This window comes from Mucilaginibacter sp. P1_D10 (genome assembly GCF_056406215.1).
This window is the reverse complement of the sequence record NZ_JBFUAP010000012.1, coordinates 115,344-173,014: the sequence shown is the minus strand read 5'-3', so window position 1 is coordinate 173,014 and position 57,671 is coordinate 115,344. Positions and strand designations below refer to the sequence as shown.

Here is a 57,671-nt window from a genome sequence, read left to right as displayed (position 1 = left end):
TAGCCTGAACGCGAGGGAAGCATACATTACCATGAGCTCGGCATTAAAGGAAACCGGCAGGCCCATCGTTTTCAGCCTGTGCGAGTGGGGCAACCACAAACCCTGGCTTTGGGCCAAAGGTGTGGGGGAGCTGTACCGCACCACCGGCGATATTACCGCCAACTTCGACCAGGATAAACATATGGGTACCTGGACCGCCAGCAGCGTGATGACGATATTGGATAAGCAGCCCGCCATCCGCCAGTACAACGGCCCCAACCATTGGAACGATGCCGATATGCTGGAAGTAGGCAACGGCATGAGCTACGCCGAAGACAAAGCCCATTTTTCGATGTGGTGCATGCTGGCTGCCCCCCTGGCCGCCGGAAACGATTTGCGCAGCATGTCGGCACAAACCGAATCCATACTTACCAATAAGGAAGCGATAGCCATAGACCAGGACGAACTGGGCATAGCCGCATACAAAATACAGATGGCGGATAGCCTCGAGGTTTGGGTGAAGCCTTTGAAAGGCAAAGAGGTGGCAGTTTGTTTCCTCAACCGCGCTAATCATCCGCAAAAGCTAAACATCAAATGGGCCGATTTAAACGTGGAAGATAAAACCACCGGCCTAAACCTTCATTTAGGCGATGGCGTTTATGCCCTGCGCGATTTATGGCTAAAGAAAGCCACAGGCACCACAAAGAGCAACCTTAAACAGGATATAGCAGCACACGATGTGATTATGCTGAAGCTTACGCAGAAGTAGAAATCGTTATTTATTAGGAGTCGTCGCTTTTTCTATGCCATCCGGCCCGCTTTTTCTACCAGGTTTTTGGTAGCGGTTGTGCCGGCGTAATCGTCGGGGTATTTGGCATCTTTGGTGTACATTTTGAATAAGCCACCCTCGTATTCGATGCTTACCCAGCCTTTGAAGCCTGATTTTTTGATGATTTTGAACATCTGGTAAAAATCTGTTTCGGGGTCGTTACCGTCTTCGGTGAAGTAATGCGATTTGGCATGCACGCCCTTGGCAAAAGGCATTAGCTCGGTAATGCCTTTATATTTATCATATTCCTCCAGGCACTTGGTGCCCATGTAGCCGGCAATATCGTTTGTCGCCGGTTTGGTGCGGTTGATGCAGAAGTTGCCAAAATCTGCCAGCACGCCGCAATGTTTGTTGTCAACCTGTTTCATCACATCAGCCAGCCATGCGCCGTTGCAGGAGATACCCACGTGGTTCTCTACTATAACGTCTATCCTGCTTTTTTTGCCGTACTCAATCAGTCGGCCGAGGCTATCTACGGCTGCTTTGGCTACATCTTTATGGTCACCATCGCCTTCTACGTTGACGCGTATCATGGGGCAACCAAGGGTTGCTGCGGCATCTATCCACTTATAGTGGTTCTCTACAGCTTTCAGGCGAACGGTTTCAGTGAGGTCGCCCAGTACGCCCTCGCCATCTATCATGATACGGAGGTTGTAGCTGCCGTTGTCCGCGGCGCGCTGTTTTAGATCGGCCAAAAACGTAGCGTCCTTTGCCTTATTGGCGAAGAACATAGAGCAGTAATCAAGCCCGGTGATGCCCAGTTCTTTTGCCTTAGCGGGGAAATCGAGCACTTTTAGCTTACCCGTCCAAAACTGGCTGGCAAAAGAGAATTGCGATACGGCTATCTTGAAAAACAAGTCTTTGCTGGTGTCGGCGTATAAATATTCGGGCAAGGCGGCGGCCAGGCCAAGGCCGGCAGCGCCCATAGCGGTTTGCCTGATAAAATCTCTGCGGTTAGTTTTCATGATGATTGGCTTAACGGTAATTGGTTTACAAGTGGAAGGTAGGCACATTATTTTGTTATTTAGTAAAATTTACTAAATAAATTTTTTAGGCGCGATTTCATCAAGGGAATGTTAATTTTAGCGGATGGTAACACAAGCGCAGGTAGAAGATTTTATACTGAACGGACATAAGGAATACATACCGCATGTATCGCTGGATTGCGCCATTTTCGGCTATCATGAGCAGCAATTGAAGTTGCTGCTGATACGGCATAAGGCGGTGGATGGCTGGTGCCTGCCTGGCGGATACATTAAACGGAGCGAGAAGCTTGTAGAAGCCGCCGCCCGCAACGTAAAGGAGCGTACCGGGGTGGATAATCTGTTTCTGCAGCAGTTTAAAACCTTTGGCGACCCCAACCGGGCTAAATTTGACGAGTTTGACGAAGAAAAATGGGGTGAAATATTAGGCGTAAAGGTTGATCGTAGCAATTGGCTTATAGACCAAACCATATCCGTAGGTTTTTACTCGATAACCGATTTTTCGCGCACCGTTTTACAGCCCGATATGATGAGCATAGAATGCGAGTGGTTTGATATTGACAGCCTGCCGCCGTTGGAGTTTGACCACGACGAGATGGTACGCGAGGCGCTACATACCATGCGCATACACCTGTACCATTACCCCATTGGCTTTAATATGCTGCCCGAGAAATTTACCCTTACGGAGATACACGCCCTATACGAAACGCTACTGGGCAAGAAACTCGACATCAGCAATTTCCCCAAAAAACTGATAGCCTTAGGCCTGCTGACAAAGCTTGACGAGAAACGCAGCATCGGCCCGCACCGCTCGCCGCATTTGTACAAGTTCGATAAGGAGCGCTACGATGAGGCTTTAAAAAATGGCGTGGTGTTGAGTTGATTGGCATAGTCCGCTCAACTTTAAAATATCATCGTCATGCTGATTTTTTCAGCACCCCATCATAAAAGTGACCACGCTATTGGCCGATTTGCACCCGGAAAACCTATCCTGTGAGATGAGGCTGTAACATAAGTGAAAATCAGATCCAGGCAACAAAAAAATTTGGCGGCTATTTAAACACAGAGTCCGCAGAGGTTAGCACAGAGGTCACGGAGTCTTTTTGTTCGGTTAAACCCAATAAAACCTCCGTAATCTCTGCGTTTTTATCTTTGTGACCTCCGTGTTTAAATCGCCACCCTAGCCTATGATACAAAAAAGCCAAAAATTATTTTGAATGCTTTTTTTGGACTTGTTATACAGCCTCAAGATGTTAAATATCAATAAAACAAACTCGTTGCTTCAAATTCCCCTTTCTTCCCATCGCCCGGTTCGATTATGTAAATGTGCAGCGGCGTTTGCCTTGCGCGGCTGCCGGGTGTTTGTACGGGTGCCTGATAGATGTATTTTACTTGAATTTTGTGCAGGCCTTTGGCTAAGGGCAGCATGTATTCGGTTTCGGTAATTTTCTCGCCGTCGATAAAAAGCTCCGTATCGGTATAGGATGCCTGCGAGAAGTTGTAGGCGCCATCTTCGGCGATATCTACATAGCCATCATAAACAATACCGAAGTAAGGGTTATCTTTCTTCAATGCCTCGGCATTTAGTTTATCTGTGGTTGCAGAATCTGTTAAGGTCACGTAATCCAGCTGGTCGGGCGAGGTGAAGCGGCCTCTCACCATTTTGTATTTTAAGCCGGGCTTGCCGTTGGTGTAAACGGTAGCCGGTATAAGGGGGCGGTTATACATCAGCACGCGGGTGGCAATGCTGCGCCTGCCGATGGGGGTGATTACCCTGGCCTTAAACTCTCGTTTTTCGCCTGCGGGGATGGTGATGGTAACCGGCGTGGTGTATTCCCAATCAGTATCCAGCGGGTCGCGGCCGTTGAGGGTGTAGTAGATGCGTGCGCCCGGTACTACCGATTTGGGTTCGTAGGTAAATTTATTGCCGAATAATATGGTATCTATAACCGCGAATGGCGTTGGCACGCGGTAGTTATAGCCCATCGTCTCCAACTTGAAGAAATGTTTGGCCAGGCGCACATCGGCAAAGTTGTCGTAGTTTTTGTTTTCGGGTTTGGTCCAGGCTACTTCTGCCAGTGCGAATAGCCTCGGGAATATCTGGTATTGCAGTTTAGCCATAGTGGGTACGTACTCTGTCCACAGGTTGCCCTGGGTACCCATTACGTATTGCTGCTCATCGGGCGTAAGTTGTTTGGATACGGGGTCGTAATCGTAAGTTTCTTTCAATACCGCGTACCTGCCGAAGGATACCGGCTCCTGTGGCGAGCCGCTCTGGTAATGGTCGAAGTAGTTGCCGGTGGTTTGCGGCGTCATAATTACGTTATGATGTTGCCGCGCGGCTGCGATGCCGCCTTCTTCGCCCTGCCAGCTCATTACCACGGCATTGGGTGCCAGGCCGCCCTCCAGTATCTCGTCCCAGCCTATCATGATGCGGCCCTTGCTGTTGATGAATTTCTCCATCCGCTGGATGAAGTAGCTTTGCACCTCCTTCTCGTCCTTCAGTCCTTTTTCCTGCATCAAAGCCTGCACAAAAGCCGACTCCTTCCATGGTTGCTTGTTGGCTTCATCGCCACCCACATGGATGTATTTAGAGGGGAAGAGAGCCATCACTTCGGTAAGTACATCCTGCAAAAAGGTAAAAGTTGCTTCGGTAGGGCAGTAGATCCCGTTGATGCTGCGGGCAGGGTTTTTCGGGTCGACAGGTTCGCAGCGCAGTTCGGGATAAGCGTGCAGGGCGGCATCCGAGTGGGCGGGCATCTCAATCTCGGGGATAACGTTGATGTATCTATCGGCAGCGAATTTCACCACGTCGCGGATGTCGTCCTGTGTGTAGAAACCGCCATAGCTGAGGCTGTCGGGCCAGTCGCGGTTATTGCCATACATGGTTTGCTGGCGGTAAGCGCCAACCTCGGTAAGCTTGGGGTATTTCTTGATTTGTATGCGCCAGCCCTGCCCATCAACCAAATGCCAATGGAAGGTGTTAAGTTTATAGGCAGCCAGCACTTCTATCACTTCTTTAACCTGCGATACGGTGAAGAAATGCCGCGATACATCCAGCATCATGCCCCTATACCCAAATCTTGGTGCGTCTTCAATAGCAACGCAAGGCAATCTTTCCGTAGGCGAAACCTCCGTAGCAAACAACTGCAGCAGCGTTTGCACGCCATAAAACAGTCCCGCACCCTTGCCAATGATGGTTATCTTTTTTGGGGTGATGGTAAGTTTGTAACCTTCGGCAGGTAATTTGTTGGCACCGATAGAGGTCAGTATCAGCCTTGTTCCGCTTTTAGACTTCGATTTTGGATTGTATTTGGATATCTTGTTGTAATAGCGTCGGTTATATCTTAAGAATTCATCCAGGAACAAAACTGCTTTATCCTTTGGGTTATCGACTTTTACCTGAGTAGACTCATTAAACGGGAAAATTCCTGCAGTCTTCTTCAACGATGCCGGTGCCGGGATAATGCCCAGGTTTGGGTCGTCCGCAGGGGCTGTTTGGGCCTTGACTACGTTTATTTGCGCTGATGCCAACAGAGCAATTAAGGCAAAAAGCACGCTGGTTTTTGGGGATGCGATGGAATTCATTATAAGGCAGCTGTGAGATATGCCGGCAATTTAGCAATTATGGCTTATCATTTACTTTAAGGTATGGTAACAAATAGTTGACAAGCTTATCTTTACACCCTCAATAAAAAAAACCATATGCTTGATATTTGCTGCATCGGCCACATCACCCTCGATAAAGTTGTAACCCCACGCGCCGTAATGCACATGGCCGGCGGTACGGCCTTTTATTTTTCGCACGCTATGCGCAACATGGATGTGAAGTACAGCCTGGTTACCGCCCTTGCCCAAACAGAAATGAAAAGCGTTACCGCTCTGCGTGATTTAGGCATAGAAGTGAAAGCCCTGCCCAGCAAGCATACCGTATATTTTGAGAACATCTACGGCAAGAACCAGGACAACCGTACTCAGCGCGTACTGCAAAAAGCCGATGCCTTTACCGTTGCCGACCTGGCTGATACCGAAGCCATCATCTTCCACCTTGGCCCGCTGCTGGCCGATGATATCCCTACCGACCTCATCAAAAACCTGTTTAGCCGCGGCAATGTTTCCTGCGATGCACAAGGCTACCTGCGCGAAGTGATCGACAAAGGTGTGCACGCCATCGATTGGGCCGACAAAAAAGAAGCCCTGCAATACATCGACGTTTTGAAAGTGAACGAGCACGAACTGGAAGTGCTCACCGGCATAGCCGACATACGCGAAGGAGCTAAAGTACTAGCCGAGTGGGGCGTAAAGGAAGTAGTGGTAACCCTGGGCAGCAAGGGCTCCGTAATTTTATACGATAAGGAGTTTTATGAGATACCCGCCTACAAACCCACCGAAGTAGTAGACGCTACCGGCTGCGGCGACACCTATATGGCAGGCTACCTGTACCGCCGCGTAAAAGGCGACAGCGTAGAAGATGCGGGCAAATTCGCATCGGCGATGGCGGGGTTGAAGATTGAGAACGCCGGGCCTTTTACCGGGACGGAGGATGAGGTAAGGGCGATGATAGCCAGGTAGGGAATGGTGAGTGGAGAGTAGTGAGTGGTTGTGTTTGTCCAGTTTTTATTTTATAAAAATTCGGAAAAAATCCTGAAAATTTTGCCGTACCGGGAGAGCCACCCTCCCTGCTTTATTGCACCTGCGAATGGGTCCAAATCCTCCAAAATACCATAAAAAATCTGTGTTTTTCCGAGTTTTTCGGAGTTTTTTATGGTTTTTTCCGGCAGGCAGTCAAATTGCGAAATTCACGCGGATTGGCCGTTTTAGGTAAATACCATGCTTGCAGGCCACGAAATCTTGTCCAGCTTTTTCCAACTTTTGCGCTGATTTTAGCTGTGGATTTCCAGGAAATTCCAGGTGTGTTGGAAGGGGTTTGTCTTCGGAATGTTAAAATACGCGGAGCACTAAATTCATGACATTATAATCGTCAATTTAAGAAAGTAAATCCATCGATATTTGAAACCGCGCCCACCCATAAAGAAAATACCCACATTAACCCTTAAGGAACGATTAGCCGCCTTAAACAATCTGCCGGCTTTTTTTAAGCTGGTTTATGAAACCGGCCCGGGCATGATGCTGGCAAACATCCTGCTGCGTTTCATTAAATCGGCATTGCCGCTGTTGATTTTATATGTGGGCAAGCTGATCATCGACCAGGTTGTTCTGCTGAACAATGCCCACAACACCCTGCCGCATACCCGCGTATGGGAACTGCTGGGGCTTGAGTTTGGGCTGGTGATATTGTCTGATATGCTGAGCCGGGGCATTACGTTGATGGATAGTTTGCTGGGCGACCTGTTTGCTAACCACACCTCTGTAAAAATCATGAAGCATGCAGCAACGCTGGACCTCGACCAATTTGAAGATGCCGTTTTTTACGATAAACTCGAACGCGCCCGGCAGCAAACCGTGGGCCGCACGGTACTGCTCTCGCAGGTACTGAGCCAACTGCAGGACCTGATTACCATGGGCTTTTTAGCCGCAGGTTTAATGGCCTTCAACCCCTGGCTCATCCTGTTGCTGCTGGTAACTATCCTGCCCGCCTTTTTGGGCGAATCGTACTTTAACGACCAAACCTACGCGCTCAGCCGCAGCCAGACACCCGAGCGGCGCGAGCTGGATTACCTGCGTTACCTCGGCGCAAGCGACGAAACCGCCAAGGAGATCAAGATGTTCGATTTATCGGCTTTCATCATCGGCCGGTTCAAAACGCTGTCGGATATGTTTTATCGGGATAACCGCCGCATCGTGATCAAGCGCGCCGGCTGGGGCACTTTTTTTGCCCTGCTGGGCAGCGCGGGGTATTACGGCGCTTACGTTTTTATCATCGCCCGCACGATTTCCGGCAACATCACCATTGGCGAACTGACGTTCCTTGCGGGCTCGTTCCGCCAGCTGCGTACTTTGCTGGAGGCTATCCTCACGCGGTTTACGGCGGTATCGCAAGGCGCTGTTTACCTGCGCGATTTTTTTGAATTCTTCGAGATCAAACCACGCATCCATCCGCCCGCCAAGCCTTTGCCCTTCCCCAACCCGGTAATGCAGGGCTTTGTTTTTGAGGATGTGGGCTTCCGGTATATCCACTCCGACCGCTGGGCCAACCGCCATTTAAACTTTACGCTATACCCCGGCGAAAAGCTGGCTTTAGTGGGCGAAAACGGTGCAGGCAAAACCACGCTGGTGAAACTGCTCTCGCGATTGTACGACCCAACCGAAGGCCGCATACTACTGGATGGGCACGATCTGAAGGAATACGACCTGACCGAGTTGCGGCTTAACACAGGTATCATCTTCCAGGATTACCTGCGTTACCAGATGACGTTTTCGCAAAACATCGCCGCAGGCAACATTGCCGAAAAAGATAATACCAAGCTGATACAGGCCGCGGCAAGGCAAAGCCTCGCCGATGAACTGGCGCAACGACTGCCCGGCGGCTACGGACAAATGCTGGGCAAACGGTTTTTTGATGGTGCCGAACTATCCGGCGGCGAATGGCAAAAGGTAGCCATAGCCCGCGCCTATATGCGCGATGCGCAGCTGCTGATACTGGACGAGCCAACCTCTGCACTGGATGCCCGCGCCGAATACGAAGTTTTCCAGCGATTTGCCGAACTGACCAAAGGCCGTATGGCCGTATTGATATCGCACCGTTTCTCCACCGTTCGCATGGCCGACCGTATCCTCGTCCTCCAAAACGGCGAAATAGCCGAAGTTGGTAGCCACGATGAACTCCTGGCCAAAGGCGGCAGGTATGCAGAGCTGTTTAATTTGCAGGCGGCGGGGTATAAGTAAGGGGAGCCGGGGGGGGCGAAAGTGTAGGTATGTTAAGTGGATTTTAAAGGTTGGATTTGATTTTCTTTCGTTGTAATATTACGTTATCTTGCTCCGCGAAAGCCTAAATCATTTAAACGATGTCAGACGTAATAAAAAGCGTAATCACACCTAACGATAAAACCCTAAGAGCGATATTTAAGAACCCAAAGAGCTATTATATTGATATTTACCAACGGGAATATAAGTGGCGAAAGGATAACATTGAAACTCTATTAAACGATGTTGAAGTAAGATTTAATCTTACTAAACGGACGAAGATAAATGCAAAGGAAATTCAGGCCGAAGTACAAACGGAATTTGAATCATACTTTTTAAATACTTTTCTTACACACACCACCACCGAAGCTACATCAATAGTTGATGGTCAGCAGCGACTTACTACCTTTTTGATTGTAATAATTAAACTTTATAAACTCACGAAAGAAGTATTCGAAAATCCAATATATTCAAACAAGTCATTTTCGCCAACAATTCTTCAAGATCTAATTTTTGAATCTGACGATTTTGGCGTTGCCGAAAAATTTAAAATATACAATCCTAATAGACAAAGTGCATTCAATAATATTTTGAAGGATGAGAAATTTGATATCAACGATGAAACGCAACAGAGGATAGTCGAAAACTATCAACTAATTGCAAAGTATTTGGATGTTTTTTTGAAGCAAGAGTCAGATGCTAATTTGATTGACCCCGTAAAGTTGACGTACTATACAACTTATATCCTTGACAAATTATCAATCGTTGAAATTAAGATTGAGAAACAAAAAAACGTCGCAATGATATTTGAAGTTGTGAATGACCGTGGCTTGGGACTTAAGCCTTACGAAATTTTAAAAGGAAAGCTAATAGGCAACTTAGAGGGGCAGCAAAAGGAGCATGCAAATAACGTTTGGGTTGATTTGCAGGATAAATATTATAAAGCTGTAGTAACTAATAGTAACGAAAGCGAAGTTGATTTGGATGCATTCTTTAGAACGTTTTTAAGAGCAAAATTCGCAAATTCAGAGTCGGAGTATGAAAAGTTTTCCGACAAATATCATTACGAAATATATAGAAATAAAGCTATTCAAAAATATTTCGGAAACTTTGAAGACAAAAATATTTTGTATCAGCGAGTAGTGGAAGATATAAAATATTTTGCAGAGTTATATTTAAGAATAAGGACAACGTATGATTATGAGCACTTGATATTCAATAAGTTACTTGATCAAAATCAGCAAAACTTGCTTATTATGTCCAGCGTTATCTATAACGACCCTAATTTGGATGAAAAACTAACAAAAATCCCCAGAAAATTTGATCAGTTTCATACTACGTTGCGGCTGCTTGATTTTTATGAAAGTAGCTCTTTTCAACTGTTTATTTACAGACTCAATGCGTCCATAAGGAATGAGGATATAAATATAGGGGTTTCCTTATTTGATAGAGAGTTAATATCATATCTAGAAGGAGAAACTTTTATTGACGAGGGGCTTTACAAATCAATCAATGAGTTATATAAGTATGAAATCTTTCAAGGTATCCGAAACAGGTGGACAAATTTCACAAAATATATTCTGATGAGAGTAGATAGATATTTATCGATACAATTGGATAAACCATCTTACGCTGATTCAAATTTGAGGGACCTAGAAGACAGGTTTAATAAAAATAATAGAAAGCGATACGGTATGCACTTGGAGCATATCTATGCTAATAACGAAAAGAATAAAAAGTTGTTTACAGATGATAGTGGTGTATTTGACGAAAATAAATTTAATACCACAAGAAATTTATATGGATCATTATTGTTATTAAAAGATAGCCAAAATATAAGCAGTGGGAATGATACCTATAAGAAGAAAATTCAAACGTATTCCCAAAGTAATTTAATTTGGAATGAATTACTGGTCGGGCATATTGACGGTATCGATCTTAGAAACCTACCAAGAGAATTAAAACTCGATAAAATTGAACCAACCATAACAGGGGTTTATCCTATAGAAGCGGTAGAAATACGACAAAAGGAGATTTTTAAGATGATTAAACTCATTTGGGGATTTTGATAATAAAGAAACCCTTTGGGCCTGCGCTACCACAATGTCATTAAGTTAATCTTTATAGTGGTTGCACCATGGGTGCAAAATGTCGGTAGAAAACAAATAACAAATATTCTAGCGTGCCGTTAGGTACGCAACATCGCGCGTTTCGTACCTAACGGCACGATTTGATATATGAATTTATTTGCTACCGACATTAAGCCCCGATGGGGCTTCAAAAATAAGGGAATTAGGTATGTGGTTGTATGGGCTTAACACCCCACATAGATATGCATCCCAACAACCTTAAGCAGGTTTTTACCAGTCGCAGGTTTAGACAAGTAAAGCGTTGGCCGCTCCACATTGTAGTGATTGGTCGTATCAAAAATCATGTCAGGACGGCCGTCGCCATCTATATCGCCAACAAACCGCACCGTAACCATAGCATCGTCAAAACCCGATATGTAAACCAATTGCTGGTTGTAGGCCACACCGTTAATGGTTGCTTTCAGGTAAAGTTTGTAGTTTGCTACATTGTAAAAATCATCATTGATGGCCATGTTTTTACCCGTGGCATAAAGCGTGTAATCGATATTTTGATAGCTGAAATGCTCCGAGTTACCGGGCATCAGCATTTGGCTTTTTAGTTTAAACGGGATAACAGGGCCGCTTTTGATATAGTCGGGTCCCGAGATGAGGATGATGGCACTGTCTTTAACAGAAGGGGTAACTTCCCAGCCGGTTTTTTCCGACGCATCTTCATCCACAATTTCGTCGTGCGCTTTTGTGATGGCCACATTCGTAGCTTTGGTATAATAACCACTGGCTGATTTAAAAAGTCCCATCCATGTACGTTTTGCATACTTGGGCTCAACTTCATCATGGTGGCTAATAGCACCGGTAGTTAAAATATACGCCGGGTAAATGGTGTCGATAGGGATTTGCACACGGTTGTCTGGTACGTAGCCTTCGGCTTTCTTAGCATGGCTCAACTGTGTTTTAGCAAGCCTTTTTGCAGGAGCTTGCTTTTGGGCTGCGTCCCGGCAAGCCAGTAAACCAAACAAAATACAACAAACCGGAAATAATCTTTTCATCGTTTTACGCCCACACCGTTAGAGTGGGTTTGGCTAATTTATCAATTGTTATTTATAACTCAACAGAGTAGCTATTTAACCTTGTTTCTATCCGATTTGAACGGTATGGCAGAAACCTGATAATCATCATCATAAATTATATAGCCCGTTTTTTTTGTTGTTGTAACCTCTATTACAATTCCGTAGTGATACAATACTTCACGGATATCATACACTTTTTTGATATGTTCTTTGGCCGTATCTTTAAACCAGGACAAAGAAATAGATTCCGGGTTTTTATTTTTGGCATTAGAAAATTTATCGGGAGCATCCAGATTATTATTAAACCAATCCCTTAATTCGGTCAGTGTTTTTACATCTTCATCACTTGTAAGTGAAGACTCTCTGACAAACCGAAGTGCGCTGAACAAGCCTGTATGGTTCTCACCATATTCGTTAACAAATTCCGTAGTGAATCGTATATACATAGCTACTTTAGCCGGGTTTAACTATAAATCTGAATAAGTGCCTTAATTATGTGTTTCAAGGTCTCATAAGACGAGCCCTCTGCCCGCTTGATTACTTTGCAAGCCGGCCACTCTTCTTATGGGATGCCGAAGTAAATTCGGAAAGGAAAACAACACCGTTTGTCATGCTGAGGCACGAAGCATCTAATCAACACAAAGCAAATCGGCTATGTATGGTGGCTATTAGATCCTTCGTGCCTCAGGATGACAAAGAGGAAGGCAGCCTGGCTATACATGGCGGTCAATAGATCCTTCGCTATCGCTCAGATGGCGCATGGGCTACATCCCCAACTGGTTCATCACATACTCAAAAATAAACGTCCAGTTATCGATGGATTGCTGGGTGCTTTGGCCGCTGCCGTGGCCGCTGTCAAAATCCATGTGGAGGATGATGGGGCTTACCTGGCCGGGGTTGTTTTGTAGGGCGGCTACGAATTTTTTGGCGTTCATGGGGTCAACCCGGGTGTCGTTGGCACCGGCGGTTACCAGCATGGGCGGCACGTTTACGCCTTCGCGGATGTTGTGGTAAGGCGAGTAGCGCAACAGCCATTGAAACTGCTCCGGATTCTCGGCTGCGCCGTATTCTGGTATCCAGTAACGGGCTATCAGGAATTTGTGGTAGCGGAGCATATCCAGCAGGGGTACTTCGCATACGATGGCCTTGAACAGGTCGGGCCGCTGGGTGGCGGCGGCGCCCATCAGCAGGCCGCCGTTGCTGCCGCCAAGGGCCACAATTTTGCTGGTGTTGGTGTATTTCTCGCGCACCAGCCACTCGGCGCAGGCATAAAAATCGTCGAAGCTGTTTTGCTTTTTGGCCAGCATACCATCCAGGTGCCATTGCTCGCCAAACTCGTCGCCGCCGCGGATGCCAGGCTCTACCACAATGCCGCCTGCGTTTACGAATGGCGCGTAAAAGCCATAGTACCGAGGTTTGATACCCGCCTGGAAGCCGCCGTAGGCGGTTAGCAACACCGGGTTATTACCATCCATCTTGATATCCTCGCGGTGTATCACAAAGGCCGGTACGCGGCTACCATCTTTACTGGTGAAGAATTTTATTTCGCCAACTATATTGCTCATATCCACCGGCAGGTGCCTTTGGTAAAACAGGCGCCATTTGTAGTTAGATGGTGATGCCACGTAGGTTTTTGGCGTGGAGGTAAAGGTAACCAGCGATATATAAACCGAATCCAGGTCGCGATCGTAACTTACGCCGCCAATGCTGCCTTGCTCGGGTAGGGGCATGGCGCGCAGCTTTTTGCCATTCAGATCGTAAATGGTGAGGCGGCTAACCAAATCGTGCTTATCCTGTACGATGATGCTGTTTTTGGTGAATACGCAGTTCTCTATTACGGTTTTGCCTTCGGGGATAAGCGTTTTCCAGTATTTGTAATCGGGTTTGGCTTTATCGGCCACCATCAGGCGGTAATTGGGTGCGTTATCGTTGGTGAGCATGTACAGTTTATCGCCAATGGCTTCGGGGTAGGCAGAGAATTTCTTGCTGCTATAGATCAATCGGCCATCTTTAAGGCTGCCGGTTGGGCGTATCTTCAAGCTGTTGGAGTAGAAATCGCCATCACCGCTGAAAGTAACATCGCTGTAGCGGTTGTCGTAAATAAAGTAATTGTCTTTAGCATCTTTGGTGGTACCTATAAACACGGCTTTATCTATCGGGTCGCCAATTTTTAGCAGGTAGGTTTTAAGCGGGGCCTGCTTGTCCACGTCTTCCTGACTGCGCAGGGTGATGTAGGCGTGCTGCTGGTCTTTGGTCCACTGGAAACCGAATACGTTGTTCAGTGGCGGGTGTATCTGCTTGCCGGTGCGGGTATCAATAAAGTAAACGGTGTTTACCTCGGCACCACTTTTTTGTGCGCTGATGGCGGCGCGCTCGCCATCATAGGTATAATTGATACCGCTGGTTGATGTTTTCCCTGTGCTATCCAGCAGCACAGGATCCCATATCAAAACCTTTTTGCCATTGAGGATGGTGTAGGTGCGGCCCTGCTTATCGCCTTTTAGTTTAACCGTCTGGAAAACGCGTTTGCCCACGTTGTTTAGCGGGCCTTCGTAATCCATATTAAGGTAGGCGGCAATCTTCTCCTTTAAGTCGGGATGGATTTTTTGCGTTTTGGCCAGGTAATCTACGCCGTAGTCGTGCTGTTTTTTGGTCCAGTCGATTACCTGGGCGTCTTTTTTATCTTCCAGCCAACGGTAGTTATCGGTAAGGATAACATTGTGCAGGGTATCGGTAACGGGTATGGCTTTTGTTTTGGGCGGATCGAATTTTTGCTGTGCGTTTGCGGCCATAGCGGCAGATATAGTAAGGGTGAGGATGAGTAATTTTTTCATTGTGCGGCGATTAGGATTTGAAGGGTGAATATAAGGGTTTTTAAACACAAAGGGCGCAAAGGTTTTGCAAGTGGATTGGCACAAAGGGCGCAAAGATTTTAAAAGTTACGGCACGCTCAAGCGAACAGAAATGTATATTAGGACATGAAATCAACCAAAACCATTATCACCTGTATCATTCTTCTAATGGCCCTGTGGCAGGGGCCGCTCATATATTATTATTGTAGCGGCTTCCGGGCGATGTTATTCCTGCCTCCGTACATGGCAGTGGGGTTTGCCTTATCCGTTTATCTTGTCATCAAACTTCGGCACAAAGAATCAAATACGCCATTCATCAGAGTTGGTTGCTTTGTAGGTATAAGTTTGGGCATAGCAACATTGTTTAGCGAAGATGTAGTTGAACATATAGACTGGGCATTACGACGAGGCACGAGAAATGCTATTGTTGAGCGTGTAAAAAATGGGGATTTTAGGGGCGATCATCCGTCTTGATTTGATTTCCCTCCGATATCTAACAGCGACGGCGGTGTTTTTGTAGAAAAGCCGACAGATAAAACGGTATCGGTAACGTTTTATATCAATTCGGGGTTTCTTGACCACTATTCGGCATTTGTTTATACCAACGACGCGGGAGAAATGAAATCGATAGAGGAATGGATAAGCGATGGCAAACGCCCTGGGTTTAAAAAATTGGATGCGAATTGGTATAGGGTGAATTATTAGTAACATGCCCCGTAAGATACTATGTCGAATGTACTGCCACCGCAGGGTCCATTTCAAAGTTTAAGTTAACCCACAAAATGCTGTGTTTAAACGATATCGTTACTGCATACTTAATATCATAAAACGTTCCTATGGAACGTAAAATGGACGGTTTACATGTTTCTACCTATAAGCCGTCCCGAAGGGACGAAGAATGTAAATGCGTATCCCTTCGGGATACCTTATGGGTAGAAAAAGAAAGATATAAAAGCGCGTTCCATGGGAACGCTTTATGGGTTCTGACGATTTTATGGGTTAACTTAAATTTTCAAAGAGTCCCTGCGGAGACATAAGAGAAGGAGCACGGCGGGCGGCTCCTTCGGCTTTCGGACTTCAGACTCCCCGACTTCATTATACGCCCTCGCTCAGCACAGCTTCTGCCTCGGGTATCACATCCTTTTTGTTTGCCATCTTTTTCTTGGTGAGCTTATCTACGCGCAGCATGCCCAGTATACTCAGTATCGATATTACTACGATTACGTAGCCCACTACATCGTAATGCACCAGCGGGCTGTAATTTGTTTTTTTGGTTACGATCATCCCGGCCACCACTGCTGCAATGCCGCCGGCAATTTGCTGCAATGATGAGTTGATACTCATGAACGCGCCACGGTCGGCCATATCGGGGATGGCGCTGGTAAGAGCGCTGGAAGGTACCATGCGGCTCATTACGCCCATCATCATCATCACGTTCAATATCATTACCAGCCAAAGCGGTGTGGGGCCAAGGTTGGTGTACACCACGCACATAATCATGGTCCATACCGATGCGGCCATGAATATCTTGAACTTGTCTATCCTGTCGCTCAACTTACCCACAATCGGCATAATCAGAAGGGTACTAAGGCCCGATACCATGAACAGTTTGAATAAGTCGGCGTTAGGTATTTTCAAATTATTCACGGCGAAGGCGGTGCCGAAGGGCATCATCATGAACCCGCCGATAGATAGCAGGGCCGTAGCAACAAAACCCACCTGGTAATCGCGCTTGATGGCGGTATGCCACAAGTGCAGTATGGCCGATTTATCCTTCTGGATGGCCAAATGCGCAGTTATAGGTTTCAGGTAAACCGCAATGGCTGTAACCGCAGCTATGCCGATGGCTGCCACCATCCAAAACGGCGCTTCCCAGCGCAGCAGGTTGGCCAGGTACAGACTGATGGGTATGCCCAAAACCTGGCTGGCACCGAAACCCATCTGTATAAAACCCATTACTCGGCCGCGTTGCTGCAGGCTGAAGATATCAGTGATGATGGCCATAGAAACTGAGCCGATAACCCCGCCGAACAGGCCGGTGATAATGCGGGCCGCTACCAATGCGGGGTATGATTGCGCCATGCCGCAAAATATGGTGCCTACGATAAAGCCGCAGTAGAAAAACAGCAGCAGTTTCTTACGGTCGAACCTATCGGCGAAACCTGCGGTAAGCAAGCCGGATATGCCCGCGCTAAAAGCGTATGCCGATACCGCTACACCAAAGGCCTGCGGCTTAAGGCTGAGCGATTTCATTAGCATATCGCCCAGGGGGCTCATCACCATAAAATCCAATATCACCGTAAACTGGGTGATGGCTAAAATAAATATCACGAATTTTTGGTAGCCTGTAAAAGGTACCGAGGGCTGTTGTGCTTGCATTGTTGTTATAATAATTCACAGCAATTATAGCCGTGATGGGTTATCAGTTCTATTATTTGCGCGTGGCGCAGGGTGTACGATATTACCCGCAGTACGCAGTCTTCGTCCTCAATATCTACGCTCCATTTTTCTACGCCTGGCGTACTACCAAGCATGGCACATACCGAAGCCTTATCCGCTTCGCCGCTGATATTGGTTTTAAAGAGTAGTATGTGGCAAAAATCTTCCATCGTATTCAATTTATGTTGTAACTATCGCCATGCGCATAATTGGACAACGCTGCTAATTTCTTTTCCCTGCCGCTTACCCTTGTTGACGATTGAGGTTGCGAAACGTTGTACAAACTGGCGATATTATTTTTTAAGGGCTTTTACAACCAGCCTAAAAGTTTCCCATAACACCTCATCAGTAAGTTTAAAGGGCATGCCACCAAGGCTCTGACCTTCGTAATCGAACCGGGCGAGGGCGTATAGGGGCGAAAACGCTACCGACCAGTAGGTTTCAAACGGCACCTTCTCTATCTCGCCCCGCGCTATTACGTTATGCATGAATTTTCCCATCATTTGCTTAAATTCCGTAAGGAAACCGGCAAGGAACTTCTCCTGGTAGCTGGAACTCCGCAACTGATCGAAAAACATGCTCAGGTTTGGGTGGTCTTGCATAAACTGGTAGCGGTTTTTCCATTGTACGCGTAAACCCTCCTCAAAAGAAGCATCCGGGTCGAAATCCTTTATCAAAGCATCACTAAAAAGCTTGCCGCCTTCAGATGCGATGTTTATAATAAGGTCGTCCTTGTCTTTATAATAGATATAAAGCGTAGCCACCGATATACCACAGGCCTTGGCCAGCTTGTTCATGCTGAAGCCTTCCATGCCATTTTTTACGAATAACTGGATAGCCATTTCTTTAACCAGTTGTTCTTTGCTATTGTCTCTTGTGCGCATACTCGATTATCTGCCACAAATATAAATGAATGTTCATTTATTTATCAAGAAAAAAATATTTTTTTGCGAAAAATTCAAACGCATTAAGCATGTTGCCATGAATCAGGAAAAACAGGCGTATTGGTCACGGCCTTGCGGAGGAGGAATTGTTTACTGATGCGGTACCTGGCAGATGTTGCTTTTATTTTACTTAGCCTGCGGTTGAGATAGCTTTGGCTGAGCAACAAAAGGGTAAAGCCGGATAAGAGTTTTATTACAGGCACTAAGCTGGCGGGTGCATTCTTATTGGTGAAGCCTTGCTTGCCTGTATGCGAAGAAGCCTTATCGCTGACCGGCTGGCCAATGATATTTAAAACGGCTAATAAAAGGATGAGGACGATTAAGATACGGGCAATCTTTTGTATTATTACCGCAGGCTGCTTCTAAGCAATCTATAATTGCGATAAGGTTTAGGGGTGCCATAAAGATAGGCCACCATTTTCAAAAAAAAAACACGTACTAGTACCTGTTTTCACCCTAAATTTAGGGTGAAAACACGGTATGAAATGCAGAATATAGTATTATAGCCAAAGCTACATAGGGTTTGCCCGGAAGTGCGTTACGTGCTAAACCAACGCAGCGCACCGTATTTTAACAGTACATTTGATTTTATAAACCAAGAAACCAAATATGAAGAACTTGTTGCTTGCCACTGCATTGTTATTTGCTGCACAGGTAATTTTTGCCCAGCAGCCCGGCACAACAACCATAACCCGCTGGCCCGGCGATAAAACGGGTGCCGTATCCATCACCTTCGATGACGGATCGATAAACCAGTTTAAACGGGCGCTCCCTATCCTTAACCGGCTAAAGCTGAAGGCCACCTTTTTTATCATCACCGGGCAGATACCCGGCTCAAAGTATGAGGGCAAGTTCATAGGCCGGCCCGTTAAAGACATTATCGCCGAAACTGCTACTATAGCTACCGATAGCAATAATTTTTACGAACGCGCGTCGGCAGCAGGCTACCTGGGGCTGGTTGGCCCTTTAGATTATCATTACCAGGCGGGCTCGCTTATAGATGCCGGCAAACCCCAGCAAGCCTATCGCGTGATAGACGAACTGTACAAAAAAGTGCGTAATAATGAGTTTAAGCCCGGTACACAGCACAACACCGAATATATGGACGCGCAGGGTACCACCTGGGCCGATATACGCGAATACGCTAAGCAGGGACACGAATTTGCCAGCCATATGATAACCCACCCTCGCCTGGCCGCGCTGGACGAACCTAATATGCTTTACGAAATGCAAAGCAGCCGCCTGGATATCCTACGCGAGTTGGGCCCGCAGTACACCTTTTCGGCCGAAGGACCTTTCGGTACCGAGAACGAGCGCGTAATGGGCTATCTGCACCAGGTGTATCCCGCCATGCGTAACCGTATGCCCGAGCCCTGGCTCAAAGAAATAAGCCGCAGTAACCCGGCAAACCCCGGCAATACCGATAAAGAATATATCCAGTTTCAGCGCGGGGCCACTACCAAAACGCCCATGCGCATGATGAAAAGGTGGGTAGATATCACGCTGAAGAGGAATGATACCTGGCTGGTGCTTACTTTCCACGGCGTAGATACCGTTGGCTGGGAAGCGCTCACCCATCAGCAACTGGATAATTACTTCAGCTACATAAAAGCTGCGGAAAGTAAACTATGGATAGCCACATTTGGCGATGTTGCCCGCTACATCCGCGAACGGCAAAGCGCCAAAGTTGCCGTAAAGGCAACAACGTCATGGCGGATTTGGATAGAGTTGATGCAGCCGCTGGATAAAGCAATGTACAACCAGCCGCTTACGCTTAAAACATATGTACCTGCCGATTGGAAGGAGGTGCAGTTGGTACAGGGAGGTTTTTCGGTCGCAGCTATTATACTTAAACCGGTACCTACTAACAACGGTGGCCTGCCCTATGTTTTATACCAGGTGAAACCCGATGCTGGTGTCATAACACTAACGCACGTCTCGCGGAACGATCATAACTGAGCGGTATGCGCAGTTCGATGGGTGTATGCGCCATATACATAAGAGCGCTTGTAGCAACTACCGCATTCGTATCGCCTTATAGGCAGCCAAAATAAGAATAGCTTCATCCAAAGGGGGCGTTTTGCCCGATGGTTCAACATGCCGATGGCGCATTTGGGGCATTTATGTTTGTTGTCTTTTGTTTCCATATGGGGTATTAGTAAACGTTGAACTTATTGACCGGGGGCTTGCAAATGCTCGAAAATTGCTGGTAGCTGTTGGGATAAGGGATAATGCATGCGGCTGTTATCCCAGGATCCCTGGCAGATGCAATTGCAAGCTGGGAATGCAGCAAATTCGGATATCCGCCAAAACGCATGCAACCAACCACGGCGACTGAAAACCTCGCGGCAAATGCCTTAAGGCCATCGCTGATGACAGTATAAATATACGGGTTTTGCATAATAATTAAAACATCGCTCATTAATTAATTACAAACAAGTGTTTAACGCATAAGAATTATATCTGAACGGCAAATATGGTGCTCAGTGCGCCTAAAACGAGAATATATGAGGGGGACAAAAGGAGGACAAATTGGCTAAGGGGCCGCGTAACTACAACTTGGCTATTGCATCTTCTATTTCCTGGCCCGCTTCCAGCTCCATTTTTTTACGCAGGCGTTGCTTGGCTTTTTTAACGCCATCGGTAGTGATGCCAAGCATCCCGGCCATCTCGCGGTTGTTGAGGTTTAGCTTAAGCAGGGTAAGCAAACGTATATCGGTATCGGTAAGGTGCGGGAATTTGTTGCGCAGGCCATAAAAAAAAGCAGGGTGCACATTGCTGAACAATTTCCTGAATTCGGCCCAGTTCTCATCCGTCATGATATGGGCTTTCATCATATGCTCCAGTTCGCGGGCATCCACCTCGTTTACTGATCGTAGCTTAAGCTTTTCAAGTTCGTTCTTAAACTCTTCTATCAGCAGGTTTTTCTGCGTCAGGTTTTCGGTGTAGCCATGCAGTGCGGCTACGGCGTTCTTCAATTCCTCATCCAGCCGCAGTTTTTCAGATGCCAGCAGGGCTTTGTCTTTATTGGCCTTAAGGCGTTGGCGGTTATATATCAATGCCAATATCACCATCAGCAACAGCAAAACGATGATGACGGTATTGCGTTTGTACGCGCCGAGTTCGGTCCTGCTTTTAAGGTGGCTCAGTCGTGCCTTGCTTTTATCTACTTCCCATTGCAGCTGTACCCGTTCAACGGCGGCCAGGTTATCGCGTTTCTCCAGGCTATCTTTAGCCAGCACATACTTTTGCCGGTATTGCACACCGGTGGCTTTGTTGCCAAGCTTGTTGTTCAGCAGGGCTTTCAACTCAAAATAATCGGCGCGGTATCTTAGCTCGTCGTTGCCCGCGCTTAGCAGCAAGGTATCGGCGGTGTTAAGTTGTTGGGTGGCCATGGTAAGGTTTCCGCCATCTATATTTATCCGCACCAATCGCAGCAGCGCCATGGCGGCATTGGATTTTTGCTTGTATTTTAACGATACCACATAATCTGTTTGTACCAGCGGCAATGCTTTTGCGTATTGCTGCTGCATGAAATACACCGAGCCTATATTGCCGGTAGTTATGCCAATCCATGCACTGTCGCGGGTGGCTTGCGCCATGGCGTGGGCCTTTTGGAAATACCGCATAGCGATTGCATAATGGTGCGTGTTGCGGTAGCAGAGGCCGATGGTATTCAACACGTCTATCCGCTGGTGCGATTGGGGCTGCTGGTATTTAAGGGCAAGCATCAGGTTTTCGCGCGCGGTGTCGTAATCGCCTATGGCGTAATAAAAATTGGCTACCTGGTCAAAATAAAAGGCTATTCCCGGCACCTTTCCGAAACCGATTTCGCGGAATTTCTCTTGCGAGAACAGGAAGTTGCGGCAGGCGGGGATGTTTTGTTCGTATTTGCCAAGGTAAACCGCAAAGCGGTGTTGGTAAACGGCAGCCTCCAGCGGCAAGTCGTGTTCCTCCGCAAAACGGATAGCCTTATCGTAATAGCTATCGCTTGTGGTGTTGTATTGGCGCTTTGCAACGTAATAATCGGCGCGCATATCTAACACGGCGCATTGCAGGGGCAAATCGGCTATTTGTAGGGCAATATCGTTAAGCCCATCCAGGTTTTGCATGGCTGCTGCTTCGGCCATTTTAAGGCAGTTGGCCTGGTATATTTTGCGGGCGGCTTCAACGCGCTTATCTGCAGGGGCGGTTTTTATAGATGCGAAGGGGATGGGCCCATCAGTTGCGGGGTTGCTTTGGGCAAAGGAATGGACTGCAGGTATCAGCAGCATGCCCGGCAGTAGTATTAAAAGCAATAAAATACGTGGCGGTAACCTCAACATTTATAACCCAAAGTATCAGGGCATAAATATAGCTATTGTGGTATATCCTTAAAATTATATTATCGGCACAGTAATGCTATGCCGGGCTTAAGCCGTTTCTTTAGCGGCCTCCGGCGCGTGTATCTGGCTAAGCGACAAAGGGATGAGCACTTTGGTTTTAAGGTAGGTGATGCTTACGATAAGCAATGTCATGCTACCGCCGAAGATTACTGCCGGCACCGTGCCCAGCAGCCTGGCAGCCGTGCCCGATTCAAAGGCACCGATCTCGTTAGAGGAACCGATGAACATGGCATTCACCGCCGATACCCGCCCGCGCATATGATCTGGCGTGAGCAGCTGCATGATGGTGCCGCGGATAATTACGCTCACGCTATCGAAGGCACCTTCGGTAAACAGGAAGAACAACGACAGGTAGAAGCTTTTTGAAAAGCCGAACCCGATAATGGAAAGCCCGAAACCGGCAACCGCAATAAGCAGGTTGCGCCATGGCTTGCCCATAGGCGAGAATCGCGCCATGGCCAGCATCGTAAGCACCGCACCTGCCGACGACGTGGCCCGCATAATGCCCAGCCCCTCGGGCCCAACCTTCAATATCTCATTAGCAAAAACCGGCAGCAAGGCTACAGCGCCACCGAAGAATACCGAGAACAGATCCAGACTCATGGCACCTACCATCATTTTGCTGTTGAACACGAAACGTATCCCCTCTGAAAGGCTTTTGCCGATGCTTTCCTTCGGCACGAATACAGGCGGATAGGAGCGTAACAGGTAAACCAATACCAAGGATATCAGCAGGAAGGCCAGTATGGCCATAAAGGTAACCGTTATGCCCAGGTAGCCATAAATAAGGCCGCCAGCTGCCGGTCCAAGGATCGACGCTATCTGCCAGCTGCTGCTGCTCCAGGTGGCGGCGTTGGGGTAAATTTCTTTAGGCACACTTTGGGTGTATATCACAAACGTAGCCGGGCCGTAAAATGCGCGGGCAACGCCGTTAAAAAATATCATCAGGTAAATGATGGGGACTATCCAATGTACGCCAATGTACTTATCGGCATCTTTAAGGGTAATCAGAAACATCACCAGCGAGGAGAAGAATACGCCAACAAATACCCACAAAAGCATCTTTCGCTTTTCGGATTTATCGGCAATGTAGCCGCCGTATAAAGCAGCGCCTACCGCGGGGATGGCTTCGCAAAGGCCCACCAGGCCCAATTTAAAGGGATCTTTGGTGAGGTGGTAAATATAAAAACCGATGATTACGGCTTGCATTTGGTAGGCGAACGTAAAGCAAAAACGCATGCCTACGTATGAGCGGAAATCTTTGTGCCGCAGGGCGGCGAATGAGTCTATCCGGGGGCTTGTACTATCTCCTTCGGGCATAGATGGGATGTTTTGATTGAAAGCCGCAAGTTACGAACCTCTTCATTAATAAGGTTATTGTAGCGGGTTTTGTTACTTTAATATAACAAAAAAGGCGCGGTGTGTGCCGCGCCTTTCTATAAGTTTTTATAATCCGTGCTGGTCTATCAGGTAAACCAGCGAGGCTATTGCTGCTGCACCAAGCTCCAGCTCGCGTTTGTTCACGTTCTCGAAAACATCGTTTGATGAGTGATGGATATCAAAATACCGCTGCGAATCGGGCCGGAAGCCGATGAGCACAATAGCAGGCCTGGTTTCTTTCAACGGGCCAATATCTGTACCGCCGCCACCGGCAATAAGACGGTCGGCCTCGTAAGGTTCGAACAGCGATTTATATTTATCGTTGATGGCTTTCAACTGCGCAGCCGGGATGCCCTGGAAGCTGAAGCCGCGCGGGGTAAAACCGCCCTCGTCTGTCTCAATGGCTGCGATATGGTCCTCGTTGTTCTGGGCGGCTATCTCGGCGTATTTAAGGCCGCCTTTGTGGCCGTTCTCCTCGTTCATGAAGAAAACCGCGCGTACCGAGTTTTTTGGTTTGTAGCCAACGGCTTTGAATATTCGCAATACTTCTACAGATTGCATTACGCCGGTGCCATCGTCATGCGCGCCCTCGGCCAGGTCCCACGAATCGAGGTGCCCGCCTACGGTGATGAATTTATTAGGGTTTTCGCTGCCGGTAATCTCGCCGATAACGTTGTATGATTTTACGTCGGGCAGGGTTTGGCAGCTTTGTTTAAAGTAGAATTTGATCAGCGGCAGTTTGCGCAGCTTGAGCATGTTGCTCAACTTATCGGCTGCCAATGTTGATATGGCTGCAGCCGGTATCTTCACGCCACCTTCGGCATAAACGGTGCCCCCGGTATGCGGGAAATCGTCAAGCGCCGAACTGATGGAACGAACGATAGCGCCAACCGCACCATATTTGGCGGCCGCCGATGGCCCTGCGAAACGCTGTATGCCCGCCGAGCCATAACCGGCACCGGTTTCAATGAAACGTTGGTCGAATGGGCCGTTGAAGAAAACGATTTTGCCTTTGATAACGCTTTCGCCAAGCTGGTCCAGTTCTTTAAGGCTTTTTACTTCGATAATATTAGCAGTGATGCCTGCCGCCGGCGTAGCAACCGACATGCCCAGGGCCGCGATGGGCACCTTGATGCGGGTTTTGCCATCGATGATATAAGCCACTTCTTTTTCGCCGCGTACCCAATGCGGTACCATGCACTCCTGCAGGTACACCTTGTCGAAACCGTAGGTGTCCATGAGTTTTTTGCTCCACTCTACCGATTTTTGCGCACCGACTGAACCGCTTAAACGGGGCCCGATTTTTTTACACAGGTAGCGCAGGTTTTCGTAGCATTGGCCGTTGACCAGGGCTTCATCGTACAATTTGCGCAGCATCAATGAATCTTGCTGCGCCTGCGAGGCGGAAGCTGTAGCTAATAAAGCAAAGAGGAGTAAGAATTTCTTCATGTGGATGGGTGTTTAAGCAAAAATAGTATTTGTAGCCGAAAAACCGCGATCAAGATATCTTATCCCAGCTCAAACCGCCATTTTTTTCCTGGGGTGATTGGTGGAGTATCGCATGCTCCGGCAGGGCCAGCTGCGGGTCGGCGGCCAGTAGGTCTTCCACGCATTTGCGTACTTTTATCAGCAGTTCCTGGTCGGTGGTGAGGTCGGCAATCTTTAGGTCGAGCACGCCGCTTTGCTGGGTGCCTTCGATATTGCCCGGACCGCGCAGTTGCATATCAATCTCTGCTATCTCAAAACCGTTGTTAGTTTTTACCATGGTGTTGATACGCACGCGGCCATCGGCACTCAGTTTTTGCCCGGTCATCAATATACAGTACGATTGCTCGGCACCCCGACCCACGCGGCCGCGCAACTGGTGCAGTTGCGACAGCCCGAACCGCTCGGCGTTCTCGATAATCATTACCGATGCGTTGGGTACATTTACGCCAACCTCTATCACGGTGGTGGCCACCATTATCTGCGTTTCGCCTTTGATGAAACGCTGCATCTCAAAATCTTTATCAGCGGCGGCCATTTTGCCATGCACCACACTGATGCGGAACTGCGGCAGCGGGAACTCGCGGCTCATCACCTCTGTGCCGTCTATCAGGTTCTTTAGGTCGAGCTTTTCGCTCTCTTTTATTAGCGGATACACTATGTAAACCTGCCGGCCTTTGGCTATCTCCTGCTTCATAAAGCCGAACATGCGCAGTCGCTGTGCATCGTAAAAGTGTTTGGTTTCTATCGGCTTGCGTCCGGCAGGCAATTGGTCTATTACCGATACATCCAGATCGCCGTAAAGCGTCATGGCCAGGGTACGAGGGATGGGGGTGGCCGTCATCACCAATACATGCGGTGGGATGATGTTTTTGCGCCAGAGCTTGGCACGCTGCTCTACGCCGAAACGGTGCTGCTCATCTATCACTACCAGCCCCAGGTTTTTGTACTGCACTTTATCTTCAATCAGCGCGTGCGTGCCGATAAGTATCTTAAGTGTGCCGTCTTCCAGTTGCTCGTGTATTACCCGCCGTTTTTTTTGCGGTACCGAGCCGGTAAGCAGGGCCAGTTCTACAAAATCGTCGCCTACCAGGCTTTTGATGGTTTGGTAATGCTGATTTGCCAAAATTTCGGTAGGGGCCATGATGCAGGTTTGGAATCCATTGTCTATCGCTATCAGCATGCTCATGAGTGCCACTACGGTTTTGCCGCTGCCCACATCGCCCTGTAGCAGGCGGTTCATCTGCACGCCGCGTTGGGTATCTATGCGTATCTCTTTCAATACCCGTTTCTGCGGATCGGTAAGCACGAAGGGCAGTTTATGGTGGTAAAACTCGTTGAAATAATGCCCAACGGTACCAAATACGTTGCCCTTGAATTTGGCCGTACGGGTGAGCTTATTCTTGAGCAGCTTTAGTTGCAGGAAAAACAACTCTTCGAACTTCAGCCTTAGGATAGCCTCGTTCAACTGCGCAGCATCGTTGGGGAAATGAATGTTGCGGTAGCCATCGGCGCGGCCGGCCAGTTTAAAGCGGTTGAGCAGGTAGGCAGGCAGGTTTTCGTGGATTTCGCGGGCATATTGGTCCAGCAATGATGCGATGAGTTTTTGCAGGCCCTTACTGTCTAAACTGAACTGCTTCAGTTTTTCGGTAGAGCTGTAGGCGGGCTGCAGGGTGAGTGCGCCGCGTTGTTGCGGTGCCTTGGGGTTGTAGGGCTCAATCTCGGGGTGGGCCATCTGGGCCTTGCCGTTAAAAAAGCTAGGTTTGCCAAACAGCACATAAACCTGGCCGGGTACCAGGCTTTTCTCTACCCATTTTATCGCCTGGAACCACACAAGCTCAATGATGCCAGTATCGTCCTTGGCCTGGGCAACAAGGCGTTTGGTATGCTTTTCGCCCATTATTTCTTTCGAAACGAGGCGGGCCAGCACCTGCACATAAGGCAGATCGGGCTGTATGTCTTTTATCTTGTAAAACCGCGTGCGGTCGATATACTTATACGGGAAATGCTTCAGCAAATCCGCAAACGTATGGATATTCAGCTCTTTTTTCAGCACCTCGGCGCGGGTTGCGCCCACGCCTTTTAAATATTCGATAGGTGTTTGAAAGTGCTGGCTGTTCAATGTTTAGTTGCTTCAGGGTTTTAGGGCTATAACCGATATCTCCACATTAACGCCTTTTGGCAATGCCGATACCTGCACGGTTTCGCGCGCCGGGAAGTTGGCGGTAAAATACGAGCCGTACACTTCGTTTACTTGTGCAAAGGTTTGCATATCGGTAAGGAAGATATTGGTTTTGATTACGCTCTCGAAGCCAAGGCCTGCCTCGGTTAAAATGGCTTTAAGATTTTCCATTACCAGTTTGGCTTCATCGGTAATGCCGGTGGTAACTACTTCGCCGGTGGCAGGGTTTATAGGCACCTGGCCCGATACGAATAAAAGGCCGGCGGCAGCAACAGCCTGGCTGTATGGGCCTATGGGGGCAGGGGCATTAGTGGTATTGATAATTGTTTTCATTGCGATGCTGTGGGTGATTAATTAGGGGGAAAGTTATTTCTTGAGGACGTACCATTTGATGAGGATATAGATGATACCCAGCAAAAACATGATAATGGCGATAGCATTGATAGTATGCATCACCTTTAAATTAAAATTGGTTGGCCGGTTAGGGTCCTTTTTCCTGAAGAAGTACATATACAAAATTAACAAAAAAAAGAAAGCTCCGGGTTATCCGGAGCTTTCGCTTAATAATATTATGCTAAAGGAATATTATTTTTTGATGAAAGACACGCGACGGTTTTGTATGCGGCCTTCTTCTGTGCTGTTATCAGCAATTGGGTTGGTTTCGCCGTAAGCTTTTACCTTTACTTTAGAAGCAGCAACACCAGAGTTAACTAAGTAAGTTTTTACAGAGTTAGCACGATCACGTGATAATGACATGTTGTGAGCAGCAGTACCTTCAGATGAAGCGTAACCGTTTACCTGTGTAGTTGCACCGGTTGCACGCAGGTCAGCAGAAGTAGCATCTAATACTGGGTATGAAGATGTACGTAATACTGAGCTATCAAATTCAAACTGGATATTGCTGTAAGCAGCTGCTTTGGTAGTAGTATCAACAACTGTGGTTGCAGGGAATACGATAACGCAACCAGCACCATCAACTACGCTACCTGCAGGAGTGTTAGGGCATTTGTCGAATTGATCAGAAACACCGTCACCGTCAGAATCTTTCTTCAGGTCGTTAACAGCGTTCTCAACGTTGGTTACACGTACTTTCAATGCAGCAACTTCCTGACGAAGGGTTTCGTCGTACAGCTCATCGTACATCATAGCTACAGGGTTAACCCAATCAAGGTTAGGTTTGCCTTTGCCACCTAAAGTGAACTCTAAACCGGCGTAACCGTAAGAGTATTTATCACGGGCCTGTGGTTTAGCCGGAGAGTAAGAACCATCAAAGTTGTTACCGTCGATGAAGTTCATGGTGTAACCTAAGTTAAGGCCAACCGCATCTGTAAGCCTGAATTTCACGCCTACGCCAATCGGGATAACCAATTCTTTAACTGTGCGTTTTTTGTTGGTTGCATCAGGTATACCAATAGTAGTTGGGTCGCCGTTAGCATCCGAACGGTAAAACTGGTAAACGCCTGCATTGTAATCAGCTTTTGAAACAGCAATGCTTGGTTTGTAGAAAATCAAACCACCACCACCGGTGACGAAGAAGTTGATCGCATTCTTACGACGGATATAGTCGATAGTAGCAACGTTAACGATACCGCTCAAGGTTGCAGAGTAAAAGCTGGTAGAATACCCCCATCTTTGACCCCAGTCTACTCCATCGTCCTGACTGTTGTGTGCTTTTACTTTACCGCCGTGTACATCTAACTGCAAGCCGAAAGAGTGAGCTAATTGCGACCTCAACGATATGCCGTAGCCTAATGATACGTCGGAAGAGGTCCACTCGTTGGTGCCGCCGATCGCCAAAAATGGCGAAGTCACGCCAGCATTGATGCCGATGCTAAAGGTTTTGTACTGTCCCCTACCGCCAAATACCTTGGCGGTGGTTGTGCCAGATGACATTGTAGTGTCTGCAGTTGTTGTAGTGGTAACGGTTTTAGCGCTGTCTGTTTGCGCACTCACCATCCCAGCAGTCAACAAAGCAGCAAACGACAAGGCAGCTGTTTTCTTTAATGTAGAATAATTCATAGTTTTAAGATTAAACGATTTAATTGTGATTTTTTTCAAAATTAGTAATTATGTTTGAAACGATTACCAAACTTTGTTCCAAAATTCACAATTACTACTACAAATAATAAAAATAATTTGTTTTTATTAAAATATATATTTTAAAATAATGAAATATCTACCTGTAAATGAGCGGCTATTTACAATAAATAGAAAAAGTTTCGTTTCGCGACTAAAGGCCAACGCTATAGCTATTTTCCACTCAAATGACGAATATCCGCGTAGCGGAGACCAAAGTTTCCTGTTTAAGCAAAACCCCGATTTTTTTTACCTGTCGGGTATAGACCAGGAGCAAAGTATTTTGGTTTTGTTTCCCGATTGTCCTAATCCGTTATACAAAGAAGTACTGTTTTTAAGACAAACCAGCGAACACATTGCCATTTGGGAAGGACACAAGTACACCAAGGAGGAGGCACGTGCCGCATCGGGCATACAAACCGTGCTCTGGCTACAGGATTATGATTCGGTTTTGCATGGCATCATCAACTACGCCGAAAGTATTTATATCAACACCAACGAGAACGACCGCTACGTGCATACTGTACCTTATCGCGATTTGCGGATGTACGAGGCCCTGCGCTTGAAATACCCGCTGCACCATTACGAACGCTCGGCACCCATATTGCGCGACCTGAGGGTAATAAAATCAGATATTGAAATTGAGCTTACCGCTAAAGCCTGCAGCATTACGCGCGATGCATTCGTGCGCGTACTTAAGTTTACCAAACCCGGTGTTACCGAGTATGAGATAGAGGCGGAGATTATCCACGAGTTTGTTCGCCAGCGGGCTACAGGGCATGCTTACAACCCCATCATCGCATCGGGCAACAACGCCAATGTGCTGCACTATGTAGAAAACAACCAGCCCTGTAAAGATGGCGATGTGATATTGCTTGATTTTGGCGCCGAGTATGCTAACTACAATGCAGATATGACGCGCTCTATACCCGTTAACGGCCGCTTTACCAAGCGCCAGCGCGAGGTGTACGATGCCGTACTGCGCGTAATGAAAGCCGCCACGGCCATGATTGTAGAAGGCACCATCTGGAACGAATATCACGATGAGGTAGGCAAGGTGATGGAAAGCGAACTGATTGGCCTCGGCCTGCTGGATAAGCACGATGTAGCCAAGCAGGACCCCAAAGCACCACTATACAAAAAGTATTTTATGCACGGCACATCGCACCATTTAGGGCTGGATGTGCACGATTATGCCAGCCGCTACAAGCCTTTCGAGGTGGGCAACATCCTTACCTGCGAACCGGGCATCTATATCCCCGCAGAGGGCCTGGGCATAAGGCTGGAAAATAACATCCTCATCACCAAAGGCGGCAATATCGACCTGATGGCCGATATCCCGGTAGAGGCCGAGCATATTGAAGAGATAATGAATAGTTAGAGAGTGGTTGATTAGGTGAGTGGTTGATTAGTTTAAACCACTCACTTAATCAACCACTCATCGGGCATAGCCCTCAATAAACAAATACAGGTTAAACCCTTCCTCTTTCAAAGCTTCGGCAATATCTTGCTGAAGCTTTTTTTTGTCTACCCCGGCCATTCGGTTTTGCTGGATGAGATTGTATGCTTTTTGGGTCAGCAGCAATTCGCGACGGCTGTTTGTTGTGTTAGCGCCAGAGGTTATCAGCTTAGCTATTTCATCAATCCCTTCATCCTTCGTAGCCACCGCGCGTATGATGGGGATAGGTGCGCCTTCTTTTTGGTGGATGATTTTTTTGAGGTTGTTGATGAAGAGGTCGGCACCGTCGCGGTCGGCTTTGTTAATGATGAAAGCATCAGCAATCTCCATCAGGCCAGCTTTGATGTTCTGAATCTCGTCGCCGGCTTCCGGCACCAATACTACGAAGGTGGTATCGGCAAGGCCCGCAATCTCCACTTCAGATTGGCCCACGCCAACGGTTTCAACAATAATATGGTCGAAACCTGATGCGCGCAGCACATCCGTCATTTCGATGGTTTTTGCGGAGAGGCCCCCAAGGGAGCCGCGCGTAGCCAGCGAGCGGATAAATACATCGGGGTGGTTAAAATGGGGGGCCATGCGTATCCTATCGCCCAGCAGCGAGCCGAAGTTGAAAGGCGATGAGGGGTCAATTGCCAAAACGGCCACTTTTTTACCTTTATCCAGTAACTTGCTAATGATGGCATTCACCAGGGTGCTTTTGCCCGCGCCGGGAGGGCCGGTAATGCCGGTTACGGGCACATCGGCGTAACGCAGCGATTTCAGCAATTCTGTAGCACCCGGCAGGTTATTCTCAACCACAGTAAGCTGGCGAGCAACCTTACGGAAGTCGATAATGCCGGGGGTAGTATGTATTATTGGGTTTGCCATGCGCGTTGGCTATAAAGTAACAAAAGTATTGCCTATTTAAAAAGTATGGATGCCGATATAAGTATATTTGCACCGTAGCCCTTTAAAAGCTGGCTATATGGAATGAAGGCTAACGGGCTATCGTTTATTGGCAAATTAAAAAAAGCGACTGTTTTTTACTATGCAAAAAACATCCTGAGGCAGGCGGTCCCGGCGGTGCTGTACGAAAAATCCCTTCGGGAAAGGCTTCAGGAGATCGATAAATACGATGCGGCGGCGGTGTTGGACAGGGTTGATTATTATAACAAACTGAGCAGCTTTACGCCGGTTGAGGGCAACGAAACGATTTGCATAAAAGATATGCAAATGTTCAAGAGCCCCAAAGCCTATAACTTCGATACCTATGAATATACGCGGTATTTCGATAAAACTTTGCGGGCGAATTTCCTGTTCGGCGATGTAACGCACGTTGCGGCCACACCGTCCATACAAAAAAGCAGGCCGGTAGGGGGCAATAATGCCAATGCCATACTGCTGAACCTGGATAAGAGGCGGCACTTTGTTTTTGTGAAAGATGCGCTGTCGTTTGCGGAGAAAAAGGATTTACTGATAGGCCGCGGGGTGATGACTCAACCCCACCGCACCCGTTTTATGGAAATGTACTTTGGCCATCCGCTGTGCAATTTGGGGCAGGTGAATAAAACGGGCGGCAATATGGAGTGGTTTATGCCCAAAATCAGCATAGCAGAACACCTAAACTATAAGTTTATCCTGAGCCTGGAAGGGAACGATGTGGCCACCAATTTAAAGTGGATTATGTCGTCCAATTCGGTCGCGGTAATGCCCACGCCTAAGTACGAAACCTGGTTTATGGAGGGGCGGCTGATACCCGGCTACCATTACATTGCCATAAAAGACGATTATACAGACCTGGAAGAAAAGCTTAAATATTATTTGAACCGTCCCGCCGAAGCGGAGAAAATCATCGGCAACGCCAACCAATACGTTAAGCAGTTTTTAAATAAAAAACGAGAGCGCCTGATAGCTTTGCTGGTATTGCAAAAGTATTTTAAGTACACCGGCCAGCTAAGCGATAATGCCTGAAATAGAATAATTTTAACTGTTTTTAAGCTATAAAATAAATTGAAGCACCTGCTCATCAGCCGTACCGATGCCATTGGCGATGTGATACTTACCTTGCCTATGGCCGCTTACTTAAAGGAGTTGTATCCGCAGGCCAGGGTATCGTTCCTTGGGCGTGCCTATACGGGGCCGGTTATCAAATGCAATCCTTTTGTTGACGAATTTATAGATTATACAGCGCTTTTAAATTTAGGCGATAAAGAGCAACAGGCTTTTTTGCGCGATAAGAACATTGATGCCATTATCCATGTGTTCCCCAATAAACACGTTGCCGCGCTGGCCAAACAGGCAGGCATAGGCATGCGGATAGGTACCACCAACAGGCTCTTCCATTGGCATACCTGCAATAAGCTGGTAAGGCTGAGCCGCAAAAAATCTGACCTGCACGAGGCGCAATTGAACCTCGCCCTGTTGAAACCACTGGGCTTTGCCGCCGTGCCATCGCTGGCGGATATCATCAGCCATAATCATTTCGTGCCGACTATTACACTGCCCACCCGTTTGCAAAACTTGCTGGCTAAAGATAAATTCAACCTGATACTGCACCCCAAATCGCACGGCAGTGCTATGGAATGGGGGCTTAATAAATTCAAGGCATTGGCCGAAAAATTGGATGCCGATAAGTTCAACATCTTTATTACGGGGTCTGACAAAGAGCAGGCCCTGCTTGAACCATGGATTGCCACGCTACCTGCAAACGTAAACGATGTAACCGGGCAAATGAGCCTGGACGAACTGATTGCCTTTATTGCTAAAGCCGATGGCCTGTTAGCCGCAAGCACCGGGCCTTTGCATATAGCCGCTGCCACAGGTGTACACGCTCTGGGCCTGTATCCGGGCGTGCGGCCCATGAAAGCCCAACGCTGGGGGCCCTTAGGCCCGCAAGCCGAATACCTGGAAAGCATAGGCGAGGGTTTGGATGATATTACAGTAGATGCGGTTGCCGTTAAAATAAGTCGATGGATATGAGCAGGCCGAAAGTATTAGTCGCTTTTGATTCGATGCGGTACCCCAATACCGGGCTATTCCATTTTGGGAAAAGTTTGGGGCGGGCGTTGCTGCGGAATAATGCCGATAGGTTCCACCTGAACTTTTTCCTGCACCCCAAAACTACGGAGTTCGACGGCGATGAGGTGCCCATAATACGCCTCCGAAAATACCATAAGCTGTTTTATTTCAATACGGCGAAAATCGAGCTGTTCCACTTTACCGACCAACTACCTCGTTTGGCCCCGGCCAAAGTGCGAGGCAAAAAAATACTCACCATACACGATATCAACCCCGTGCACGAAGCGCCGGGCAGCAAAGCTGAGGCTTATTACCTCAAAAAGCTAGGGGGGCATATTAGGCATTGCGACAGGGTGGTGGCCATATCGCAGTTTGCAGCCAACGATGTGCTGAAGTATTTCCCGGAGATTAAAGATAAATTAAGCGTGATATACAACGGGGCCGATGAGCTGCAAACAACGCCCGGCCATAGCCCGGTGTACGTTCCAACGAAGCCCTTTTTGTTTGCCATCGGCATCATATCCGCAAAAAAGAACTTCGCGGTGCTGCCCGCCCTGCTTGCCGGGAACGATATGGAACTGGTGATAGCCGGCATTAAAACGCCTTACGAAGCAGAGATTGTGGCAGCGGCAAAAAAGCACGGCTGCGCAGATAGGGTAACCATTACCGGCCCCATAAGCGAAGCCGATAAAGCCTGGTATTACAGCAATTGCGAAGCCTTTGTTTTCCCATCCGTAGCCGAGGGTTTTGGCCTGCCCGTAATAGAGGCGATGCATTTTGGCAAGCCGGTATTTTGCTCCAATTACACTTCCCTACCAGAGGTTGCCGGCGATGCGGCCTATTATTTCGAATGTTTCGACCCGGAAGACATGCGAAAAGCTTTTAATGAGGGGATGCGGCACTTCCATCAAAACAACGGTGCAGAAAAGGCCATAGCCCATGCCGCCAAATACAATTGGGATGATACCGCCCGGCAATACCTTGCGCTATATGCAGAATGTATTAGGTAATTAATTAAAACATCAATGGCAGGCTTATATACATACACCAACTCTCCTGATTATATCAAGCAATTAAAGTTTGATTACATCGAAACCTATTCTTTCCAACGGGGATCTGAATTTGAAGCTTACCACGCGGCGGACACAAAGGAATATTTTGCATTGCAAGCCCGAAAAGCAAAACATGTACTTACCGGGGAACAGGAAGAAAGGTATAAGTTGTTAAAAATTTTAAACACTACCCAATATTTAATCGGTGCCGATGGCGGCTTTCACCCTTCAAGCATAAAAACACATACGTTTAAACGGACAGAAAATAAAGTTGACGAATTAATGGGCATTTTGAGCATAGAGCCTGTTGATGTACCGGCATGGTTGTGTGCCCCGGTATACAGGGATGCCATCGTATTTTATGATAGCGACAGGCGCATCATTTCTACATTAAATATTTGCCTTGGTTGCCAATATATGGGTACGAGATTGTTTTCTGAAATAAATGCAGATGCTAAAGTTTATGTTTTATTAAAGAAGTTCTTCGCCGAACTGGGCCATGAGATTGAAGACAGATAATACATAACTTCAGTATGCGGGAGCCCATATGGAATCACTCACGATAGCAAAAAGTGCATTTTTGCCCTAACCTCCACCCTCTGTTCTCCAACCCTAATTAATCATCTTCCCGGCCAAATCTACCTTGCGTGCAAAGGGATTAAGGTATTTATTGGCCAGCACCACAAATTCGCGGCGGGTTACGGGGCGTTTGGTATCGAAAGCTACGGTAAAGTTGTACTTGCTTTTCCAGTTGGCGCGCATGATGCGTTCCAGGGTTTCAGGGTCGGTGAGCGACATTTCGCTGATGTAGGATAACAGGTTGCCCACTGTAAAATCATCGCCCGGCTGCGTTTTGTTGAACCACAAAAACGAGCGGGTGTATATCTCGTTCAGGTACGGTTTTACTTCATCTGTATAAACGGTGGTATCGGGCTTAAACAGCATTTGTGCCGTAGTGCCCGTTACCGTGCGGAACCCCTTTAGCATGCCGGTACAACCCACCTGTTGTACGGCGCGGTACGCCGGGTCGGATTTTGGGATATCGCTGAAGGGCATTACCGAGCCGCCGTAAATGAGTACCTCGTCCTGTATTTTACGTACATCAAGTTCCTTAGTCGTTTTGCCGAAGAATGCACACCAGGCGGCCGAAGCGCCTACGCCCTGCCCCAGGGCCATCTGCACGGCTGGGTCGGTAATGCTGCCGTTTACCAAATGCGTTACCGACATAGCCTTCTCCGTTACAAACAAATTCACGGCATCCTTTACCACGATGGCACCCAGCGGCACCGAGTACGGCGGGAAGGGCGGGTACTTTATTTTTGGCGCACCAGGCACGATGTAATGTTGGCCCGGTAAGGCATCGCCAATGCCAATTGAGGTGCGGTACAGGCGCGAACCCCTGTCGTACGGCGTGTAAATATCATCAAGCACCATGCGCACTTCGCCGTAAGCGCGTTTGTTTTCGCGGATGTAGGGGATAAGCGGCAGGTGGTCGCGGGTGGGGAACTCATCGGCAAGGCCTATGTTTTTGTAACCCAGTTCGGTTTGCAGGTAGTAGATGGCTCCTAAAGTATGCAGGCGGGCCTTGCGGAAGGTTTCGCCCCGTTTTTCGGGCGATAGGTCGTCTGAAGTTACGGAGTACTGGTTGGCGCAGTCGTTCCAGTTCATCATGAATTTATCGTTGATGAGCGCGCCGGCCTTCAGCATCCTTTTGATATCGATTTTCTTGAGGCAGGCATACAGCGATGGTTCGTAGCCATCGGGGCGGGCAATGGTTTTGTCGGCCGTTCGGCCATAATCCTTCAGTATGGCAATCATGCTGATGTCTTGTATCTGGTTGGTGGCATTATCCGGCGCCAGCACCTCGCCGGTTTCCTTGCGGCTATCGAAACCGGTATTGAACAGGGCTCCCGCCATGGTGGCCACGTCGCCATATTCGGTGGCATCAACAACAGCTTTGGCCTTTATCACATCGGTTTTGCCGTTTACAGTAATGCTTACCTCCCAGCCCGTGCCGTCCTTTTTGATAGCGGTGAAAGGCGTGCTTAATCGCACAGTAAGGTTCTTGACGGTATCGGTAAGTTTTTTGAGGATAGATGCCCCAACCGATGGCTCGAAGTTGAGCACGGCGTTGAAGGTGGTGTCATACCCCAATCTCACCTTGTAAAAGTTTTTGATACGTTCCCTGAATTCGCCGTAAAAGCCGTTGGGCAGGTTGCGGTTGGCTTCCAGTATGCACATGCCGCCGGCCGTCATGCTGCCGCCCAGCCAGGGCCCCTGCTCTATCAGCATGGTTTTTACGTTGCTGCGCGCGCTTTGTATGGCGGCCGCTACGCCGCTGGCACCGCCGCCAACAACCAGTACGTCGGTTTTTATTGTATCGGCAAAGGTGGTGGCAGAGGCTAGTACGAAGAGCAGCGTTAATAATTTTTTTATCATCAGTTTACAAAACAAGTACAAAACGCTAATTTAGGGCAAATCCTTATGGATGCATCAAATTATTATTGCCCAAAACTAAATTTCATAAACCATGACAGACGAGCAGATGCGTTACCCCGTAGGCAAATTCGTAGCCCCTCTTTCCTATATCCCCGAAGATAAACGTAAATGGATAAGCGAGATACGCAACCTGCCCGGCAAAGTACGCAACGCCATTATGCCCCTTGCCGACCGACAACTCGATACCCAGTACCGCACCGGCGGGTGGACACTGCGCCAGGTTGTGCACCACCTGGCCGATAGCCACATGAATTCGCTCATCCGTTTTAAACTTGCGCTTACCGAAGATAACCCCACCATAAAACCCTACGAAGAAGGCGACTGGGCCCTGCTGCCCGATTACCGCATGCCTATAGAACCATCCTTAAGAATGCTGGAGGGTATACACATGCATATGGTAGCCCTTTTCGAGAGCTTTACCGAAGAGCAATGGGATATGACCTTTTTCCACCCGGCATCGGGCGAGACCATTACGCTTAAAAAAGCTTTGGCCGTTTACGCCTGGCACAGCAGGCACCACCTGGCACATCTTACGGAAACGATAAAGCGGTTTTAGGAATTAAAAGACGTTAGCTTTGTGCTCTTTGTGTTTCTTGCTTTGTGTCCTTTGTGGTTAATTTTACCACAAAGGACACAAAGTTTTTTCACAAAGGGCGCAAAGCGTTTATTACGATTTCACTCCTCTCAAACAAAAAAAGCCGCACAAGGCGGCTCTTTCAAAATCATCTCAGCGATATTACTTATCTTCTGTTGCCGAATATGCGCAACAGAAACAAGAACAGGTTCACGAAATCGAGGTAAAGAGTTAAGGCACCCATGATAGCCACTTTACCTGCGGAAGCATCGCCATCCATTTCTGCGCCGATGCGTTTCAGCTTCTGTACATCGTAAGCGGTTAAGCCCACGAATATGGCCACGCCGATGTAGCTGATGAGCAAATTGAACGCACCGCTGTGGAATATCAATACATTAAGCAACGTGGCTACGATAATGCCCACCAACAGCATGATGAGGATAGAGCCGAATTTGGTCAGATCCTGATGGGTGATGTAACCGCCAACAGCCATTACACCGAATACTATTGAGGAGGTAATGAATGTTGTTGATATGGTGCCTATGGAATAAACGTAAAAGATATAGCTTAAGCTGATGCCCATCACTGCAGAAAAAGCAATGAATATAAGGGCCAGCGATGCGAAGCTAAGCTTGCTGAAGGTAAACCTTGCTACCAGTATAAAGATAAGCGGCGCAAACATCACCACATAGCCCAGTAGGCTGGTTTGCCCGGTGATGTTGTTGCGCAGCAAGCCGCTCAACTCGGGGATGAACGCAAAAGTGTATGTACACACGGCCGATATGCCCAGTGCAACGAACATCCACATGAATACATTAGCTATGAACTTGCGCGAAGCTTCCGCGTTTTCTACGTGGCTTACTTCGTCGTAAACGTAATTACGAATATTACCTTCCATTTTATTTTTTGATTTATTTAATACGAATATAGTAAACTTGAAACGATACATAAACTACAATTGTTGTATTTTGATAACAACAATTGTAGTTTATGGCTATAGGAATACAATTGGCCAATACACCGTTTTAAATTGCTTACAAGTGTTTATAATTCCCGCTGTATCCACAGGTTCCATCCAGCCATATTGCGGGTTTTGAAGCCCCTGCCTTTGCTTATCCAACACGATACCCGATTCAAACATCACCTTATGGTTCCTAACCAAATAGAATGTGCTTTGAACGGTGGCCATATCCCCGCCGTTGGCTTTAAACTTCCAGTCCTTTTGCATGCGAATCAAAACTTTCCTGTCGCTGGTTTTTAGGCATCCGTGATGTGGAATAGAGGGATGCAGGTCGGGGAGGTCTGAAGGAGAAACTACAATATATGCTTGCCAATCGCCCTTTGTAAAATCAAAACCCGCAAATGGGTTTAGTTGCTGACCGACTTTTAAGGTCGGTACTGTTTTATCCAGGTTGTTTTGCGATAAGGGGATAACTAAAGTATAGCCCATTAAAGAACATATGACGCTTATCAGCACAAAACCGATAAATATAATGCCTGCAATTTTTACCGGTTTGCCCATCTTAGAAGCTATCTAAAAATATAATTCGTTTTAACCGAGGCTGATTCCAGGTGCAGAATCCCCGTAGAGACGCAATATTTTGCGTCTCCGTTATGCAGATCCCATCCTGCCAATCCGTTTTGTATGGCGGGAGACGCAAAATATTGCGCCTCTACGAAAAAATAAAACATTTTTAAACAGCGTCTCAATTCAATCTTTTCATCAGCTGCTCTTCTACCTTTTTATAAACCTGCACTGGTTTTAGGGTGCGCCATTGCAGCTCATCCAGCTGACCGCCAAAGTTGATATAGTAATCGATATTGCTGTTTTTGAATTCTTTTATCACATGGTCCTGGAAGTTTACGCCCGCTATCCAGCCATCTTCCACATCCTGGAACCATTCCTCGTAGTAGCTATCGTCTGAATGATGGTAGTTGAGCACGTTCTCGCCTATCAGCACGAATTTATTGATGCCCTGGTCTATCATCAGCTCCAGTATCTCGCGCTTCAGCAGCATAATGTCGTTGTTGATGGCATCGTTCCATTCGCCTATGAATTCTATAATGCTGTAGCCCCGGTCGTAATCAACAAAAAGCACTTTCAGGTACAGTGTGTTGGAGCCGAACGAATCCCACTGCGGGTGCAGCAGGTAATTGTATATCTGTTTATCAAATTCAAACTCGTTGTATTGCGTAGCATAAAAAGGCGAATACTCGTCTTCTGATGCTACATAATCATCGCGCCATTTGTAATATGGTTCTATCTCGTGCATAAGCCTCGGATGTGCAGATTTCAGATGTGCAGATTAACCTTGCATATCTATCTGTCAACGGCACCATTTATTAATTATTCAATTATCTATTTTTTCATTTTCACGTCTGCACATCTGTTTCCTCATTTGCATATCTGCACATCTGAAATTTGCACATCATTTTTTACTTGCTTCCACCGCTTTCCTCACGCTACCGTTCTCTTTCAAAAGTTTGGCTGCTGTTTTCTCGTCGAGGCCGGTTTCGGCCATTACCATGCGGGTGCCGCGGTGTACCAGTTTGTTGTTGCTTAACTGCATATCCACCATTTTATTACCCTTTACGCGGCCAAGCTGTATCATTACGCTGGTGCTCAGCATATTCAAAACCAGCTTTTGTGCGGTGCCTGCTTTCATGCGGGTGCTGCCGGTCACGAATTCGGGACCAACGATTACTTCTACCGGGTACTGCGCCTCGGCCGCTACCGGGCTTTTCGCATTGCATACGATGCAGCCGGTGGCGATATTATGCTCGTTGGCCATCTGCAAGCCGCCAATAACATAGGGCGTGGTGCCCGATGCTGCTATGCCTACCACTACGTCGTTCTCGTTGATGTCGAACTCCATTAGATCTTTCCAGGCTTGTTGGCGGTCGTCTTCGGCAAACTCTACGGCTTTTCTAATCGCCGTATCACCGCCGGCAATAATGCCTACCACCCAATCGTAGGGCACGCCGAAGGTTGGCGGGCATTCCGAAGCATCAACCACGCCCAGCCTGCCGCTGGTTCCTGCGCCGATGTAGAACAGGCGGCCGCCGATGCGCATCTTTTCGGTTACGATAGTGGCCAGGTCTTCTATCTGTTCCATCGCATTCTCCACCGCCAGGGGTACGCTCTTGTCTTCGTTATTGATGTTCCGGAGGATATCCAGCAAGGGCATTTTCTCCAGGTTATTATATTTAGAATCCTTTTCGGTTGTTATTTCCATGCGGGGCAAAAATAATTTTAACAAAATTGAATAAAAAACATCAAAGCAAAGAAGGTGCAGGGCGAAGGCACTTAAAATAATATTCGGTACTTGTGGAAAAAGCAGGTGGGTAAAGTCCGAAAAACAATTAAATACGTAAGCTATAGACGGGCATTTGGCTGTATAACAGCATCATTGCTTAAACACGATATAAATTATAGGCTATAAAGCTTATTGCTTAAATTTGCCAGGCATCAAACATGAAACAAATTGCGGGTATTATTTTCCGGGCCATTATCTTACTCCTGATAGGCATCCTCATTGGCATTTTTATTTCCGAAGACAATGTTTCGGGCCGCAGGCTCGGCTTCAGTTTTTCGCGCAGCGACGATAAGATTTCTAAAGTGCTCGAACTGGTGAATCAGAACTACGTAGACTCCGTAGATATTGACAGCATTGCGGGCATCACCGTGAACGATATGCTGCAAAACCTCGATCCGCACTCCGTTTACCTGCCTGCCCAGCAGGCGCAATCGATCAGCGAACGTTTGGGTGCCGGCTTCAATGGCATCGGGGTAGAGTATCAGGTACTGCGCGATACGTTGGTCATCACCCAAATGTATCCGGGCGGCCCGGCGGCCAGGGCAGGGCTTAATACCGGCTACCGCGTAATATCCGTAAACGGCAAACCATTCTCCGGCACTAAGCTTACGCAAAGCCGCATCAGCAAAACCTTCCGCGGGGAAAAGGATTCGGAGGTAACCCTCAATGTGATTACCAATACGGGCGAACGTAAAGATTACCTCATAAAACGTGGCCGCGTGGCCCAGAGCAGCCTGGATGCCTATTACCTTACCGGCACTACCGGCTATATCAAAATAAGCAAATTTGCCTCCACTACCGATGCCGATTTTAGGCGGGCTCTTAGCTCTTTAAAAGCCGATGGCATGCAAAAATTGGTTTTAGATTTACGCGGCAACGGTGGCGGCTATCTTAACACGGCCACAGCCATGGCCGACGAATTTTTGCCGAAAAACAAACTCATCGTGTACACCAAAGGCGCGCACGAACCCCGTACCGATTACTTTGCTACCGACTCGGGCACTTACGAGCATGGCAAGCTGACCGTAATGATAGATGAATATTCGGCAAGTGCCAGCGAGATACTGGCAGGTGCATTGCAGGACCTGGACCGGGCTACTATCGTAGGCAGGCGCTCGTTTGGTAAGGGTTTAGTGCAGCAACAGTTCCCCTTTGGGGATGGCACGGCGGTGAATTTAACGGTAGCGCGGTATTACACCCCCTCGGGCCGGTCGATACAGAAATCATATAAGAACGGCGTGCAAAGCTACCGCAACGAGCTGGCCAACCGGGTGCGCAAAGGCGAGCTGCTCTCTGCCGGCAATAGCCTGGCCGATAGTGCTTTTGTTGGTGCCTCAACATTCCATACCAGTAACGGGCGCAAGGTGTTCAGCTCGGGCGGCATCATGCCTGATGTTTTTGTTGCCGCCGATACTACCCAAACCACGCAGCTTTTGGCGGACATAAGCGATAAGCAACTGTTCACGGCTTACATTATCGATAGGATGCAGCCCACGCTTAGCAAGTACGCTACCGAAGAGGGCTTCTTTAACAATTACCAGCTGAACAGTGCGGAGTACGATGCCTTTGTCCAATACGCGGCCAAATCCTTAGAGCAGGTTGACCCGCGCGAGTTGCAGCAATCTGCCGCATTGATAAAAACGTTGCTAAAGGCCCACGCGGCCCGCTTTAAATGGGGCAATAGTGCCTTCTACCGCGTAATCAACCAAAACGACAGCACGTTTAAAAGAGCGTTGGAGGAGTAATCAGTTCTATCGCGCAGCAGCGCCATCTGAAAACATTATCTTAATAATCCAATATAAATTATAGGCTTGCTCCCGCACCGGTAGTGTAAAAAGTATTTACGCTTACCGGGAGCTTGCCCGTTGGTTTAATTTGCCCGCTGATGGCTTTTACGGCTGCGCGCTGCATGGCATCATCCTTTTGGTAACATACCAGTATGGCACCGGCCTTTTCAATGCCCGGAAGGCCCGCGATAGCGTAGGCGTTGGCAAATACGCTGATGACCGAATTGGGTTTTGCAGCCAGATCGGCTATCAGCAGTTTTACGTCGCTGCTGTAATCCAGTTTGCTTGCGGGGCGTATGCGGGTGTCATGTATGCCTACAAAAACTTGGGCGTATTGCTTCAGCGATGCCAATAACTTGTTCAGATCGGGCACCGGGGTGTTTTTGCCAACCAAAAACAACGTACTGTTCGGGTAAAGTTTGGCAAGCCCCTGCTGGAAAACGGTTTGTTCCGTTACGCCGATGCTGATGATGGCTGTTTTTTTGGTGGTATCCTGCTTCAACATGCGGCTGTCGCCTTGTATAAGCGTTACGGCGGCATCGCTTAGCTGCTGCACCAGTTGGGTTGCAGCGGAGCGGTTAAGGTCGGCCAGCAGGCCATCGGTCACTACCGGGGTATAATTGTTCAGCCCGGCCCAATACTTGGCGGCCAATATCTTCTTCACTTTTGCCTCGAACTCTTCGGGCGATATATGTTTTTTGCGGACGGCCTTGCGTATCAGCTTGGCTGCATTCTTAGAGTCTTCGGATAGTTCGATCAGATCCATACCCGCCAGGAATGCCATTAGGTCGGCCTCGCCTTTGGGGAAGTATTTGGTTACGCCCTTCATTTCCATAGCATCTGAGGCAACCAGTCCTTTAAAAGCCAGCGAATCTTTCAGCAGCCCGGTGATGATGGGCTTAGACAAAGTAGAGGGCAGGTTTTTGGTGGTATCCAGCGCGGGGATGCTCATGTGCGCAATCATTACACCGCCGATACCAGCATTTACCGCCTCGCGGAAAGGGTAGAGCTCCAAGGAATCGAGCCGCTCGCGCGTGAAGGGCAACAGCGGCAGATCGAAGTGCGAATCTACATTGGTATCGCCATGGCCGGGGAAATGCTTGGCTATGGCGATGAGGCCGGCGTCCTGCATGCCTTTAGCGTAGGCTATGCCTTTGCGCGCCACGTTGTATTTATTATCGCCGAAGGAGCGGTAATTGATAACCGGGTTATTGGGGTTGTTGTTCACGTCGAAATCGGGCGCAAAGTTGATGTGTACGCCCAGTCGTTTGAAATCGTAGGCAACCATCTGCCCCATTTTATAAATGAGCGTATTATCCTGTATGGCACCGAGGGCCATTTGGTAAGGGTACGATATGGTAGAATCAAGTCGCATACCCAGTCCCCATTCGCCATCCATGGCTATAAGCAAAGGCACCTTGGCAACTTGTTGGTATTGGTTCACCAAAATGGCCTGCCTGCCCGGCCCGCCCTGGAAAAACACCAGTCCGCCAATGTGCTGTTTCTTGATAACCTTCCTCACCGAATCGGAATAGGCCTGCCCGCGATTGGTATGCGCCCGCACAAAAAAAAGCTGCCCAACGCGCTTGCGCCGGTTCATTTTGTTGTAAACAGAATCTACCCATTGATTTTGACGCGATAGGGCATCGATTAATTGGGGCGTTTGCGCAGTTGCACAATCGGCAAATAAAATGGCGGCGAGTAATAGGGTATAAGCAATGTGTTTTTTTAGCTGCATGGCAATGTAAATGTAGGTGTCTGAACTCGAATTAAACGAATTTTAAGAATTTATCGAATACTTGCTCACACAGCTAATTCTGAAAATTCGTTAATTCCTTAAAATTCGAGTTCAGACCCTCTCTCTTGTAAAAAACACGATACAGTTCAGCATCGCCGTTATTTTCTCGCAACACAAAATAAACCTTGACGAAAAAAATCGCTCTATGGAATATAAAAAATCAACAATACATGCCGGAGCCGGGGGGATAAATGCCTTCGGCCCCATGGCATTCAAAGCAATTTAAAACTATGAAAAAATTACTCTTTTTAGCTATCGGCCTGCTTACCATAGCAGCCTCGGCCGATGCGCAGGATGGCCCCCGCCGTTACCCGCGCCGCGTAGTAAGGCATTTGCCCAGGCAACAACAGCCGCAACGCTACCGTCAGCAAGATGATTGGTACAAACCTAAAGTAGGCATCGCAGGCGGCCTCAACATCAGCAACACGGTTGATGCTTACAATGCCGATTTCAGCACCAGCAGCGTAGCAGGCGCGCATGTGGGCCTTACCTTCGAGGTGCCAATTGCTTACCCGCTTTCTTTTGCTCCGGAGTTTTTGTTCTCGCAAAAAGGCTACAAAGCCGAAACGCCCGATGGCACTTTCCGCCAGCGCACCAATTTTATCGATATCCCGCTGCTGGCCAAATTGCGCGTAACGCGTGGCTTTAACATCGTAGTTGGTCCGCAGTTGACGTTCCAAACCTCAACCCGTAATACTTACGATGACGGCTTCAGCACCATCTACCGCGATAATTACGATGGCCTGCGCGATAAAAGCTACCTATCGGGCCTTATCGGCGTGGGTTTCGACCTTAACCGAAATGCCGAACTCCGTTTTCGCTACGCCCTTGATTTTAACCAGAACCGTGGCGACAATAACTCGGCCATTCCCGATTACCGTAACCAGGTTTTCCAGATTGGCTTAGGGTTCAAGTTCCAGTAAATCCAACTAGTTCTATTATATAAAATGGGCTACTCTTATCAGGGTAGCCTTTTTGTTGACCGACGTTTAACGTTTTATCGTAATTTTGATGGCGCATATGCCTCAAAACATCCACATATTCGAAACCCGGGCGGTAGATTTCCTCAAGCCATATATGGATAAGGCAACCTCGCTGGGCTTCAACGTAACCCTTAGCAATAATGTCCAACTGGAAGGCAACAAGCTTTTTAAAGAGTTTAAGGATGCCTATGTACACTACAGTACTAATCCGCCCGAGTTTGAGATAGCCTGTTTTGCCCGTTATTTTGCCATCGCTTCCATAGTTGATAACGACGAGCCTTTTTTGCTGACGGATACCGACATCTACATCACGCAGGCTTTCAGAGATGTGCAGGGTTACCAATTCAATGGGGCTTTCGTTGGCAGCGAGGGTTTCGACCAGAATGGCTCCGTGGGGCAAATATCGCCGCACTGTACTTTTTGGGATAGGGCACTGCTCATGAACTTTATACAGTTCACGCTCACGGTTTATAAAACCGAGCAAGAGACAAACTTCCTAAAGAATTATTACGATACACAATCGGCAAAATACCCCGGCTTCTGCATCTCTGATATGAATTTGATATACCTCTGGATACAGGCCAACAAAGTGCCTTATATCAATTCAAATTCCACAAAATTCCCATTGGGTATAGATCATAACCTCTCTACCCTTTTATGCGAGGACGATGAGTTTAAACACTTTGCGGGGCGCAAATATTTACAGATACAGGGCGATAAGATTACCTGCTACCTAAAATCGGGCACAACGCAGGATATGGCGCTGCTGCATTTCCAGGGCTCCTATAAACCTATACTGGCGCGTTTTTATATGGGCCGGTATGCCAAATTCATCTATTTTTCGTTAAGGAACAACTACCGGATGAACCGGAAAATATTTAGCAAATAGCCTATGCAAAGCAAAATTACCGGCGGCGACACCACTCTTTTATTCACGGCAAAAGTGCTTAACAAGCACGATGTGAAATACTACCGCTGCAACCAAACCGGCTTTGTACAAACCGAAGAACCACACTGGCTGCAAGAAGCGTACGCATCCACCATCACGAAGCTGGATGTGGGCCTGGTATCGCGTAATATCCATCTGGCCGATGCCTTCCGCAAGATCATAGGCTCGCATTTCGATAGCAAGGGCTTGTTTTTGGATTATGCCGGGGGATACGGCTTATTCACCCGCTTGATGCGCGATAAGGGCTACCAATTTTATAATACCGATAAGTTTTGCGATAACATTTTTGCGGAGTATTTCGATCTGAAAGGATTGCCTGCCGGCACCAAATTCGAAGCTGTGACTGCCTTTGAGGTGTTCGAGCACCTGCCCGATCCTATAGAAGGCATTAAGGAGATAATGAGTTATGCCGATACCCTGTTTTTTACCACCGAATTGCAGGATGAGGACCTAGATTTGCAAACCTGGCCTTACCTTTCTACAGAAACCGGCCAACACGTAGCTTTTTACAATATCGAATCGCTTGGCTACATAGCAGAGCAGCTTGGCTATAACTTTTACAGCGACGGTAAGTTCATCCACCTATTCAGTAAAAAGCCCTTTGGTATTAATCCGCTGGCCCAACTGCGCGACCCATTCCTGATACGCAAAGCCAAAAAGTTCGTTAAAAAAGCCGAAGAGAAACTATACGGCAAACGCGACAGCCTTACCCTGCCCGACTGGCAATACATTAAAGATAAACTGAACGGCAAATAGTTCTAATCGGCGTTAAAAGTTTGCATATCTATCAGCTTGCGGTACAGGCCGTTGTTTTGCAGCAATTCTGTATGCGTGCCCTCTTCTATCACTTTGCCGCTTTCTAAAACAATAATTTTATCGGCATTTTGAATGGTGCTTAAGCGGTGGGCTATGATGAGTGAGGTGCGGTTCTTCATGAGGTTGTTCAACGCATCCTGCACCAGTTTTTCCGATTCGGTATCCAGTGCCGAGGTGGCTTCATCCAACAGCATAATGGGCGGATTGTTGAGCACCGCGCGGGCTATGCAAATACGCTGACGCTGGCCGCCGGATAGCTTCGCGCCCCTATCGCCTACATTGGTTTGGTAACCGTGGTCGGTCTCCAGGATAAAGTTATGGGCGTTGGCTATGCGCGCGGCGGCTTCTACCTCCCCGGGCTGCACATCTTTTTTACCGAAGGCGATGTTGTTGTAAATGGTATCGTTAAACAACAGCGATTCCTGGTTCACCACGCCCATTAAGGCGCGCAGCGAATGGGCGGTAACGTTTTTGATGTCTTCGCCATCCACCGTAATGCGGCCTTCCTGCGGGTCCATAAAGCGGGGTATCAGATCCATCATGGTAGATTTACCGCCACCCGATGGGCCGACCAGCGCTACCGATTTCCCTTTGGGGATGCTAATGTTTACATCAGATAAAACTTGCCTTTCCTGGTAGGCGAACGTTACGTTCTCGAAACGGATAGCATCTTCAAAACCGGTTAGCGATGCTGCGTTTTTTGCATCAGTAACTTCGGGCTTTTCGTCTATCAGATCCAGCACGCGCTCGCCGGCCGCTATGCCGGAGTGGATGTTACTGAATGCATCTGTCAGCGCTTTTACGGGCCTTTGGAGTTGCGAAAACAGGGCGATATAAGTAATAAATTGGGCCGCTGTTAGTGCAGAATCGTGATGGAAGATCATATAGCCGCCGTAAAGCATGATGAAAGCCACCATGGTAATCGATAGGGATTCGGATACCGGCGAAGCCATCTGCTGGCGTTTGGCAATGGCCTTTGTTATTTTTGAATAACGTTTGTTCTCGTCGTCGAACCGTTCCTTTATAAAATCAGTTGCGTTGAATGCTTTTACGATTTTAATTCCCGACAAGGCCTCATCGAGATAACTGATCATGTTACTGTACGATTCCTGGCCGGCAATGGCTTGCGCCTTTAGCCGTTTTACTATCCGCGAGATGATAAAACCGGCGATTGGCAAAACCAGCAAGGATATTAAAGTAAGTTTAACAGATATGGCGAACAGGGCTACCAGGAAACCGATAAGCTGCAACGGCTCTTTAAACACCACCTGCAGGGTTGCCGTTACCGAAAATTGCACAACCTGCACATCCGACGATACCTTGGTAATGATGTTCCCTTTACGCTCGTTGTTAAAATAAGCCATGTGCAGGTTCATCACATTATTGAAAACAGCACGGCGCAAATTTAGTAAGGTGTACACGCGCAGATTTTCCATTATCCGCTGCGAAAAGTAACGGAACAGGTTCCCCAAAAATACCGACACTACAATTACTGCACATACGAATTTTAGGGCTGTCCAGCGGTCGTACGCGGTTAGGAAGTATTGCAGGTAATATTTAAACCAACCTGCAAGGTCTAATATCGATGGTTTTTTTAAAACTACAGCCGCGATATGTTTTACATCGGTGCTGGTATCAAAAAGGGTGTTGAGCAACGGCCCTAGTAAAACCAATACGCTGGTGCTAAAAACAACATAAAGTAAAGTACATATAAAGTAGGGTATAGCAAATTTACCGATAGGTTTAGCAAAAGAAAGCAGACGGAAGTATGTCTTCATCAAAAATATTATAGAGGCGCAAAGTTAGCAGTAATTAGCTAATTAGCCGTATGGTGCAATTTAAGGCCAGGGAAATCGCGTTTAACAGCGATTCGAGCGGAGACTTGTGCGATTCCCCTCTTGAGAGGGGTGGAGGGGTGTGTTAGCGTCTATCGCATAGTGGCGAACACACCCCTGCCACCACACAATCTAACCCGCCCCCTCTCAAGAGGGGAACCGAAAAGCTAAAGGCAATTTCCCGGATTTCAAGGCTGCAGCAAAGGCTCCACGGCCTGCCATGCCATATCAACGGTTACGTTGTTGATGCAAGGGAAACGCTCGTTCGGGGCGGTTTGGTATTTACATATCCAGTTGCAGTAGTAGCATTCCATTTTATGGTAGGCGCAGGCGGGGCCGCCGGGGATATCGGCCGGGTAAGGCACAAACCTGTCGAAATGCCCGCCGCCGGTAATGCAAACGGACGGCGTGCCGGTGGCCACGGCCATGTGTATGGCGCTGCTATCGTTGGCGATGATTAAGGTAGATGCGGAAATTTTTTCGATTAATAGAGGCAGCGTCGTAGTCCCGGTGATATCGATAACGTCGGTTGATGAGGCTTCCTGACAGATGTAGGTATTGGCTGTTGCTTCATCCGGCCCGCCGGCAATATAGATGGACTCATTGGTATGCAGGCGAATGCGTTGGATAAGTTCTGCGAATTTCTCCAACTCCCAGCCGCGTTTCTTTTCGCCCGCGCCGGGAAAGATGATGATGCCGCTGCGTGATTGTAGCTGTGCAGGCAGCACGGGCTTTGATAAACTTATCGGCTGCTCCAGCACCTGTTCGAAATAGAAATTATTGCGATGGAATTCGTGGTAAATTCCTGCCGGCAAAGCCAGTTTCGCGGTGTAAAATTTATCGGTCTTGATTTTATACTTCGCCGGCATGCCTTCAAAGTCACTCTCGAAGCCGATGATTTGCCTGGCGGCAGTAAGCCCCGCCAGTCCATCGGGTATAAAGGTGCGCGTGCTGGATGGATTAAGCACCACCGCATAGTTGCGCCTGAACAAAGCCCAACCCAACTTGAGCAGGGCACTGGGCTGGTAAGCTATGTTATTGGGACTGATGAAATAAGTATTGGCCAAATATTGCCTATCGTAAGCCATTGCCAGGCTTTCCCAGGCCTTGTTGCCCAGCAAGTCTATCTCGTAGTCCTTATACTTTGGTGAACATTTCACCTCGGCTATGAAATTGCGGAACAGGATATAATCGCCGATGGCATCGGCTTTTACGATGAGCAGCCGCTTGCCGGGTGCAGACCTCAACATCCCCAAAAAACGGAAAAGGTAGGGCAGCTTTAATAAGATAAAACGGCTAAGCCTGAATAAGTTCCTGTTTTGGGCCATTAATAGGTATAAAATTAACTACAGATTTTTATCTCGCAAAGGCGCGAAGGCGCAAAGCAGAAAGCCAGAAATTTTTGCGGCTTAGCGCCTTCGCGTGAAATCATTTTTCTTTCTTTAATAGTTTTAATATTTACTTTGCGCAATGGAGGCAAATATAACAGGATTATAACAAGCCATTGAATCATAAACTCAGCATCATCGTAGTTACCTATAATGCCGCAGCCACCCTGCAGGCTTGCCTGGATAGCATCTACGGGCAAAGCTACCCCAATATTGAGTTGGTTATCATCGATGGCAACAGTACCGACGGCACGCAGGAAATCTTAAAAGCCAACTCCACCCGCATCACCTTTTGGCAAAGCGAACCCGATAAAGGTATCTATGATGCCATGAACAAAGCCTTGCAACACATCACCGGGCAGTGGGTATATTTTTTGGGTTCGGATGATGCGTTGCTGCCCGCTTTCTCCGATTTTGCCGCTGAACTGAATGATTCTAACACTGTTTATTACGCCAACGTAATGCACAAAGGCGTAAAACGTGCGGGCCGGGTAAGTGCCTATCATATGGCCAAGGTGGGTATCTACCATCAATCTATCATCTATCCCGCATCGGTTTTCAAATCGGCCGGGTACGACACCCGTTACCGGGTTTTTGCCGACTGGGTCTTCAATATGCAATGCTTCGGCAAGGGTTATACTTTTGAATACCGCGATTATATCATAGCTAACTACAGCCACGAAGGCTTATCGTCCCATGCTATCGATGCCGCATTCGAGCGGGATAAATCAGGCCTCATCCTAAAAAACTTCGGTTTGAAAATATGGCTTCGGTACCGGTTCAGGTTGTTGAAGGAGAGGCTGCGGAAATGACGGCGCTTTGCTGCACTACTGTCTTCAAAGCTTCCTTAAAACGTGCCGATGCAAAATTGCGCTTTAATTGTTCCAGATGCGCCCAAGCATATTGCAGCCGTTCGTTGGTATCGTTTAAGTCTACGCCGCCGATCCACATACGGTTGTTGAATTCCCTGAAATCCGGGCGTTCGTCATCCGGATTAATAGTTGTGCCGGTTTCATGTACAAGCCTCATAAAAAACGTAAAATAAGAAGTATGCGCTAGCTGCCGCATCAGAAAGAAACGGGCATGCTGGTAGGGAGTGGGCTCCTGGCCGAAATATGCTTTAAGATATTCTCGTTCCTCCTCCACGCCCGCGATTACGAAATTAGCCACCATCGCCAGGTCGAAATACCGGTCGTTTAAAAAGATGGCTTCCCAGTCCACCAGCAGGGAGCGTTCCCCATCAAACAAAATGTTCTCGGGCTTGAGGTCGTTATGGCAGCTTACCCAATCGCTTGTGCCGCGGGGGTACACGTTGCGCAGCACGGTGTATTGGGCAAACAAATCCTCCGTCAAACCCTCAGGCAAAATCTTCGCATCGCGGAATTTTTGTACAAAGCCGTCTACTATATCCAGGTAATTGATACGGTAGGGCAGGGCGGGCATGGCATGTAGTCGGCTAAGCAGGGCAGGCACCATTACCCTTGCCTTATCGATAGGGAAGGGTTTCGCATCCACAAAATCGGTGATGGAGATACGATCGTCCGCATTGGCGTACCATACCTTAGGGGCAATGCCTATTTCGGCCGCAGCACGCGTGCAGGCATATTGGGCGGTCGGGTCGGCTATGGCATCGGTACGGGTGATGATTTTGAGCAGGTAGGGCGTTCCCCGTATCGTTATTTTGAATACCAGCGCAGTGGAGAGCCCGGCATTCAATGGCATAATATCTTCCAAATCACTCGTGCCGAATGTGGTTTTTAAGGCCTGGGCGAGGGCTGCTTTCTTTGTTTCAGGAATCATAAAATCAAGGTTTAATGGCGAGTTTATGACCAAATATATAAGCGGGTTTTTGCTTTTTTTCCGAAAAGAAACTATAAATTTTTAGGTAAAATATATTGAGGAGATGGGCGTTAACCCAATGGGTATGAGGGTGGAAAAGTTAAATGTCAATGTCCGCGACAAGAGTTAACTCACCCTCCCCACAGCTGTGGGGACTGCCTCGCCCTCTCTGCTTCGCAAAGAGGGTTACAAAAGAAGATTGAGCTCGCCCTCTTTCCGCTTGCGGAGAGAGGGCCGAACAGCGATAGCGCATTCGGGGTGAGTCGAATAGCCACGCGGCAATTTTGTAAATTATTGGTTCGAAAGAACTCGACGCGTTAAAACGAGTATTGAAGAAGGATGCGAAGAAATAAATTAGCCGGGTATCATTTCAAATTTATCAGTTCCGGTTATGCGTTTCAACTCAACGCCAATAGGAAGGCTTAAATATGGGATTATAGCTTTATCATAATTGGCTATTGTATTTACATCGTAAACGGCGATGTTATTCGTGTCGTTTATATAATCATCGCTTTCTGTCCTAGAAAAAAACTGCCAGCCGCTATCCAATTCGTTGCTCGGTTGTTCACGATACATCCACATTATAGGCATTCCGTCAACTGTAATTGTATCGGGTGCTATACAGCCGCCCATCGGAGGTATAAGCCTTAAAATATCGTCTGGCTTAAGCTTAAAATCCTTCATTTGGTTTAGATTATTGTTTATAAACTACAAGGCTTGATTGATCTGTTGAATTTCTGTTTAATTTTGCATACCGCCAAATAACCAACCATGAACAGGCTATTTTTCCTCCTCCTTTTCCTCTTCTCCTGCAGCCCAAAACCGCAGCGCAATACCATTAGCATATCCCTCACGCCCAACAAACAATCCCTGCAATTCAAGGGCTTCGACCCGGCCGTAGCGGGCGAGATAAGCCGCGATACTATAGGCAACGGCTGGCAAGCGGTGGTGCCGGTTTACCGCATGCCTGTCGATTCGGATCTGTTGAGCTTTCAGCCTATACAGCCCGGCAAATACCAACTGGCCGATAGTGTGGTGGTTTTTACGCCCGATACGCCCTTCGTAAAAGGGCAAACGTATTTCGTGCGGTGGTTCCATTTCGATGAAGGGAAAAAGGCGACGGATTACCTCCGCGGGCAGCTCAGGCCTGGGGTACCTCAATTTACCGATTTGATTTTTAAGCAATAAGCATTTGGAATAGAAAATAATTCGTACATTTGTGTCCGAATTAAAAAAGAGGGGGCTTTAGTCCCCTCTTTTATTTTATCAATCAAATTATCATTTCAGATAAGCCGAACCGATAATGAATATTGAAAAGAGAGTAACAGAGCTGGTTGAAGAGAAAATTGCCGATATGCCGCACTTGTTTTTGGTGGAGGCAAAGATGCATTCTAACGGCAAGCTGATTGTGTTGGTAGATGGGGATAATGGCATAGGCATTGCCGATTGTGCAGCCATAAGCAGGCACGTGGGTTTCCACCTGGAAGAGGAGAACGTGATTGAACAGGCCTACAATTTAGAGGTATCCTCGCCGGGTATCGATACCCCGCTTACCTTGCCAAGGCAGTTTACCAAAAACATTGGCCGCACGCTGGGCATAAAAATGGACGATGGCGCAAAGCGCGAAGGCAAATTGCTGAGCATAGGCGAAGGCAGCATTGTAATAGAAGAAACAATAAAAGAAAAAGGGAAAAAGGCTGTGACTGTTGAAAGCACCATCCCTACAGATAACATAACAGAAACAAAGGTTTTAATATCATTCAAGTAAGAAAATGAGCAATATTAATTTAATTGATTCTTTTCAGGAATTTAAAGATTTCAAGAACATCGATCGCCCAACCATGATGAGCGTACTGGAAGACGTTTTCAGAAGCATGATCAGGAAAAAATACGGCACCGACGAAAACTGCGACGTAATTGTAAACACTGATAACGGTGACTTAGAGATCTGGCGCACGCGTGTTGTTGTTGAAGATGGTTTTAGCGAAGACGACGACCTGGAGGTTGAATTGCTGGAAGCTAAAGCATTTGATGCGGATTTGGAAGTTGGTGATGAGCAGATTGAGCAGATTACCTTAGAAAGCTTTGGCCGCCGCGCTATTTTGGCCGCACGCCAAACGTTGGTATCTAAGATTTTAGAATTAGAGAAAGACGAGATCTTCAAGAAATATAAAGACCGCGTAGGCGAAATAGTAACCGGCGAGGTTTACCAGGTTTGGAAAAAAGAAACTTTGGTTTTGGATGATGAAGGCAACGAGCTTTTATTGCCGAAGACCGAGCAGATACCTGCCGATTACTTCAAAAAAGGCGATAGCGTACGTGCTATCATCAGCAAGGTTGATATGTTGAACAGCAACCCTAAGATCATTATCTCGCGTACCGCGCCTGAGTTTTTACAGCGTTTGTTCGAGATGGAAGTGCCGGAGATATTCGACGGTTTGATCACTATTAAGAAAATAGTGCGCGAACCGGGCGAGCGTGCTAAAGTTGCCGTAGAAAGTTACGATGATCGTATCGATCCGGTAGGTGCCTGCGTAGGTATGAAAGGATCACGTATCCACGGTATCGTACGCGAACTGAAGAACGAGAACATCGACGTTATAAACTATACCAATAACCTGCAGCTTTATATACAGCGTGCTTTATCGCCCGCCAAAATCACCTCTATTAAATTAGATGATGAGAAGAAGACAGCAGCAGTGTACTTAAAGCCCGATCAGGTATCGCTTGCGATTGGTCGTGGTGGCCATAACATTAAACTGGCAGGTAAATTGACAGGTTACGAAATTGATGTTTACCGCGAGGCCGACGAGCACGACGAGGACGTGGATATCGAAGAATTCTCGGATGAAATTGATAGCTGGATACTTGACGAATTTAAGCGTATTGGCTTAGATACGGCAAAATCGGTACTGGCGCTTTCTGTTGGCGAATTGGTAAAACGTACCGATTTGGAAGAAGAAACCGTAAAAGATGTGTTATCAATTCTGCAGGCAGAGTTTGAATAAACAGAATAAGCAAAATTAAAATCGTATTTTTGCGATAATTAGAGCAGAGAAATAATAATAAATGTCAGAAGACAAATCAATAAAATTAATAAAGGCAGTAAAAGAACTGAACATCGGTATGGGTACCCTTGTCGATTTCTTAGCTACTAAAGGCTACAAGGTGGATAAACACCCCATGGCCAAGCTGGATAACGACATGTACACGACCTTGTTAAAGGAATTTGCTGTCGACAAAATTATTAAGGAAGAGGCCAAGCAGATCAGCATAGGCAAAATCAGGAAAGAAGAGCCAACTGCGGCTCCCGAAAAACCTGTAGAAAGCCGCCGTTCGAGAGATTTCGAGAACGAGGAGATACTGATCAAAAACAACGGGCATTTTTCTTCGCCGCAGGCCGAGAAGCCAAAGCCTGCCGAACCGGCACAATCGAAGGCTGAAGACCGTAGCACCGCAGGCTTGCCTGGGGTTACTGTTGTAGGCAAAATTGACCTGAACAACCTGGGTGCCAAACCAGTTGCCGAAGCGCCAAAAGCGCCAGAGCCGCCAAAAGCACCTGAACCTGTTGTTGAGGCTCCAAAAGCGCCCGCTCCTGTTGCAGAGGCACCAAAACCGGTAGTTGAGGCTCCAAAAGCACCTGAACCTGTTGCAGAGGCACCAAAGCCGGTAGTTGAAGCGCCAAAACCGGTTGTTGAGGCTCCAAAACCTGTAATAGAGGCTCCAAAAGCACCTGCTCCTGTTGCAGAAGTAGAAGTACCTGCGCCTGTAGCAGCCGTTGCTCCTGCGCCGGCACCTGTGGTTGCAGAGCCAGAAGCAGCAGCAGCAGAAGAAGGCGATGATGTTATCCGCGCAAGCGCCGAGCGCCTTAGCGGTCCGAAAATTATAGGCAAGATTACTTTGCCGGTAAACAACGCGCCTAAGCGTGGCGGGCCGGTGGCTTCGTCATCAAACGCGGCAGGCAACGCAGCAGATCATAAACGTAAACGCAAGCGTAAAGATGCGCAAGGCGGTGGCGGCAACAACACCGGGCAGCAGGCACCGCCAAGCGGCCCTATAAATCCTAACCGCCCCGATTTCCGTAACCGCCCAACAGCTCCTCCGGGAGGCGGGCAAGGCAACCGCCCCGATTTTAGGGGTGGGGGCAACCGCAATGCGCCACCAAGCACAGGGCCTAAGGAAGAACCAACAGAAAAAGATATACAAGACCAGATTAAAGCCACCCTTGCACGTTTAAGCGGGGCAGGTAAATCGGGTAAATTCGCACAGCGTGCCAAATTCCGCCGCCAAAAACGCGATGATGTTGCTGCAACCGCCGAAGAACTGGCAATGGAGCAGGATGCTCAATCTAAAGTATTGAAAGTTACCGAGTTTGTTACGGCAAACGAGTTGGCTATCATGATGGATGTATCTGTTACGCAAATTATCTCTACTTGTATGAGTTTGGGGATGTTCGTATCCATCAACCAGCGTTTGGATGCCGAAACTTTAAGCATAGTTGCCGATGAGTTTGGTTTCCAGGTAGAGTTTGTAAAACCGCAGGACGAAGAAGCGAACTTAGATACGCCGGACGAGCCGGATCAGCTTTTGCCGCGTGCACCAATCGTGACCATTATGGGCCACGTTGACCACGGTAAAACATCATTGCTCGATTTTATACGCAAAACCAACGTAATAGGCGGCGAAGCAGGGGGCATAACCCAGCACATTGGCGCTTACGAAGTAACGTTACCGGATGATAAGAAAATCACCTTCCTGGATACACCGGGCCACGAGGCGTTTACCGCCATGCGTGCAAGGGGTGCACAGGTAACGGATAT

The 57,671-nt window shown here is 47.7% G+C and carries 47 protein-coding genes (2 of these 47 cut by a window edge); 21 read left to right on the top strand and 26 right to left on the bottom strand.

The genetic code is table 11. The features are described 5' to 3' along the window. A protein-coding gene (locus tag AC1DYT_RS19475; protein WP_477471195.1) for a glycoside hydrolase family 27 protein crosses the window boundary here: on the top strand, window positions 1-748 show its 3' portion. 521 nt of this gene lie to the left of the window's left edge; only the last 748 of its 1,269 coding nucleotides appear in the window; the start codon falls outside the window, past its left edge; its stop codon occupies window positions 746-748. 32 nt (window positions 749-780) lie between these two features. Here the strand turns inward: AC1DYT_RS19475 and AC1DYT_RS19470 are convergent, their stop codons facing one another. Next, window positions 781-1,773 carry a sugar phosphate isomerase/epimerase family protein gene (locus tag AC1DYT_RS19470; RefSeq protein ID WP_477471194.1) on the bottom strand — a complete coding sequence of 331 codons (993 nt, stop codon included), beginning with the start codon at window positions 1,771-1,773 and terminating at the stop codon, window positions 781-783. 124 nt (window positions 1,774-1,897) lie between these two features. On the opposite strand from AC1DYT_RS19470, the gene AC1DYT_RS19465 reads away from it, so the two are divergent. Then, the gene (locus tag AC1DYT_RS19465; protein ID WP_477471193.1) at window positions 1,898-2,674 is read left to right on the top strand and encodes an NUDIX hydrolase; all 777 of its coding nucleotides are present in this window, start codon (window positions 1,898-1,900) and stop codon (window positions 2,672-2,674) included. Window positions 2,675-3,051: 377 nt separating this feature from the next. Here AC1DYT_RS19465 and AC1DYT_RS19460 read toward each other — a convergent pair whose 3' ends face one another. Beyond that, the gene (locus AC1DYT_RS19460; protein ID WP_477471192.1) at window positions 3,052-5,379 is read right to left on the bottom strand and encodes a family 20 glycosylhydrolase; all 2,328 of its coding nucleotides are present in this window, start codon (window positions 5,377-5,379) and stop codon (window positions 3,052-3,054) included. 117 nt (window positions 5,380-5,496) lie between these two features. Between AC1DYT_RS19460 and AC1DYT_RS19455 the strand changes: the two genes are divergently transcribed. The 3 genes from AC1DYT_RS19455 to AC1DYT_RS19445 all read left to right on the top strand — a co-directional run bounded on the left by AC1DYT_RS19455 (window position 5,497) and on the right by AC1DYT_RS19445 (window position 10,724). After that, window positions 5,497-6,363 (top strand): PfkB family carbohydrate kinase, encoded by an 867-nt coding sequence (locus AC1DYT_RS19455; protein ID WP_477471191.1) that lies wholly within the window; start codon window positions 5,497-5,499, stop codon window positions 6,361-6,363. 438 nt (window positions 6,364-6,801) lie between these two features. After that, entirely contained in the window at window positions 6,802-8,637 is a 1,836-nt protein-coding gene (locus AC1DYT_RS19450; RefSeq protein WP_477471190.1) for an ABC transporter ATP-binding protein, read from the top strand. A gap of 119 nt (window positions 8,638-8,756) precedes the next feature. After that, window positions 8,757-10,724, top strand: coding sequence for a DUF262 domain-containing protein (locus AC1DYT_RS19445; protein ID WP_477471189.1), 1,968 nt, complete (start codon window positions 8,757-8,759; stop codon window positions 10,722-10,724). 245 nt (window positions 10,725-10,969) lie between these two features. Here AC1DYT_RS19445 and AC1DYT_RS19440 read toward each other — a convergent pair whose 3' ends face one another. The 6 genes from AC1DYT_RS19440 to AC1DYT_RS19415 form a co-directional block, all read right to left on the bottom strand. Continuing rightward, complete coding sequence (locus AC1DYT_RS19440; RefSeq protein WP_477471188.1) at window positions 10,970-11,791, bottom strand: hypothetical protein; 822 nt, start codon at window positions 11,789-11,791, stop codon at window positions 10,970-10,972. A gap of 71 nt (window positions 11,792-11,862) precedes the next feature. Further along, entirely contained in the window at window positions 11,863-12,258 is a 396-nt protein-coding gene (locus AC1DYT_RS19435; RefSeq protein WP_477471187.1) for a hypothetical protein, read from the bottom strand. 318 nt (window positions 12,259-12,576) lie between these two features. Then, window positions 12,577-14,646, bottom strand: coding sequence for a prolyl oligopeptidase family serine peptidase (locus AC1DYT_RS19430; protein ID WP_477471186.1), 2,070 nt, complete (start codon window positions 14,644-14,646; stop codon window positions 12,577-12,579). Between the two features lie 1,113 nt (window positions 14,647-15,759). Then, window positions 15,760-17,043, bottom strand: coding sequence for an MFS transporter (locus AC1DYT_RS19425; RefSeq protein ID WP_477471185.1), 1,284 nt, complete (start codon window positions 17,041-17,043; stop codon window positions 15,760-15,762). A gap of 5 nt (window positions 17,044-17,048) precedes the next feature. Further along, window positions 17,049-17,273 carry a hypothetical protein gene (locus tag AC1DYT_RS19420; protein ID WP_477471184.1) on the bottom strand — a complete coding sequence of 75 codons (225 nt, stop codon included), beginning with the start codon at window positions 17,271-17,273 and terminating at the stop codon, window positions 17,049-17,051. Between the two features lie 123 nt (window positions 17,274-17,396). Then, window positions 17,397-17,987: a TetR/AcrR family transcriptional regulator gene (locus AC1DYT_RS19415; RefSeq protein WP_477471183.1), complete on the bottom strand. Its 591-nt coding sequence runs from the start codon at window positions 17,985-17,987 to the stop codon at window positions 17,397-17,399. A gap of 669 nt (window positions 17,988-18,656) precedes the next feature. Between AC1DYT_RS19415 and AC1DYT_RS19410 the strand changes: the two genes are divergently transcribed. Further along, window positions 18,657-20,006, top strand: a complete 1,350-nt coding sequence (locus AC1DYT_RS19410) for a polysaccharide deacetylase family protein (protein ID WP_477471182.1) — start codon at window positions 18,657-18,659, stop codon at window positions 20,004-20,006. A 593-nt stretch (window positions 20,007-20,599) separates the two neighbouring features. Here the strand turns inward: AC1DYT_RS19410 and AC1DYT_RS19405 are convergent. The 7 genes from AC1DYT_RS19405 to AC1DYT_RS19375 all read right to left on the bottom strand — a co-directional run bounded on the left by AC1DYT_RS19405 (window position 20,600) and on the right by AC1DYT_RS19375 (window position 29,498). Further along, the gene (locus AC1DYT_RS19405; RefSeq protein WP_477471181.1) at window positions 20,600-22,345 is read right to left on the bottom strand and encodes a tetratricopeptide repeat protein; all 1,746 of its coding nucleotides are present in this window, start codon (window positions 22,343-22,345) and stop codon (window positions 20,600-20,602) included. A 114-nt stretch (window positions 22,346-22,459) separates the two neighbouring features. Beyond that, on the bottom strand, window positions 22,460-23,752 hold the full coding sequence (locus tag AC1DYT_RS19400; protein WP_477471180.1) for an MFS transporter: 1,293 nt from the start codon (window positions 23,750-23,752) through the stop codon (window positions 22,460-22,462). A 126-nt stretch (window positions 23,753-23,878) separates the two neighbouring features. Beyond that, a complete protein-coding gene (locus AC1DYT_RS19395; RefSeq protein WP_477471179.1) occupies window positions 23,879-25,261 on the bottom strand; it encodes a M20/M25/M40 family metallo-hydrolase in 1,383 nt (460 codons plus the stop codon). 49 nt (window positions 25,262-25,310) lie between these two features. Continuing rightward, window positions 25,311-27,419: an ATP-dependent DNA helicase RecG gene (gene recG / locus AC1DYT_RS19390; protein ID WP_477471178.1), complete on the bottom strand. Its 2,109-nt coding sequence runs from the start codon at window positions 27,417-27,419 to the stop codon at window positions 25,311-25,313. Window positions 27,420-27,431: 12 nt separating this feature from the next. Next, complete coding sequence (locus tag AC1DYT_RS19385; RefSeq protein WP_477471177.1) at window positions 27,432-27,812, bottom strand: RidA family protein; 381 nt, start codon at window positions 27,810-27,812, stop codon at window positions 27,432-27,434. A 33-nt stretch (window positions 27,813-27,845) separates the two neighbouring features. Continuing rightward, a complete protein-coding gene (locus AC1DYT_RS19380) occupies window positions 27,846-27,989 on the bottom strand; it encodes a DUF6728 family protein (protein ID WP_477471176.1) in 144 nt (47 codons plus the stop codon). A gap of 75 nt (window positions 27,990-28,064) precedes the next feature. Then, window positions 28,065-29,498 carry an OmpA family protein gene (locus AC1DYT_RS19375; protein ID WP_477471175.1) on the bottom strand — a complete coding sequence of 478 codons (1,434 nt, stop codon included), beginning with the start codon at window positions 29,496-29,498 and terminating at the stop codon, window positions 28,065-28,067. 148 nt (window positions 29,499-29,646) lie between these two features. Here AC1DYT_RS19375 and AC1DYT_RS19370 point away from each other — a divergent pair, with 148 nt between their 5' ends. Continuing rightward, complete coding sequence (locus tag AC1DYT_RS19370) at window positions 29,647-30,936, top strand: aminopeptidase P family protein (protein ID WP_477471174.1); 1,290 nt, start codon at window positions 29,647-29,649, stop codon at window positions 30,934-30,936. A gap of 57 nt (window positions 30,937-30,993) precedes the next feature. On the opposite strand, the gene meaB is transcribed toward AC1DYT_RS19370, so the two are convergent. Further along, the gene (gene meaB, locus AC1DYT_RS19365; RefSeq protein WP_477471173.1) at window positions 30,994-31,884 is read right to left on the bottom strand and encodes a methylmalonyl Co-A mutase-associated GTPase MeaB; all 891 of its coding nucleotides are present in this window, start codon (window positions 31,882-31,884) and stop codon (window positions 30,994-30,996) included. A 102-nt stretch (window positions 31,885-31,986) separates the two neighbouring features. Here meaB and AC1DYT_RS19360 point away from each other — a divergent pair, with 102 nt between their 5' ends. Genes AC1DYT_RS19360 through AC1DYT_RS19345 form a run of 4 tightly spaced genes read left to right on the top strand, consistent with a single transcriptional unit; the run spans window position 31,987 to window position 35,585 of the window. Beyond that, window positions 31,987-32,967, top strand: a complete 981-nt coding sequence (locus AC1DYT_RS19360; protein ID WP_477471172.1) for a glycosyl transferase family 90 — start codon at window positions 31,987-31,989, stop codon at window positions 32,965-32,967. Window positions 32,968-33,006: 39 nt separating this feature from the next. Further along, window positions 33,007-33,975, top strand: coding sequence for a glycosyltransferase family 9 protein (locus AC1DYT_RS19355; RefSeq protein ID WP_477471171.1), 969 nt, complete (start codon window positions 33,007-33,009; stop codon window positions 33,973-33,975). Next, window positions 33,972-35,024, top strand: a complete 1,053-nt coding sequence (locus AC1DYT_RS19350) for a glycosyltransferase family 4 protein (RefSeq protein WP_477471170.1) — start codon at window positions 33,972-33,974, stop codon at window positions 35,022-35,024. The genes AC1DYT_RS19355 and AC1DYT_RS19350 overlap by 4 nt, the downstream gene beginning before the upstream one ends. 15 nt (window positions 35,025-35,039) lie before the next feature. Further along, complete coding sequence (locus AC1DYT_RS19345; RefSeq protein ID WP_477471169.1) at window positions 35,040-35,585, top strand: hypothetical protein; 546 nt, start codon at window positions 35,040-35,042, stop codon at window positions 35,583-35,585. Between the two features lie 93 nt (window positions 35,586-35,678). On the opposite strand, the gene AC1DYT_RS19340 is transcribed toward AC1DYT_RS19345, so the two are convergent. After that, the gene (locus AC1DYT_RS19340; protein ID WP_477471168.1) at window positions 35,679-37,505 is read right to left on the bottom strand and encodes an FAD-dependent oxidoreductase; all 1,827 of its coding nucleotides are present in this window, start codon (window positions 37,503-37,505) and stop codon (window positions 35,679-35,681) included. A gap of 91 nt (window positions 37,506-37,596) precedes the next feature. On the opposite strand from AC1DYT_RS19340, the gene AC1DYT_RS19335 reads away from it, so the two are divergent. Then, window positions 37,597-38,121, top strand: coding sequence for a YfiT family bacillithiol transferase (locus AC1DYT_RS19335; protein ID WP_477471167.1), 525 nt, complete (start codon window positions 37,597-37,599; stop codon window positions 38,119-38,121). 184 nt (window positions 38,122-38,305) lie between these two features. Here AC1DYT_RS19335 and AC1DYT_RS19330 read toward each other — a convergent pair whose 3' ends face one another. The 4 genes from AC1DYT_RS19330 to murQ all read right to left on the bottom strand — a co-directional run bounded on the left by AC1DYT_RS19330 (window position 38,306) and on the right by murQ (window position 41,375). Next, complete coding sequence (locus AC1DYT_RS19330) at window positions 38,306-39,037, bottom strand: Bax inhibitor-1/YccA family protein (protein ID WP_477471166.1); 732 nt, start codon at window positions 39,035-39,037, stop codon at window positions 38,306-38,308. Window positions 39,038-39,133: 96 nt separating this feature from the next. After that, window positions 39,134-39,661, bottom strand: coding sequence for a hypothetical protein (locus AC1DYT_RS19325; RefSeq protein WP_477471165.1), 528 nt, complete (start codon window positions 39,659-39,661; stop codon window positions 39,134-39,136). 184 nt (window positions 39,662-39,845) lie between these two features. Continuing rightward, window positions 39,846-40,412: a hypothetical protein gene (locus AC1DYT_RS19320; RefSeq protein ID WP_477458093.1), complete on the bottom strand. Its 567-nt coding sequence runs from the start codon at window positions 40,410-40,412 to the stop codon at window positions 39,846-39,848. Window positions 40,413-40,568: 156 nt separating this feature from the next. Continuing rightward, window positions 40,569-41,375 carry an N-acetylmuramic acid 6-phosphate etherase gene (murQ, locus tag AC1DYT_RS19315; protein ID WP_477471164.1) on the bottom strand — a complete coding sequence of 269 codons (807 nt, stop codon included), beginning with the start codon at window positions 41,373-41,375 and terminating at the stop codon, window positions 40,569-40,571. A 239-nt stretch (window positions 41,376-41,614) separates the two neighbouring features. On the opposite strand from murQ, the gene AC1DYT_RS19310 reads away from it, so the two are divergent. Then, on the top strand, window positions 41,615-43,201 hold the full coding sequence (locus AC1DYT_RS19310) for a S41 family peptidase (RefSeq protein WP_477471163.1): 1,587 nt from the start codon (window positions 41,615-41,617) through the stop codon (window positions 43,199-43,201). A 58-nt stretch (window positions 43,202-43,259) separates the two neighbouring features. Here AC1DYT_RS19310 and AC1DYT_RS19305 read toward each other — a convergent pair whose 3' ends face one another. After that, window positions 43,260-44,981 (bottom strand): glycoside hydrolase family 3 protein, encoded by a 1,722-nt coding sequence (locus AC1DYT_RS19305; protein WP_477471162.1) that lies wholly within the window; start codon window positions 44,979-44,981, stop codon window positions 43,260-43,262. Between the two features lie 290 nt (window positions 44,982-45,271). On the opposite strand from AC1DYT_RS19305, the gene AC1DYT_RS19300 reads away from it, so the two are divergent. The 3 genes from AC1DYT_RS19300 to AC1DYT_RS19290 all read left to right on the top strand — a co-directional run bounded on the left by AC1DYT_RS19300 (window position 45,272) and on the right by AC1DYT_RS19290 (window position 47,729). Then, window positions 45,272-45,964, top strand: coding sequence for a porin family protein (locus AC1DYT_RS19300; RefSeq protein ID WP_477471161.1), 693 nt, complete (start codon window positions 45,272-45,274; stop codon window positions 45,962-45,964). Between the two features lie 88 nt (window positions 45,965-46,052). Further along, window positions 46,053-46,913 (top strand): hypothetical protein, encoded by an 861-nt coding sequence (locus tag AC1DYT_RS19295; RefSeq protein ID WP_477471160.1) that lies wholly within the window; start codon window positions 46,053-46,055, stop codon window positions 46,911-46,913. A 3-nt stretch (window positions 46,914-46,916) separates the two neighbouring features. Then, window positions 46,917-47,729, top strand: coding sequence for a class I SAM-dependent methyltransferase (locus tag AC1DYT_RS19290; protein WP_477471159.1), 813 nt, complete (start codon window positions 46,917-46,919; stop codon window positions 47,727-47,729). Between the two features lie 2 nt (window positions 47,730-47,731). Here the strand turns inward: AC1DYT_RS19290 and AC1DYT_RS19285 are convergent, their stop codons facing one another. Then, the gene (locus tag AC1DYT_RS19285) at window positions 47,732-49,567 is read right to left on the bottom strand and encodes an ABC transporter ATP-binding protein (protein WP_477471158.1); all 1,836 of its coding nucleotides are present in this window, start codon (window positions 49,565-49,567) and stop codon (window positions 47,732-47,734) included. 245 nt (window positions 49,568-49,812) lie between these two features. Next, a complete protein-coding gene (locus AC1DYT_RS19280) occupies window positions 49,813-50,952 on the bottom strand; it encodes a glycosyltransferase family 9 protein (RefSeq protein ID WP_477471157.1) in 1,140 nt (379 codons plus the stop codon). Window positions 50,953-51,128: 176 nt separating this feature from the next. On the opposite strand from AC1DYT_RS19280, the gene AC1DYT_RS19275 reads away from it, so the two are divergent. Then, entirely contained in the window at window positions 51,129-51,824 is a 696-nt protein-coding gene (locus AC1DYT_RS19275; RefSeq protein ID WP_477471156.1) for a glycosyltransferase family 2 protein, read from the top strand. Here AC1DYT_RS19275 and AC1DYT_RS19270 read toward each other — a convergent pair. After that, window positions 51,793-52,812 (bottom strand): phosphotransferase, encoded by a 1,020-nt coding sequence (locus AC1DYT_RS19270; protein ID WP_477471155.1) that lies wholly within the window; start codon window positions 52,810-52,812, stop codon window positions 51,793-51,795. The genes AC1DYT_RS19275 and AC1DYT_RS19270 overlap by 32 nt on opposite strands. A gap of 393 nt (window positions 52,813-53,205) precedes the next feature. Continuing rightward, window positions 53,206-53,535, bottom strand: coding sequence for a DUF2185 domain-containing protein (locus AC1DYT_RS19265; RefSeq protein WP_477471154.1), 330 nt, complete (start codon window positions 53,533-53,535; stop codon window positions 53,206-53,208). A gap of 87 nt (window positions 53,536-53,622) precedes the next feature. On the opposite strand from AC1DYT_RS19265, the gene AC1DYT_RS19260 reads away from it, so the two are divergent. The 4 genes from AC1DYT_RS19260 to infB form a co-directional block, all read left to right on the top strand. Further along, window positions 53,623-54,039 (top strand): hypothetical protein, encoded by a 417-nt coding sequence (locus AC1DYT_RS19260; protein WP_477471153.1) that lies wholly within the window; start codon window positions 53,623-53,625, stop codon window positions 54,037-54,039. Between the two features lie 115 nt (window positions 54,040-54,154). After that, window positions 54,155-54,619 (top strand): ribosome assembly cofactor RimP, encoded by a 465-nt coding sequence (gene rimP / locus AC1DYT_RS19255; RefSeq protein WP_477471152.1) that lies wholly within the window; start codon window positions 54,155-54,157, stop codon window positions 54,617-54,619. 4 nt (window positions 54,620-54,623) lie between these two features. Further along, window positions 54,624-55,859, top strand: a complete 1,236-nt coding sequence (gene nusA / locus AC1DYT_RS19250) for a transcription termination factor NusA (protein ID WP_133235950.1) — start codon at window positions 54,624-54,626, stop codon at window positions 55,857-55,859. 61 nt (window positions 55,860-55,920) lie between these two features. Then, window positions 55,921-57,671 carry the 5' portion of a translation initiation factor IF-2 gene (gene infB, locus AC1DYT_RS19245; protein WP_477471151.1) on the top strand. 1,282 nt of this gene lie beyond the right edge of the window, so the window shows 1,751 of its 3,033 coding nt (coding positions 1-1,751); its start codon is at window positions 55,921-55,923; its stop codon lies off the right edge, out of view.

Bases quoted from the DNA above. Each gene is read 5' to 3' on its own strand.
- AC1DYT_RS19440 (WP_477471188.1), bottom strand. From the start codon at position 11,791: ATGAAAAGATTATTTCCGGTTTGTTGTATTTTGTTTGGTTTACTGGCT.
- AC1DYT_RS19470 (WP_477471194.1), bottom strand. From the start codon at position 1,773: ATGAAAACTAACCGCAGAGATTTTATCAGGCAAACCGCTATGGGCGCT.
- nusA (WP_133235950.1), top strand. From the start codon at position 54,624: ATGAGCAATATTAATTTAATTGATTCTTTTCAGGAATTTAAAGATTTC.
- AC1DYT_RS19265 (WP_477471154.1), bottom strand. From the start codon at position 53,535: ATGAAGGATTTTAAGCTTAAGCCAGACGATATTTTAAGGCTTATACCT.
- AC1DYT_RS19305 (WP_477471162.1), bottom strand. From the start codon at position 44,981: ATGCAGCTAAAAAAACACATTGCTTATACCCTATTACTCGCCGCCATT.
- rimP (WP_477471152.1), top strand. From the start codon at position 54,155: ATGAATATTGAAAAGAGAGTAACAGAGCTGGTTGAAGAGAAAATTGCC.
- AC1DYT_RS19420 (WP_477471184.1), bottom strand. From the start codon at position 17,273: ATGGAAGATTTTTGCCACATACTACTCTTTAAAACCAATATCAGCGGC.
- AC1DYT_RS19395 (WP_477471179.1), bottom strand. From the start codon at position 25,261: ATGAAGAAATTCTTACTCCTCTTTGCTTTATTAGCTACAGCTTCCGCC.
- AC1DYT_RS19455 (WP_477471191.1), top strand. From the start codon at position 5,497: ATGCTTGATATTTGCTGCATCGGCCACATCACCCTCGATAAAGTTGTA.
- AC1DYT_RS19345 (WP_477471169.1), top strand. From the start codon at position 35,040: ATGGCAGGCTTATATACATACACCAACTCTCCTGATTATATCAAGCAA.
- AC1DYT_RS19285 (WP_477471158.1), bottom strand. From the start codon at position 49,567: ATGAAGACATACTTCCGTCTGCTTTCTTTTGCTAAACCTATCGGTAAA.
- AC1DYT_RS19460 (WP_477471192.1), bottom strand. From the start codon at position 5,379: ATGAATTCCATCGCATCCCCAAAAACCAGCGTGCTTTTTGCCTTAATT.
- AC1DYT_RS19375 (WP_477471175.1), bottom strand. From the start codon at position 29,498: ATGAATTATTCTACATTAAAGAAAACAGCTGCCTTGTCGTTTGCTGCT.
- AC1DYT_RS19410 (WP_477471182.1), top strand. From the start codon at position 18,657: ATGAAGAACTTGTTGCTTGCCACTGCATTGTTATTTGCTGCACAGGTA.
- AC1DYT_RS19350 (WP_477471170.1), top strand. From the start codon at position 33,972: ATGAGCAGGCCGAAAGTATTAGTCGCTTTTGATTCGATGCGGTACCCC.
- AC1DYT_RS19280 (WP_477471157.1), bottom strand. From the start codon at position 50,952: ATGGCCCAAAACAGGAACTTATTCAGGCTTAGCCGTTTTATCTTATTA.
- AC1DYT_RS19310 (WP_477471163.1), top strand. From the start codon at position 41,615: ATGAAACAAATTGCGGGTATTATTTTCCGGGCCATTATCTTACTCCTG.
- AC1DYT_RS19385 (WP_477471177.1), bottom strand. From the start codon at position 27,812: ATGAAAACAATTATCAATACCACTAATGCCCCTGCCCCCATAGGCCCA.
- AC1DYT_RS19380 (WP_477471176.1), bottom strand. From the start codon at position 27,989: ATGTACTTCTTCAGGAAAAAGGACCCTAACCGGCCAACCAATTTTAAT.
- AC1DYT_RS19415 (WP_477471183.1), bottom strand. From the start codon at position 17,987: ATGCGCACAAGAGACAATAGCAAAGAACAACTGGTTAAAGAAATGGCT.
- AC1DYT_RS19445 (WP_477471189.1), top strand. From the start codon at position 8,757: ATGTCAGACGTAATAAAAAGCGTAATCACACCTAACGATAAAACCCTA.
- AC1DYT_RS19360 (WP_477471172.1), top strand. From the start codon at position 31,987: ATGAAGGCTAACGGGCTATCGTTTATTGGCAAATTAAAAAAAGCGACT.
- AC1DYT_RS19465 (WP_477471193.1), top strand. From the start codon at position 1,898: ATGGTAACACAAGCGCAGGTAGAAGATTTTATACTGAACGGACATAAG.
- AC1DYT_RS19340 (WP_477471168.1), bottom strand. From the start codon at position 37,505: ATGATAAAAAAATTATTAACGCTGCTCTTCGTACTAGCCTCTGCCACC.
- AC1DYT_RS19400 (WP_477471180.1), bottom strand. From the start codon at position 23,752: ATGCCCGAAGGAGATAGTACAAGCCCCCGGATAGACTCATTCGCCGCC.
- AC1DYT_RS19335 (WP_477471167.1), top strand. From the start codon at position 37,597: ATGACAGACGAGCAGATGCGTTACCCCGTAGGCAAATTCGTAGCCCCT.
- meaB (WP_477471173.1), bottom strand. From the start codon at position 31,884: ATGGCAAACCCAATAATACATACTACCCCCGGCATTATCGACTTCCGT.
- AC1DYT_RS19295 (WP_477471160.1), top strand. From the start codon at position 46,053: ATGGCGCATATGCCTCAAAACATCCACATATTCGAAACCCGGGCGGTA.
- AC1DYT_RS19320 (WP_477458093.1), bottom strand. From the start codon at position 40,412: ATGCACGAGATAGAACCATATTACAAATGGCGCGATGATTATGTAGCA.
- AC1DYT_RS19260 (WP_477471153.1), top strand. From the start codon at position 53,623: ATGAACAGGCTATTTTTCCTCCTCCTTTTCCTCTTCTCCTGCAGCCCA.
- AC1DYT_RS19430 (WP_477471186.1), bottom strand. From the start codon at position 14,646: ATGAAAAAATTACTCATCCTCACCCTTACTATATCTGCCGCTATGGCC.
- murQ (WP_477471164.1), bottom strand. From the start codon at position 41,375: ATGGAAATAACAACCGAAAAGGATTCTAAATATAATAACCTGGAGAAA.
- AC1DYT_RS19330 (WP_477471166.1), bottom strand. From the start codon at position 39,037: ATGGAAGGTAATATTCGTAATTACGTTTACGACGAAGTAAGCCACGTA.
- AC1DYT_RS19300 (WP_477471161.1), top strand. From the start codon at position 45,272: ATGAAAAAATTACTCTTTTTAGCTATCGGCCTGCTTACCATAGCAGCC.
- AC1DYT_RS19370 (WP_477471174.1), top strand. From the start codon at position 29,647: ATGAAATATCTACCTGTAAATGAGCGGCTATTTACAATAAATAGAAAA.
- AC1DYT_RS19435 (WP_477471187.1), bottom strand. From the start codon at position 12,258: ATGTATATACGATTCACTACGGAATTTGTTAACGAATATGGTGAGAAC.
- AC1DYT_RS19425 (WP_477471185.1), bottom strand. From the start codon at position 17,043: ATGCAAGCACAACAGCCCTCGGTACCTTTTACAGGCTACCAAAAATTC.
- AC1DYT_RS19270 (WP_477471155.1), bottom strand. From the start codon at position 52,812: ATGATTCCTGAAACAAAGAAAGCAGCCCTCGCCCAGGCCTTAAAAACC.
- AC1DYT_RS19290 (WP_477471159.1), top strand. From the start codon at position 46,917: ATGCAAAGCAAAATTACCGGCGGCGACACCACTCTTTTATTCACGGCA.
- AC1DYT_RS19325 (WP_477471165.1), bottom strand. From the start codon at position 39,661: ATGGGCAAACCGGTAAAAATTGCAGGCATTATATTTATCGGTTTTGTG.